Source organism: Streptomyces umbrinus (assembly GCF_030817415.1).
Lineage (GTDB): Bacteria > Actinomycetota > Actinomycetes > Streptomycetales > Streptomycetaceae > Streptomyces > Streptomyces umbrinus_A.
Genome location: NZ_JAUSZI010000002.1, coordinates 3,665,206 through 3,722,876, shown reverse-complemented (window position 1 = coordinate 3,722,876; position 57,671 = coordinate 3,665,206). Strand labels below are relative to the sequence as shown.

The 57,671-nt window shown below is 69.1% G+C and carries 37 protein-coding genes, 1 tRNA gene and 3 rRNA genes (2 of these 41 only partly in view); 28 read left to right on the top strand and 13 right to left on the bottom strand.

What is annotated here, in order from left to right:
- From QF035_RS16265 to QF035_RS16255, 3 genes are all read left to right on the top strand, one after another.
- Nucleotides 1–469: the end of an NADH-ubiquinone oxidoreductase-F iron-sulfur binding region domain-containing protein gene (locus tag QF035_RS16265; RefSeq protein ID WP_307521054.1), read on the top strand. It extends 749 nt beyond the left edge of the window; 469 of the gene's 1,218 nt are visible here — the last part of the coding sequence; its start codon lies off the left edge, out of view; it ends in the stop codon at nucleotides 467–469.
- 71 nt (nucleotides 470–540) lie between these two features.
- The gene (locus QF035_RS16260; protein WP_307521053.1) at nucleotides 541–1,884 is read left to right on the top strand and encodes an IS630 family transposase; all 1,344 of its coding nucleotides are present in this window, start codon (nucleotides 541–543) and stop codon (nucleotides 1,882–1,884) included.
- 175 nt (nucleotides 1,885–2,059) lie between these two features.
- Nucleotides 2,060–2,263, top strand: coding sequence for a ferredoxin (locus tag QF035_RS16255; protein WP_307521051.1), 204 nt, complete (start codon nucleotides 2,060–2,062; stop codon nucleotides 2,261–2,263).
- Between the two features lie 35 nt (nucleotides 2,264–2,298).
- Here QF035_RS16255 and QF035_RS16250 read toward each other — a convergent pair whose 3' ends face one another.
- Genes QF035_RS16250 through QF035_RS16240 form a run of 3 tightly spaced genes read right to left on the bottom strand, consistent with a single transcriptional unit; the run spans nucleotide 2,299 to nucleotide 4,238 of the window.
- Nucleotides 2,299–3,192 carry an aminoglycoside phosphotransferase family protein gene (locus QF035_RS16250; RefSeq protein WP_307521050.1) on the bottom strand — a complete coding sequence of 298 codons (894 nt, stop codon included), beginning with the start codon at nucleotides 3,190–3,192 and terminating at the stop codon, nucleotides 2,299–2,301.
- A gap of 27 nt (nucleotides 3,193–3,219) precedes the next feature.
- Nucleotides 3,220–3,693: a ferritin-like domain-containing protein gene (locus tag QF035_RS16245; RefSeq protein ID WP_307531162.1), complete on the bottom strand. Its 474-nt coding sequence runs from the start codon at nucleotides 3,691–3,693 to the stop codon at nucleotides 3,220–3,222.
- A gap of 11 nt (nucleotides 3,694–3,704) precedes the next feature.
- Entirely contained in the window at nucleotides 3,705–4,238 is a 534-nt protein-coding gene (locus QF035_RS16240; RefSeq protein ID WP_307521049.1) for a hypothetical protein, read from the bottom strand.
- 205 nt (nucleotides 4,239–4,443) lie between these two features.
- On the opposite strand from QF035_RS16240, the gene rimP reads away from it, so the two are divergent.
- From rimP to QF035_RS16195, 9 genes are all read left to right on the top strand, one after another.
- Nucleotides 4,444–4,962, top strand: a complete 519-nt coding sequence (rimP, locus tag QF035_RS16235) for a ribosome maturation factor RimP (protein WP_269655180.1) — start codon at nucleotides 4,444–4,446, stop codon at nucleotides 4,960–4,962.
- 2 nt (nucleotides 4,963–4,964) lie between these two features.
- Nucleotides 4,965–5,960, top strand: a complete 996-nt coding sequence (gene nusA, locus QF035_RS16230; RefSeq protein ID WP_307521048.1) for a transcription termination factor NusA — start codon at nucleotides 4,965–4,967, stop codon at nucleotides 5,958–5,960.
- A 192-nt stretch (nucleotides 5,961–6,152) separates the two neighbouring features.
- The gene (locus QF035_RS16225) at nucleotides 6,153–6,434 is read left to right on the top strand and encodes a YlxR family protein (RefSeq protein WP_269655182.1); all 282 of its coding nucleotides are present in this window, start codon (nucleotides 6,153–6,155) and stop codon (nucleotides 6,432–6,434) included.
- A 162-nt stretch (nucleotides 6,435–6,596) separates the two neighbouring features.
- Entirely contained in the window at nucleotides 6,597–9,773 is a 3,177-nt protein-coding gene (gene infB / locus QF035_RS16220; RefSeq protein ID WP_307521047.1) for a translation initiation factor IF-2, read from the top strand.
- A 336-nt stretch (nucleotides 9,774–10,109) separates the two neighbouring features.
- Nucleotides 10,110–10,406 carry a DUF503 domain-containing protein gene (locus tag QF035_RS16215; RefSeq protein WP_307521046.1) on the top strand — a complete coding sequence of 99 codons (297 nt, stop codon included), beginning with the start codon at nucleotides 10,110–10,112 and terminating at the stop codon, nucleotides 10,404–10,406.
- 67 nt (nucleotides 10,407–10,473) lie between these two features.
- Nucleotides 10,474–10,929, top strand: coding sequence for a 30S ribosome-binding factor RbfA (gene rbfA, locus QF035_RS16210; protein WP_307521045.1), 456 nt, complete (start codon nucleotides 10,474–10,476; stop codon nucleotides 10,927–10,929).
- Nucleotides 10,926–11,831, top strand: coding sequence for a tRNA pseudouridine(55) synthase TruB (gene truB, locus QF035_RS16205; protein WP_307521044.1), 906 nt, complete (start codon nucleotides 10,926–10,928; stop codon nucleotides 11,829–11,831). The genes rbfA and truB overlap by 4 nt, the downstream gene beginning before the upstream one ends.
- Before the next feature lie 276 nt (nucleotides 11,832–12,107).
- Entirely contained in the window at nucleotides 12,108–15,800 is a 3,693-nt protein-coding gene (locus QF035_RS16200) for a serine protease (RefSeq protein WP_307521043.1), read from the top strand.
- A gap of 137 nt (nucleotides 15,801–15,937) precedes the next feature.
- A complete protein-coding gene (locus QF035_RS16195; RefSeq protein WP_307521042.1) occupies nucleotides 15,938–16,894 on the top strand; it encodes a bifunctional riboflavin kinase/FAD synthetase in 957 nt (318 codons plus the stop codon).
- 88 nt (nucleotides 16,895–16,982) lie between these two features.
- On the opposite strand, the gene QF035_RS16190 is transcribed toward QF035_RS16195, so the two are convergent.
- From QF035_RS16190 to QF035_RS16155, 7 genes are all read right to left on the bottom strand, one after another.
- Entirely contained in the window at nucleotides 16,983–18,008 is a 1,026-nt protein-coding gene (locus tag QF035_RS16190) for an ABC transporter ATP-binding protein (RefSeq protein WP_307521041.1), read from the bottom strand.
- Nucleotides 18,008–19,015 carry an ABC transporter ATP-binding protein gene (locus tag QF035_RS16185; protein WP_307521040.1) on the bottom strand — a complete coding sequence of 336 codons (1,008 nt, stop codon included), beginning with the start codon at nucleotides 19,013–19,015 and terminating at the stop codon, nucleotides 18,008–18,010. The genes QF035_RS16190 and QF035_RS16185 overlap by 1 nt, the downstream gene beginning before the upstream one ends.
- Nucleotides 19,012–19,986 carry an ABC transporter permease gene (locus tag QF035_RS16180; RefSeq protein ID WP_307521039.1) on the bottom strand — a complete coding sequence of 325 codons (975 nt, stop codon included), beginning with the start codon at nucleotides 19,984–19,986 and terminating at the stop codon, nucleotides 19,012–19,014. Before QF035_RS16180 ends, QF035_RS16185 begins: the two co-directional genes overlap by 4 nt.
- Entirely contained in the window at nucleotides 19,983–21,050 is a 1,068-nt protein-coding gene (locus tag QF035_RS16175; RefSeq protein WP_307521038.1) for an ABC transporter permease, read from the bottom strand. The genes QF035_RS16180 and QF035_RS16175 overlap by 4 nt, the downstream gene beginning before the upstream one ends.
- Before the next feature lie 58 nt (nucleotides 21,051–21,108).
- Nucleotides 21,109–22,947 carry an ABC transporter substrate-binding protein gene (locus QF035_RS16170; RefSeq protein ID WP_307521037.1) on the bottom strand — a complete coding sequence of 613 codons (1,839 nt, stop codon included), beginning with the start codon at nucleotides 22,945–22,947 and terminating at the stop codon, nucleotides 21,109–21,111.
- A gap of 380 nt (nucleotides 22,948–23,327) precedes the next feature.
- Entirely contained in the window at nucleotides 23,328–27,602 is a 4,275-nt protein-coding gene (locus tag QF035_RS16165) for an SCO5717 family growth-regulating ATPase (RefSeq protein ID WP_444968433.1), read from the bottom strand.
- Between the two features lie 388 nt (nucleotides 27,603–27,990).
- Nucleotides 27,991–28,287 (bottom strand): DUF397 domain-containing protein, encoded by a 297-nt coding sequence (locus QF035_RS16155; RefSeq protein WP_307521035.1) that lies wholly within the window; start codon nucleotides 28,285–28,287, stop codon nucleotides 27,991–27,993.
- A gap of 299 nt (nucleotides 28,288–28,586) precedes the next feature.
- Here QF035_RS16155 and rpsO point away from each other — a divergent pair, with 299 nt between their 5' ends.
- From rpsO to QF035_RS16130, 5 genes are all read left to right on the top strand, one after another.
- Nucleotides 28,587–28,874 carry a 30S ribosomal protein S15 gene (rpsO, locus tag QF035_RS16150; protein ID WP_019075416.1) on the top strand — a complete coding sequence of 96 codons (288 nt, stop codon included), beginning with the start codon at nucleotides 28,587–28,589 and terminating at the stop codon, nucleotides 28,872–28,874.
- Between the two features lie 280 nt (nucleotides 28,875–29,154).
- Nucleotides 29,155–31,371: a polyribonucleotide nucleotidyltransferase gene (locus tag QF035_RS16145; RefSeq protein WP_307521033.1), complete on the top strand. Its 2,217-nt coding sequence runs from the start codon at nucleotides 29,155–29,157 to the stop codon at nucleotides 31,369–31,371.
- On the top strand, nucleotides 31,368–32,747 hold the full coding sequence (locus tag QF035_RS16140; protein WP_307521031.1) for a M16 family metallopeptidase: 1,380 nt from the start codon (nucleotides 31,368–31,370) through the stop codon (nucleotides 32,745–32,747). The genes QF035_RS16145 and QF035_RS16140 overlap by 4 nt, the downstream gene beginning before the upstream one ends.
- A gap of 28 nt (nucleotides 32,748–32,775) precedes the next feature.
- Nucleotides 32,776–33,528, top strand: a complete 753-nt coding sequence (gene dapB, locus QF035_RS16135) for a 4-hydroxy-tetrahydrodipicolinate reductase (protein WP_307521029.1) — start codon at nucleotides 32,776–32,778, stop codon at nucleotides 33,526–33,528.
- Nucleotides 33,529–33,533: 5 nt separating this feature from the next.
- Nucleotides 33,534–33,986: a hypothetical protein gene (locus QF035_RS16130; RefSeq protein WP_307521028.1), complete on the top strand. Its 453-nt coding sequence runs from the start codon at nucleotides 33,534–33,536 to the stop codon at nucleotides 33,984–33,986.
- Between the two features lie 106 nt (nucleotides 33,987–34,092).
- On the opposite strand, the gene QF035_RS16125 is transcribed toward QF035_RS16130, so the two are convergent.
- Entirely contained in the window at nucleotides 34,093–34,653 is a 561-nt protein-coding gene (locus QF035_RS16125; RefSeq protein WP_307521027.1) for a hypothetical protein, read from the bottom strand.
- A 120-nt stretch (nucleotides 34,654–34,773) separates the two neighbouring features.
- The gene (locus tag QF035_RS16120; RefSeq protein ID WP_266754122.1) at nucleotides 34,774–35,013 is read right to left on the bottom strand and encodes a hypothetical protein; all 240 of its coding nucleotides are present in this window, start codon (nucleotides 35,011–35,013) and stop codon (nucleotides 34,774–34,776) included.
- Nucleotides 35,014–35,243: 230 nt separating this feature from the next.
- Here QF035_RS16120 and thyX point away from each other — a divergent pair, with 230 nt between their 5' ends.
- The 8 genes from thyX (at nucleotide 35,244) to QF035_RS16080 (ending at nucleotide 45,543) form a co-directional block, all read left to right on the top strand.
- Complete coding sequence (gene thyX, locus QF035_RS16115) at nucleotides 35,244–35,984, top strand: FAD-dependent thymidylate synthase (protein WP_307521026.1); 741 nt, start codon at nucleotides 35,244–35,246, stop codon at nucleotides 35,982–35,984.
- Between the two features lie 211 nt (nucleotides 35,985–36,195).
- A complete protein-coding gene (gene dapA / locus QF035_RS16110) occupies nucleotides 36,196–37,095 on the top strand; it encodes a 4-hydroxy-tetrahydrodipicolinate synthase (protein ID WP_055615916.1) in 900 nt (299 codons plus the stop codon).
- Nucleotides 37,096–37,229: 134 nt separating this feature from the next.
- Nucleotides 37,230–38,915 carry a ribonuclease J gene (locus QF035_RS16105; protein WP_269652543.1) on the top strand — a complete coding sequence of 562 codons (1,686 nt, stop codon included), beginning with the start codon at nucleotides 37,230–37,232 and terminating at the stop codon, nucleotides 38,913–38,915.
- A gap of 520 nt (nucleotides 38,916–39,435) precedes the next feature.
- A 16S ribosomal RNA gene (locus QF035_RS16100) occupies nucleotides 39,436–40,965 on the top strand.
- 317 nt (nucleotides 40,966–41,282) lie between these two features.
- Nucleotides 41,283–44,406 (top strand): 23S ribosomal RNA (locus QF035_RS16095).
- Between the two features lie 87 nt (nucleotides 44,407–44,493).
- Nucleotides 44,494–44,610: ribosomal RNA gene (gene rrf / locus QF035_RS16090) — 5S ribosomal RNA — on the top strand.
- Together the 16S, 23S and 5S rRNA genes form the textbook arrangement of a ribosomal RNA operon.
- Before the next feature lie 114 nt (nucleotides 44,611–44,724).
- On the top strand, nucleotides 44,725–45,387 hold the full coding sequence (locus QF035_RS16085; protein ID WP_307531158.1) for a DegT/DnrJ/EryC1/StrS family aminotransferase: 663 nt from the start codon (nucleotides 44,725–44,727) through the stop codon (nucleotides 45,385–45,387).
- An 83-nt stretch (nucleotides 45,388–45,470) separates the two neighbouring features.
- Nucleotides 45,471–45,543: transfer RNA gene (locus QF035_RS16080), tRNA-Thr, on the top strand.
- Between the two features lie 72 nt (nucleotides 45,544–45,615).
- Here QF035_RS16080 and QF035_RS16075 read toward each other — a convergent pair.
- Nucleotides 45,616–48,363, bottom strand: coding sequence for a SpoIIE family protein phosphatase (locus QF035_RS16075; RefSeq protein WP_307531156.1), 2,748 nt, complete (start codon nucleotides 48,361–48,363; stop codon nucleotides 45,616–45,618).
- Between the two features lie 321 nt (nucleotides 48,364–48,684).
- On the opposite strand from QF035_RS16075, the gene QF035_RS16070 reads away from it, so the two are divergent.
- From QF035_RS16070 to QF035_RS16060, 3 genes are all read left to right on the top strand, one after another.
- Nucleotides 48,685–54,171 carry a HAMP domain-containing protein gene (locus QF035_RS16070; RefSeq protein ID WP_307521024.1) on the top strand — a complete coding sequence of 1,829 codons (5,487 nt, stop codon included), beginning with the start codon at nucleotides 48,685–48,687 and terminating at the stop codon, nucleotides 54,169–54,171.
- 297 nt (nucleotides 54,172–54,468) lie between these two features.
- A complete protein-coding gene (locus QF035_RS16065) occupies nucleotides 54,469–55,158 on the top strand; it encodes a response regulator (protein ID WP_200395535.1) in 690 nt (229 codons plus the stop codon).
- Nucleotides 55,159–55,377: 219 nt separating this feature from the next.
- Nucleotides 55,378–57,671 carry the 5' portion of an FtsK/SpoIIIE family DNA translocase gene (locus tag QF035_RS16060; protein ID WP_307521023.1) on the top strand. 472 nt of this gene lie beyond the right edge of the window, so 2,294 of the gene's 2,766 nt are visible here — the first part of the coding sequence; the start codon lies at nucleotides 55,378–55,380; its stop codon lies off the right edge, out of view.

Genomic DNA, 57,671 nt, shown 5'->3' with positions numbered 1-57,671 from the left:
GCTTCCGCTGGAGGGCACCGGCGCGATCCTGCTCGGCGGCTACCACGGCACCTGGCTCCCGACCGGGGAGGCGGCCCAACTCGGCCTGTCCGCCGCCACCTTGGGCGCGGGTGTCCTCGCCGCCCTCCCCGCCGACCGCTGCGGCCCCGCCGAAACAGCGCGCGTCCTGCGGTACCTGGCACTGGAGTCGGCCGGCCAGTGCGGCCCCTGCCTCAACGGCCTGCCGCGTATCGCCGCCGCCTTCCGCACGCTGGCCGTCCCAGGCACCCAGGGCACCGCCCGCGACGACGTCGCCCGCTGGGCCGGACTCGTTGAGGGCCGCGGCGCCTGCCACCACCCCGACGGCACGGTCCGCCTGGTCCGCAGCGCCCTGACCACCTTCGCCGCCGAACTCGACGCCCACGTACGGGGGTTGTGCACCGCGACCGACCGCATGCCCCTGCTGCCCGTTCCCGAACACCGGAGCTGACATGGACCAGCTGCCCCAGCACCTAGTGTGATGCGCCAGAAATCCTGATGGTTAGTTACTACCCTGTTGGCATGTCGCATTCGGGGCCTTCTGCTGTGGCGATCACGTTGTCCGAGACGGAGCGTGCCGAGTTGGTGCGCCGGACGGAATTGCCGCACCGGCGCTCGGCCGAGAAGGCCCGCATCATCCTGGCGTGTGCTGACGGCATGTCAAACGCGGGTGTCGCACGGCTCGTCGGTGTCCAGGCCAAGACGGTCGGCAAGTGGCGTCGGGCATTCGCCGCAGAGCGGATGGCCGGGCTGGAAGACGCCGGCTGGATTGGCCGGCCGAAGGCCGACCTGATCCTCGACGATGCCGAGCGCAGACAGCTCCAGCAGTGGGCTCGGCAGGCCAAGACCGCCCAATTCCTCGCGTTGCGGGCCAAGATCGTGCTGCGCTGCGCGGAGGGCGGGACGAACCAGCAGGCCGCGGCCGACCTCGGCATCGACAGGTCGACCGTGGACCGCTGGCGGGCCCGGTTCATCGCGAAACGCCTCGAGGGTCTGCAGGACGAGCCCCGCTCGGGCCGACCGCCTTCGATCCTCCTCGACCAGGTCGAGGAGGTCGTCGTGGCCACCCTGGAGTCGGTCCCGGGCCAGGACACGCACTGGTCACGGGCCTCGATGGCCCAGCGCACCGGCCTGTCGAAATCGACCATCGGGCGAATCTGGAAGCGGTTCGACCTCAAGCCCCACCTGCAGGACTCCTTCAAGCTCTCCACCGACCCGCAGTTCGTCGCCAAGGTCGTCGACGTTGTCGGCCTGTACCACCACCCGCCCGAGAAGGCGGTCGTGCTCTGCGTGGACGAGAAGAGCCAGATCCAGGCGCTGGACCGCTCGCAGCCGGTGCTGCCGATGATGCCGGGCATGCCCGAACGCCGCACCCACGACTATCTGAGGCACGGCATCACCAGCCTGTTCGCCGCCTTCAACATCGCCGACGGCACCGTCATATCAGCACTGCACCGCCGCCACCGGGCGATCGAGTTCAAGAAGTTCCTGGTCACGATAGACAAGGCGGTGCCCGCCGGGCTCGACGTGCACCTCGTCTGCGACAACTACGCCACCCACAACACCGCCGACATCAGGACATGGCTCGGCAGACACCCACGCTTCCACGTCCACTTCACCCCCACCGGCTCCTCGTGGATGAACCAGGTAGAGCGGTGGTTCGGCCTGCTGACCGACAAGCTCATCCGCCGCAGCGTCCACACCTCCGTGAAGGCGCTGGAGGACGACATCACCGCATGGATCGACACCTGGAACCAGAACCCGCGGCCCTTCACCTGGACCAAGACAGCCGACGAGATCCTCAACTTTCTCGCCGACTACCTCACCAAGGTCGGAACCACCGGCCAGAAAACCGAGCAAAACTAACCATCAGGATTTCTGGCGCATCACACTAGTGCCGCGACAGGCAACGTTCGCCCCGTCGCGACGCCCGGCACGCACTCTCGCCGCACCGGCCGAAAGCCCAAGTACGTCCAGTACGAGGACTTCCGGCCGGCACACCGAGAGCACGCACCGGACGCCGCTCCTCAACGGGCAAACGTTGCCTGCCGCGGCACTGGACATCGACTGGACGTCCTGCCGGGCCCACGGCCTCTGCGCCGAGCTTCTCCCCGAACACGTCACCCTCGACGAATGGGGCTACCCGCTCGTCGACGCGCGCCCCGTCCCCGCCCGCACGTTGAAACGTGCCCGCAGAGCGGCGGCGGACTGCCCGGTCCTGGCCCTCAGACTCGCGGCGGCATGAAGGCACCCACGCCACCCACGCCGAACCGCCGACCCCTACAACCAGCTCGCGAACTCCAGCAACAGCTCCGCGTCCTGGGACCGGCCCACGCGCCGAGCCCGTACGCCCGACTCCACGGCCCGGAACAGGGTCCAGCCGCGCACCCGCTCCTGGTCCAGGTCCAGGGACTCCGCGAGGCGCTTGACCCGGCGACGGGTGATGGCGGAGCCGGAGGGGGAGGCGATCAGGTCCTCGACCCGGTCACGGACCAGCCGGGCCAGGTCGAAGGCGCACTCGCCGACGACGGGGTCGGGCCCCACGGCCAGCCAGGGGCTGCGTTGGCCGGCCAGCACCTTGCTCTGCCGGAAGGTGCCGTGCAGGAGGCGGGACTCGGGCGGGGAGGCCAGCAGTTCGTCGCGTACCGCCAGGGCCGCGTCGACCAGCGGTGCCGCTTCCGCGTCGGCGCCCGCCCGCATCGCCTCGGCCTGCCGCCCGGTCCGCTCGGCCACCGACTCGAAGACCGGGCCGGCCGGTGGCTCGACCCACAGGCGGCGCAGCGCCCCCGCGGCCTCCAGCATCGACTTGGCCTCGGCCAGCGAACGCACCGACACATCGGGATGCAGCCGCTCAAGGAGCAGTACGCCCTCGGCACCGGCCGGCTCCAGGAGCCGTACCGCACCCAGGCCGTCCCAGTGCGCGAGGGCGGCCCGCTCGCTCTCCGGGCGGGCCCGGCCGGGCGCGAGTTTCAGGACGGCGGGGGTGCCGTCCGGCAGCCGCACCAGGACCACCAGACTGCTGCGCCCACCGGGCACCTGAACGCGCTCCACGGTCAACTCGCGTAGCGAGACGGCCTGCTGAGCCGCCTCGGGCAGCTTCTCCAGCCAGTCGTCACCGCTCGGTGCCGCCTCGCCGAGCGCCTTGACGAGACGCCGCGGCGGTTCGAAAGCCATGCGCGAGTCGTTTCCTTCCTGTACGCGTTACGACGGCGGTGCCGCCGACGCGGTGGACCGGGCGGACCGCTCGGCGAGACCAGGGAAGGGTACGCTCTCGCCGCGCCAGCGCACCGCCCGCACCGCCGCGTCCCGCAGCGCCTCGGCGGCCGACCGGCGCCGGTCGCCCTCCGCGGCACGGACCAGGTCGGAGTACACCCCGGCCACCCGGTCCTCCAGCTCGGCGGCGAGCCGCACGGCCGACTCCGCGTCCGTCACCGGGAACGGCAGCGTGTACGCGGCCGCCGCGGGCCTGGGCTTCCCGCGCAGGTCGCGCACCGTACGCGCCAGCTCGTCGCGCCGGGCGCGGTGCGCGTCGTACGCCGCCCGCGCCTCGCTCCGCCGGTCCTCGCCGATCTTCCCGCCCACGACCCCGTAGCCGTACACGGCCGCATGCTCGGCCGCGAGCGCGGCCTGCACGGCCGTCAGCGCCTTGGCCTTCGACTCGGCTTTTCCGGCCATTCCGGAACCGCTCACTTCTTCTCGCCCTCCGTCAGCAGAAACGCGTGCACCGCACCGGCCGCCGCCACCGAGGCCAGCAGCCGCGCCAGCTCTCCCGGCACGTCGAGGAGCGCCTTCGTACGCCGGTCCGCCAGCGTCCGCTCGGCCGCGGCGAGTTCGGCGAGGGCGTCCTTCTCCACGGCAGGCACCTCGGCGGACGGGCCGGGGGAAGGCGTAGCGGAAGCACTGGCAGACGGCGACGCCCCCTTGCCCCCGCCGAACGCCTCCGCGTGCCGTACGACCTCCGCCCGCAGCGGCGACAGGCGCTCGGCCAGCGCGGGATGCACGGCGAGCACGGCCTCGTACCGCTCCGCGAGCCGCTCGCTGTCGAGAGCCGCACGCGCGCGTGCCCTCTCGGCGGCGGACGTGCTCCCGCCGGTGGTCCCGGAGGAGGAGTCGGAGGAGGAGCAGCCCGCGAGCAACGCGGCGCCGACGCCGGCGGCCCCGGCGAACAGGCTCCTTCGGCGCGGCCCCGAGGGGATGCGCGACGGCAGGGTGAACGGCACGGCAGACGTCCTCGGAGGGCTCGTACGAACGGAAGGGCGGCAGGCCCGTGATCACGGTACCCGGGTAGTGCCCCCGCACCCACCAGCGGCGCCGTCCCGCTGTCGGGCGGGCCACGGTGGACGGCAACACCCCTTGGGACCGGATACCCTTTGACCTGACACGCGACCTACCCACAACAGCACACGCGGCCGAGGAGTCACCCGGATGAGCACCACCCAGAGCGAGAGGCTTCGAGAGCTCCTGGAACCGCTCGTCAGCTCGCAGGGACTCGATCTCGAGGAGATCGAGGTGGACTCGGTAGGACGCAAGCGTGTGCTGCGCGTCGTGGTCGACTCCGACGAAGGGGCCGATCTGGACGCGATCGCCGATGTGAGCCGCGCGCTCTCGGCGAAGCTGGACGAGACCGACGCGATGGGCCAGGGCGAGTACACCCTCGAAGTGGGAACCCCCGGTGCCGAGCGCGAGCTCAAGGAACACCGTCACTACGTACGCGCCACGGACCGCCTGGTGAGATTCCAGCTGACGAGCGGCGACGAACTGGTCGCCCGGATCCTGACGGTGGACGAGGACGGGATCGACCTGGAGGTGCCCGGCGTCAAGGGACGCAAGGCCACCGCCCGCAGGATCGCCTTCGAGGACATCGACAAGGCGCGCGTGCAGGTCGAGTTCAACCGCAAGAGCAACGAGAACGACGCAGACATGAAGGAAGAGGAGGAGGCGTAGCCGTGGACATCGACATGAGTGCCCTGCGGGGCTTGGTGCGGGAGAAGGAGATCTCCTTCGACCTGCTGGTCGAGGCGATCGAGTCGGCCCTCCTCATCGCCTACCACCACACCGAGGGAAGCCGCCGCCCCGCGCGCGTCAAGCTCGACCGGGAGACCGGCCATGTGACCGTGTGGGCGAAGGAGAACCCCGAGGACCTGGAGGAGGGGCAGGAGGCGCGCGAGTTCGACGACACCCCGTCCGACTTCGGCCGGATCGCCGCCAGCACCGCCAAGCAGGTCATCCTGCAGCGCCTGCGGGACGCGGAGGACGACGCGACGCTCGGCGAGTACGCGGGCCGCGACGGCGACATCGTCACCGGTGTCGTCCAGCAGGGCCGCGACCCGAAGAACGTGCTCGTCGACATCGGCAAGCTGGAGGCCATCCTGCCGGTGCAGGAACAGGTCCCCGGCGAGTCGTACCAGCACGGCGTGCGGCTGCGGTCGTACGTCGTGCGGGTGGCGAAGGGCGTACGCGGTCCCTCCGTGACCCTCTCCCGCACGCACCCCAACCTGGTGAAGAAGCTCTTCGCCCTGGAGGTGCCGGAGATCGCCGACGGTTCCGTCGAGATCGCCGCGATCGCCCGCGAGGCCGGCCACCGCACGAAGATCGCCGTCCGGTCCACCCGGTCCGGTCTGAACGCCAAGGGCGCCTGCATCGGCCCCATGGGCGGCCGCGTGCGCAACGTGATGGCCGAGCTGAACGGCGAGAAGATCGACATCGTCGACTGGTCGGACGACCCGGCCGAGATGGTGGCGAACGCACTGTCCCCGGCCCGGGTCTCCAAGGTCGAGGTCGTCGACCTCGCGGCCCGCTCCGCGCGCGTGACGGTCCCCGACTACCAGCTGTCCCTGGCGATCGGCAAGGAAGGGCAGAACGCCCGGCTCGCCGCCCGCCTGACCGGCTGGCGCATCGACATCCGTCCGGACACCGAGCAGCCCGCCGAGAAGCAGGACTGAGCGGCGACCGGGACGGGTCCCAAGCGGATCCGTGACGGGTTCGACGCGGGCCCGGGCCGAAACAGGCCCAGGTCCGGGGCGTCAACGGCAAGATCGGGAATAGATCACGCCGTGTGACGGTTGGATTACGACAACAACCGTTCGGTTCTTGCCCCAAAGGGGTGAGGTCGGTGCGGGGAGGTAGACTTAAGAGTGTCTGGCCGGACGCATGCCCGCGCATGCCCTGAGCGCACCTGTGTGGGGTGCCGGGAGCGAGCGGCCAAGATCGATCTGCTGCGCACCGTGGCGGCCGAGGGCGAATGCGTCCCCGATCCTCGCGGTACGCTGCCCGGCCGGGGTGCGTATGTACACCCCGTCCTCGTCTGTCTCGACCTGGCGGTCCGCCGCCGGGCGTTCACGAGGGCGCTGCGTGCCCCGGGTCCGCTCGAAACAAAGGCGTTGCGCCTGTACGTCGAGCAGACAGACAGTTGCTGAGCAGGCAACACCGTAAAACGTGTCGCACGGAACCCCGTGCGGCCCTGGTACCCCGCGAGTTGGAAGTAGGTCGAGATTGCGATGAGCACTCGATGAGCACGCGATGAGTACGCCCATGAAGTAGCGACGGTCCGGACGCAACCCGGACCTAAAAGGAGCGAAGTGGCTAAGGTCCGGGTATACGAACTCGCCAAGGAGTTCGGGGTGGAGAGCAAGGTCGTCATGGCCAAGCTCCAAGAACTCGGTGAATTTGTCCGTTCGGCGTCGTCGACCATCGAGGCGCCCGTAGTACGCAAGCTGACCGACGCCCTGCAGCAGGGCAACGGCGGCGGCAAGCCCGCCCCGCGCAAGGCCGCGCCCGCCAGGCCCGGCGCGCCTTCTCCGGCGCAGGCGGCCCGTCCGGGTCCGGCAGCGCCGCGCCCGCCGGCCCCGAAGCCGGCCGCTGCGGAGACGCCCGCGTCCCCGGCGGCTCCGGCCGCAGGCCCGCGTCCGACTCCGGGCCCCAAGCCCCCGGCGCCGAAGCCCGCTCCGGCGTCTCCGGCTCCGGCCGCGCCCGAGTTCACGGCACCCCCGGCGGCTCCCGCCGCTCCGACGACCCCCGCAGCCCCGGCCGCGGGTCCCCGTCCGAGCGGTGCGCGTCCCGGCGCCCCGAAGCCCGGCGTCCGTCCGGCCGGTCCCGCACAGGGCGGTCAGGGTGGTCCCGGTCAGGGCCGCGGCGAGCGCGGTGACCGTGGCGACCGTCAGGGCGCCCCGCGTCCCGGCGGCCAGGGCACGCGTCCCGGTGGTCGTCCCGCCGGTCCCCGTCCGGGCAACAACCCGTTCACCTCTGGTGGCTCCACCGGTATGGCGCGCCCGCAGGCGCCCCGTCCGGGCGGCGCCCCGCGTCCGGGTGGCCCCGGTGCGGGTGCCGGTGCCCCGGGCGGCTCGCGTCCCCAGGGCGCGGGCCAGGACCGTGGTCCCCGTCCGCAGGGTGGTCCCGGCGGCGCTCCGCGTCCCGGCGGCGGCCCCGGCGGCAACCGTCCGAGCCCGGGCGGCATGCCTCGTCCGCAGGGTGGTCCCGGTGGCGCTCCGCGTCCCGGCGGCGGCCCCGGCGGCAACCGTCCGAACCCCGGCATGATGCCGCAGCGTCCCGCTGCCGGTAGCCCGCGTCCCGGCGGCGGTGGCCCCGGTGGCCGCGGACCCGGCGGTGGCGGTCGTCCCGGCGGTGGCGGTGGCGGCGGTCGTCCCGGTGGCGGCGGTTTCGCCGGTCGTCCGGGCGGTCCCGGTGGCGGCGGTGGCGGTTTCGCCGGTCGTCCCGGTGGTCCCGGTGGCGGTGGCGGCGGTTTCGCCGGCCGTCCGGGTGGTCCCGGCGGTGGCGGCGGCGGTCGTCCCGGCTTCGGTGGTCGTCCCGGTGGTCCGGGTGGCCGTGGTGGCACGCAGGGCGCCTTCGGCCGTCCCGGCGGTCCCGCGCGTCGTGGCCGCAAGTCGAAGCGGCAGAGGCGCCAGGAGTACGAGGCCATGCAGGCCCCGTCGGTCGGCGGTGTGATGCTGCCTCGTGGCAACGGACAGTCCGTCCGTCTGTCGCGCGGTGCGTCCCTCACCGACTTCGCCGAGAAGATCAACGCCAACCCGGCGTCGCTCGTCGGCGTGATGATGAACCTCGGCGAGATGGTCACTGCCACGCAGTCCGTCTCCGACGAGACGCTGAAGCTCCTCGCGGACGAGATGAACTTCGTCCTCGAGATCGTCAGCCCCGAGGAGGAGGACCGCGAGCTGCTCGAGTCCTTCGACATCGAGTTCGGCGAGGACGAGGGTGGCGAGGAGTTCCTCGTCGCGCGTCCGCCGGTCGTGACCGTCATGGGTCACGTCGACCACGGTAAGACCCGCCTCCTCGACACCATCCGCAAGACGAACGTCGTCGCGGGCGAGGCCGGTGGCATCACCCAGCACATCGGTGCCTACCAGGTCGCGACCGAGGTCAACGGCGAAGAGCGTCGCATCACCTTCATCGACACCCCGGGTCACGAGGCGTTCACCGCCATGCGTGCCCGTGGTGCCAAGTCGACCGACATCGCGATCCTCGTGGTGGCGGCCAACGACGGTGTGATGCCCCAGACGATCGAGGCGCTGAACCACGCCAAGGCGGCCGAGGTGCCGATCGTGGTCGCGGTCAACAAGATCGACGTCGAGGGTGCCGACCCGACCAAGGTGCGCGGTCAGCTCACCGAGTTCGGTCTGGTGGCCGAGGAGTACGGCGGCGACACGATGTTCGTCGACATCTCCGCCAAGCAGGGCCTCAACATCGAGAGCCTGCTGGAGGCCGTGGTCCTCACCGCGGACGCCTCGCTCGACCTGCGGGCCAACCCGGAGCAGGACGCGCAGGGTATTGCGATCGAGTCCCACCTCGACCGTGGCCGCGGTGCCGTCTCGACGGTCCTGGTCCAGCGCGGCACGCTGCGCATCGGCGACACGATGGTGGTCGGCGACGCGTACGGCCGTGTCCGGGCGATGCTCGACGACAACGGCAACAACGTCGAGGAAGCGGGTCCGTCGACCCCCGTCCTGGTCCTGGGTCTCACCAACGTCCCGGGTGCCGGCGACAACTTCCTGGTCGTCGACGAGGACCGTACGGCGCGTCAGATCGCCGAGAAGCGCGCGGCGCGTGAGCGCAACGCCAACTTCGCCCGGCGCGGAGTCCGGTTCTCCCTGGAGAACCTGGACGAGGCGCTCAAGGCCGGTCTGGTGCAGGAACTCAACCTCATCATCAAGGGCGACGCGTCCGGTTCGGTGGAGGCTCTCGAGTCCTCGCTGCTCCAGCTCGACGTCGGCGAAGAGGTCGACATCCGCGTCCTGCACCGCGGCGTGGGTGCGGTCACCGAGTCGGACATCGACCTGGCGACCGGCTCCGACGCGATCGTCATCGGCTTCAACGTCCGCGCTGCGGGCCGCGCGGCGCAGATGGCGGAGCGCGAGGGCGTCGACGTCCGTTACTACTCGGTGATCTACCAGGCCATCGAGGAGATCGAGGCAGCCCTCAAGGGCATGCTCAAGCCGGAGTACGAAGAGGTCGAGCTCGGCACGGCGGAGATCCGCGAGGTCTTCCGCTCGTCCAAGCTGGGCAACATCGCCGGTGTGCTGGTCCGCTCCGGCGAGGTCAAGCGCAACACCAAGGCGCGGTTGCTGCGCGATGGCAAGGTCATCGCGGAGAGCCTCACCATCTCCGGTCTGAGGCGCTTCAAGGACGACGTCACCGAGATCCGCGAAGGCTTCGAGGGCGGTATCAACCTCGGAAACTTCAACGACATCAAGATCGACGACGTCATCGCGACGTACGAGATGCGCGAGAAGCCGCGGTCGTAGCCCGCGGCGGGTTTGAACCGTGTGGGGTTGGCCGACGAGGACACACGTCCTCGTCGACCGGCCCCCGCGGTCCTTTCGGGGGCCGCGCCCCCGAACCCCCGTTCCTCAAACGCCGGACGGGCTGATTTTCAGCCCGTCCGGCGTTTGAGGACGAGGCCGTTCAGGCCGATACGGGGGGGTCTGGGGGCGGAGCCCCCAGGGGACGGGAACGGGTAGGGGCGGCGGGGGCGAAAACCCCGTCGAGTGGTCCCGGGGGTTCGTTGTACGGTTCAGATGTCCGGCCAAGAGCTTGGCCGGGCCATCTACCCCGTACCGGCGGGACATCCGGATACACATATGTACGTGGGGACTCTGTCCTTCGATCTGCTCCTCGGCGACGTACGGTCACTGAAGGAGAAACGCTCCGTCGTCCGCCCCATCGTGGCCGAACTTCAGCGGAAGTACGCGGTGAGCGCGGCCGAGGTCGACCACCTGGACCTCCACCGGAGGGCCGGCATCGGCCTCGCGGTGGTGTCGGCGGACGTGGGGCACCTGACCGACGTACTGGACCACTGCGAGCGTCTGGTCGCCGGCCGTCCCGAGGTGGAGCTGCTGTCGGTGAGACGGCGGTTCCACGGCGAAGACGACGACTGAGCGTATGCAGCGTGCGGCGACGAGGATCGGCCGTACACAGAACAGTAAGAAAGAGGGAGACGGACCAGTGGCCGACAACGCGCGGGCGAAGAAGCTGGCGGACCTCATCCGAGAGGTGGTGGCCCAGAAGCTGCAGCGCGGGATCAAGGACCCGCGGCTCGGTTCGCATGTGACCATCACGGACACCCGGGTCACCGGCGACCTCCGGGAGGCGACCGTCTTCTACACGGTGTACGGGGACGACGAGGAGCGCGCGGAGGCCGCCGCGGGCCTGGAGAGCGCCAAGGGCGTGCTCCGCTCGGCCGTCGGTGCGGCTGCCGGTGTGAAGTTCACGCCGACCCTCACCTTCGTGGCGGACGCCCTGCCGGACACCGCCAAGACCATCGAGGACCTGCTCGACAAGGCACGGGCCTCGGACGCGAAGGTGCGCGAGGTCTCGGCCGGCGCCGCCTTCGCCGGTGAGGCGGACCCGTACAAGAAGCCGGGCGAGGACGACGAGACGGACGGCGACGCCGCGGAATGACGCAGAAGCAGAAGACGCCCGACGGCCTTGTCATCGTGGACAAGCCGTCGGGCTTCACTTCGCACGACGTGGTCGCCAAGATGCGCGGGATCGCGAAGACCCGCCGCGTCGGACACGCGGGCACCCTCGACCCCATGGCGACGGGCGTGCTCGTCCTCGGCGTCGAGAAGGCGACCAAGCTCCTCGGACACCTCGCGCTGACCGAGAAGGAGTACCTCGGCACCATCCGGCTCGGGCAGAACACCCTGACCGACGACGCCGAGGGTGACATCACCTCGTCCACGGACGCCTCCAAGGTCGTCCGGGACGCCGTGGACGCCGGTATCGCCAAGCTCAGTGGCGACATCATGCAGGTGCCGTCCAAGGTCAGCGCCATCAAGATCAACGGCGTGCGCTCGTACAAGCGGGCACGCGACGGCGAGGACTTCGAGATCCCGGCCCGTCCGGTACGGATCTCGTCGTTCGCCGTGTACGACATCCGGGACGCGGTCGCCGAGGACGGTACGCCCGTCCTGGACCTGGTCGTCTCGGTCGTCTGCTCGTCCGGTACGTACATCCGCGCGCTCGCCCGCGACCTGGGTGCCGACCTGGGTGTGGGCGGCCATCTGACGGCGCTGCGGCGCACCCGTGTCGGCCCGTACAAGCTCGACTCCGCCCGCACCCTCGACCAGCTCCAGGAGGAGCTGACCGTGATGCCGATGGCGGAGGCCGCCGCGGCCGCGTTCCCCCGCTGGAACGTGGACGCCAAGCGCGGGCAGTTGCTGACGAACGGCGTGCGGCTGGAGATGCCCGAGGAGTACGCCGGGGTCGGGGCCGTCGGGGTGTTCGATCCCGAGGGGCGGTTCCTGGCACTGGTGGAGGAGCAGAAGGGCAAGGCGAAGAGCCTGGCGGTGTTCGGCTGACCCGTGTGGGTCGCCGGTCGGCCGGGTTCGTCGTGGAGCGGCGTTCACGGGGATTCCTGTGTGCGCCGCTCCACTGTCCCCCTCGGTTCCCCCACCCAAGGGTGTATCCATCCGACCTCGTCTATCCACCCGTCCGGGCAGGCGCTCGGAGTGAACCGGGGGAGCGGAAGGGGGCTCGTTCGGCTCGCGATCTGTCGCTCCCGATCACCTCACGCCTACCGTCGGAGACGAGGCGTCGGTGGCTCGGTGCGACGCGCGCGGCGGGGAGGTTCGAGCATGGCGGGACGGGGCCCGCGGACCGGGGGCCGTCATCAGTTGCCGGTCGCTGCCCGGCACGCACCCGAGGCGGCGCACGCGACGGAAACAGCGTACGACGCCGAAGCAGCGCGCTTGATCGAAGCAACGAACGTGGTCGAAGCCGCGGACCGGGCCCTCGTGCGGATCGGCGATCTCGCCGGGCGGCCGCGTGGCACCGGGTTCGTCGCCGACCACCAGGGCACCGTGATCACCAGCCACGAGGCGGTCGACGGGCTCGCCCGTCTCGTCCTGCACGCGTCTGGGGACCGCACCTGCCTGGTGACGGCCGACTCGGTCACCCTCCTGCCGTCCCTGAACCTCGCCCTGATCCACATGGACGGTCTCGGCACGGACGGCCTCGGCCTCGACCCCCTCCCGATCACCGTCCGGGACTCCGTGGAGAGCGGCACGTACGTCCGTATCGCCGCGGGTGGCTGGCGCGAGGCCCGGGTGCTGGGCACGTCGGCCGTGACGTACACGGCGACCGACCGTTTCCATCTCCTCGACGGCGCCCTGGAGCTGGCGATCGGCACGGCGGGAAGCGATGCGCTGCGGCTCGGGGGCGGGGCTGCCGGGGGACCGGTGGTCGACGCGGCCACCGGTGCGGTCGTCGCCGTTCTGGGAACGGCACTTCACTCCGGGCGTCGGGTGGGGGGTTTCGCCGTGCCGTTGTCCGCGGGGCGGATGGCCTCCGGGTCCGGCGGTGCGCTCGCCGAACTGCTGGCCCGCAACGCGGCGACGGTCCCCGCGTACGGGGACGACCTCAATCTGGCGGGCGTGCTGGAGCTGGCCGCCACGGTCGAGGCTCCGCCGGGCTCCGGTGGTGTCGATCCCGTCGAACGGGACGACGTAGTACGGGAGTTCAGGGCATTCGGTGAGGGGCCGTACGCCGTTCTGGGGCTTGTCGGGGCTCCGGGAAGCGGCCGTACGACGGAACTGGCGGCCCTCGCCGCCCGGCGCGACCGGGGCGCGGAACCGGCTCCGACGCTGTGGCTGCGGGGAGCAGACCTGCTGGACTCCGACTCGTCGGTGGCCGACGCGGCGAGCCGGGCGTTGGAGCGGGCGGGGCGGATCGTGGCGGCTTCGGCCTCCGGCAGTGCGGCGGACGCCGGGGGAGTGGGCGCCTGGGCGCCTTCGCCGGAGCCCTGCCCCTCGGACAGCGGACTCGGTGACATCGGTCCCGAGCGCCTGGCCCGTCTCGCACGGGACGCCGGACGACCCCTCCTGCTCCTCCTCGACAGCCCCGAGGAGATGCCGCCCGCTCTCGCGCACCGGCTGTCCGAGTGGACCGGGGGCACCGCCGAGTGGCTGCGGGCGCACGGGGTCCGTCTCGTCGTGGCCTGCCGGGCCGAGTACTGGGAGCGGGCGGGGGCGGAGTTCCCGCGCGAGCTGCTGTACGGGTCCGAGCGGGGCGGAGGTGAGCCCCCCGGCGGGCTGCCCGCCTGCGTACGGCTCGGAGATCTGGACGAAGGCGAGGCACGGCGGGCCCGGGCGCGGTACGGGGTGCCGGAGGGCGCCTTGGACGGCCCCGACGCCCGCCATCCACTGATGCTGCGGTTGCTGTCGGAGGTGCGGGCCGCGATGTCGCCGCCCGACGCCTCGGACGAGCAGGACGAGCTGGCCGGGCAGGTGGGGCGGGCCGAGCCGGCCGGGCGGGACGAGGTCTTCGCCGCGTATCTCGATCTGATGTGTCTGCGGGTGGCCGTACGGCTCGCGGCGGCGAACGGGCTGCGCGGTACGGCCGTACGGCGGCTCGCGGCCAGGGTCTCCGGGCAGGTGCACGCGGCCGCGCGGCGCTGTCTGGGGCCGGGCCAGGGGGAGTTGGACCGGGCGGCGTTCGAGTCCGTGTTCCCGTGGGGACCGGTGCCCGACCGACGCCTCGGCGGCTGCACCGGGTGGGCCTCCGCGGTCCTCACCGAGGGCCTCCTCGTGCCCGCCGGAGACGGCTACGGCTTCGCCCACGAGGAGCTGGCCGACTGGATCCAGGGCATGCACCTCGACCTCGACACGGCACTCCGGGCGCTGGTGCACCACGAACAGCGGGATGAGCCCGAGTCCCCGTACGAGCCCGAGCCTCCCCCCGTACCCCGTCACCGCATCGGCCCCGTCCTCCAAGCGCTGCTCCTTCTGCCGCGTCAACAAGGGGACGCCGACCTCACCCTCCGGCTGCGTGAACTGCTTCGCGCGGTCGACGAACTGGAGGCGACGGACACCGGGTCCTGGTGGGCCACCCGCCTCCTTGGCGGCGTACTGCTCCGGGTGCCCGACGCGACCCCGTACGTCGGAGTACTGCGGCACCTCGCCGAGCGGGTGGTGACGTGGCGGGCCGAAGGGCGGGCCGTGCCGGAGGAGTTCGGGCCCGTTTTCTGGACCCGGCTGCCGCTGCCGGAGGCGCACCGCTTCGATCTGCTGAGGCGGCTCGTCGTCGCGGACGAGGCACCGCCGGCCACCGAACTCCGTTACCTGGACGCCGTGTCCGGGCTGCTCGCCGCCGACCCGGCCGCCGCTCAGCCCCACCTGACCCACTGGTTCGACGACGAGCGCCCGCTGCCCGCGACCCCCGACGCCACCGTCGCGACCGCCGCCCAGGCACTTCTCCACACGCATCGGCGCCGCGCACTGGACGACCTCACGGAGGCCCTGGCCGAGAGTGCGCACCCGCGCGCCGACGAGCTGCTGGCCGTTCTCGCGGAGGAGGAACCGTCCGCGGTGTGCCGGGCGGTCGACCGCTGGACGCACGACGAGCGGCCGGCCCGCCGGGCGGCGGCGATGGCCCACGGGCTGCGGGCAGCGCCCCACGTACGCACCGAGGCCGACCGCGAGCTGCTGCGCTACGCCGCGCTCTTCCTGCTCGCCCGCCCCGGCGACTGCACGCTGCACGGGGCCGCCCTGGCGCTCCTGGTCCGCGATCCGCACACCCGGGCCCGCCATCTGCCGGGAGCCCTCGCGCGCTTCAGGGCGGGCGACCCGCGCTTGCCCGCGAGCGCGCTGGTGGCGGCGCTGGCGACGCATCCGGAACCGGTCCTCGCCTCGTTCGGCGACCGGCTGCGGGAGCCGGACTCGGGCGAGGCGCTGCGCACGCTCGCCGAGGTCACCACACCCGCGCCGGCCCGCCGGGTCGCCGTGCTCGTACGGGATGTCGTGGAGCGGCGTCCGGAGGCGGCCGCGCATGTGGCGGCGTACGTCGACCGGCGCCTTGAGCACGGCCCCGCCGCCCGTTCCGTGCTGTATCCCCTGGTCACCGGGCTGCTCGACGGGGGCAGGCCACAGCTGCGGGCCGCGCTCGCCAAGGTGTTCGCGGCACCCGGCACGCCTGTGTCCCACCCGCTGCGCCGCGAGTTCCTGGACCTGCTGCTCACGCGCGAGTACGACCCGGTGGTGCTTGACGCACTCGTACGGGCCGCCGCGGAGGGTGCGTCCCACAGCGTGTCCCGCGGCGGTGAGGAGCACACCCGCGAGCTGGTCCACAGCGCCGGCCTCCTGCTCGTCCGCACCCCGGAGGGCGCCACCGTCTTCGACCGGGCCCTTCTCGACCAGAGCCGCCGGATTCCCGGCTTCGCCGCCCTGGTCGCCGGCTGGCTCACCGACGCTCCCGAGGACTGGTCCACCGTGGTCGGCCCCAGCACACGGCGCATGATCGAGAACCTGACGGGGGTACGGGTTCCGGTGTGACCGCGCGTGCTCCGCGGCCACCACGTGCCCCCTGTCACAGCGCCCATGCCGATGCGGGCCGTGCGGACCCGGCATGGCACTCTTAGAGCTGCGTAATGAGGCAGACACGGACACAGGTTCGACGAGGAGCGGTCACAGTGCAGCGCTGGCGTGGCTTGGAGGACATCCCCCAGGACTGGGGGCGCAGCGTCGTCACCATCGGCTCGTACGACGGGGTCCACCGCGGGCACCAGTTGATCATCACGCATGCCGTGGAACGGGCGCGTGAGCTGGGGGTTCCGTCAGTGGTCGTCACCTTCGACCCGCACCCCAGCGAGGTCGTGCGCCCCGGCAGCCACCCGCCCCTGCTCGCCCCGCACCACCGCCGCGCCGAGCTGATGGCCGAGCTGGGCGTCGACGCGCTGCTCATCCTGCCCTTCACCACCGAGTTCTCGAAGCTGTCGCCCGCCGACTTCGTGGTGAAGGTCCTGGTCGACAAGCTGCACGCCAAGGCCGTCGTCGAGGGCCCCAACTTCCGCTTCGGCCACAAGGCCGCGGGCAACGTCGCCTTCCTCTCCGAGCAGGGCAAGACGTACGACTTCGAGGTCGAGGTCGTGGATCTCTACGTGACCGGTGAAGCGGGGGGCGGCGAGCCCTTCTCCTCCACGATGACCCGGCGGCTGATCGCCGAGGGCGATGTCGAGGGGGCGCGCGAGATCCTCGGCCGCCCGCACCGCGTCGAGGGCATCGTCGTCCGCGGCGCCCAGCGCGGCCGCGAGCTCGGCTTCCCCACGGCGAACGTCGAGACGCTCCCGCACACCGCGATCCCCGCCGACGGCGTCTACGCGGGGTGGCTGCACGCGCAGGGCGAGGAGATGCCCGCGGCGATCTCCGTCGGTACGAATCCGCAGTTCGACGGGACCGAGCGGACGGTTGAGGCTTACGCCATCGATCGGGTGGGGCTCGATCTGTACGGGTTGCACGTTGCCGTGGATTTTCTGGCCTTTGTGCGGGGGCAGGCGAAGTTCGAGTCCATCGAGGCGTTGCTGGAAGCGATTTCCGACGACGTCAAGCGGTCGCGGGAGTTGATTGAGGCGTACGACGGTGGGCGGTAGTTGTCCCCGCCGCGTTATTGGTTTGCCCCGAGGCGGTGGGTGTTCGGCTGCGGCGCCGTTGTGGCTTGTCGCGCAGTTCCCCGCGCCCCTAAAGGGGCGCCTTCGCCCGGGCCCAGTGGCATGCCACCTGTGCGCCGCCTCCTCCGTCCAGTACCGGTAGGTCCTCCCCTCGGCACGCGTCCGCGACGCCCGCGCGTTCGGCCTCGCCGGTTGCCAGGATCTGGCAGCGGGCGTGGAAGCGGCAGCCGGTGGGGATGCGGGAGGGGTCGGGGGGCTCGCCGGTGAGGACGATCGGGTCGCCGGGGGCCTCGGGGAGGACCGACAACAGGGCCTGGGTGTAGGGGTGCTGAGGGGTCGTCAGGACGTCCTCCACCGATCCCGTCTCGACGATCCTGCCCAGGTACATCACCGCGACCCGGTCCGCGATGTTCCACGCGAGGCCCAGGTCGTGGGTCACCACCAGGGCGGACAGGCCGAGTTCGGAGCGCAGTCGCAGGAGCAGGGCCAGGATCTCGCCGCGTACCGACGCGTCGAGGGAGGCCACCGGCTCGTCGGCGACGATGAGTTCGGGCTCCAGGACGAGGGCGCCCGCGATGACCACACGCTGGCGCTGGCCGCCCGAGAGTTCGTGCGGGTAGCGCAGGAAGAAGCGCTCCGGGGGACGGAGTCCCGCCCGGGAGAGTGCCGCCCCGACCGCCTCGCGTTCGTCGCCCGCGTATCGGTGGATGCGCAGCCCCTCGGCCACCGCGTCGTACACCGTGTGCCGGGGGTTGAGCGAGCCGCTCGGGTCCTGGAGGACCAGTTGGACGCGCTTGCGGTACGCCTTGAGGGCGCGCGAGGAGTAGTCGAGGGGGCGGCCCGCGAAGGTGACGCGGCCGGCCGTCGGCGGGACGAGACCGAGGAGCGAGCGCGCCAGGGTCGTCTTGCCGCAGCCCGACTCACCGACCAGGGCGACGATCTCACCGGCCCGGATGTCGAGGTCCACGCCGTCGACGGCCCGGGCCGGGGTGGTGTCGCCGCGCCGGGCGGGGAACGTGACGTGCAGGCCCTCGGCGCTCAACAGGGGAGCGGAGGGGGCCGGGAGTGTGGAGGGGACCGTCGCGGTCGTCGTCATCAGGTGGTCCTCGCTTCTTCCGCCACGGCCACGGGCCCCACGTGTACGCAGGCCGCCCGGCGGTCCGGTGCCGCCGCCCGCAGCGCCTGGTCCTCCGCGGCACACGAGTCCAGCGCCACCGCACACCGCGGATGGAACGTACAGCCGCTCGGGAGGGCCGCGGGGTCCGGCGGGTCACCGGGCAGCCCGCGCGGCGCGAACCGCGATCCGGCGTCCCCGATCCGCGGGAAGGCCGCCGACAGCGCCTGCCCGTACGGGTGTTGGGCGTCCTCGTACACCTGCCGGGCCGGACCCTCCTCCACCACCCGCCCGGCGTACATCACCGCGAGCCGGTCGCAGGTGTCGGACAGCACCGCCAGGTCGTGGCTGATCATCACGAGCCCCAACTCCTGCTCGGAGACGAGCTGTTGGATCAGCCGCAGGATCTGCGCCTGGATCATCACGTCGAGCGCGGTTGTCGGTTCGTCGGCGATGACCAGGCGGGGATCGCAGGCGAGGGCCATGGCGATCATCACGCGCTGGCGCTGGCCGCCGGAGAGCTCGTGCGGATACGCGGACGCCCGCGCCGCCGGAAGTCCCACCTGCTCCAGGAGTTCGCCGGTCTTCTTCCGCGCGCCCGCCGGGGTCGCCTTCCTGTGCAGCAGGATCGGCTCGGCGATCTGGTCGCCGACGCGGTGCACGGCGTTGAGGGAGTGCATGGCGCCCTGGAACACGATGGAGGCACCGGCCCAGCGGACCGCCCGTACCCGCCCCCACTTCATGGTCAGTACGTCCTCACCGTCCAGGAGGATCTCCCCGGTCACCCGGGTCCCGGCCGGCAGCAGCCGCAACAGTGCGAGCGCCAGGGTGGACTTGCCGCAGCCGGACTCGCCCGCGATGCCGAGCTTCTGGCCCGCGTTCACGGTGAGGTTGACCCCGCGCACGGCGGCCACTCCTCCGGCGTACGTCACCTTCAAGTCCCGTACGTCCAGCAGGGGTTGTGCGGTCGTAGTGCTCGGCGGCTTCAACGGGTCACCCCCAGCTTGGGGTTGAGGACGGACTCGACCGCGCGCCCGCACAGTGTGAAGGCGAGGGCCACGACGGCGATCGCGACACCCGGCGGCACGAGGTACCACCACTTCCCGGCGCTGACCGCGCCCGCCTCGCGCGCGTCCTGGAGCAGACCGCCCCAGGAGACGACCGTCGGGTCGCCGAGGCCGAGGAAGGCGAGTGTCGCCTCGGCGAGGATCGCGGAGGAGATGATCAGGGTCGTCTGCGCCAGGACAAGCGGCATGACGTTGGGCAGGACGTGACGGGACATGACGTGCCAGTGGCCCCCGCCGAGCGCCCTGGCCCGCTCGATGTACGGCCGGGACTCCACGCCGAGGGTCTGCGCGCGCACCAGCCGTGCCGTCGTCGGCCAGGTCGTGACACCGATCGCCAGGATGATCGTGCCGAGCGAGCGGGACATCACGGTCGCGAGCGCGATCGCCAGGACCAGCGTCGGCATGACCAGGAACCAGTCCGTGATCCGCATCATCACCGTCGCGTACCAGCCGCGGAAGTGCCCGGCGGTGATGCCGATGAGCGCGCCGATCGCGACCGAGAGGACGGCCGCCAGCAGCCCGACCAGCAGCGAGACCCGCGATCCCCACACCACGAGCCCGAGCAGGCTGCGCCCGAACTGGTCGGTGCCCAGCGGGAATTCGGCGCTCGGGCTCTCCATGGGCCGCCCCGGCGCGTTCGTCACGCTCTGCACGTCCGAGCCGACGGTCAGCGGCGCGGTGAGCGCGATCAGCGCGAAGAGCGCGAGGGCGGCAAGGCCGAAGACTCCGGCGCGATGGGTGCGGTACCGCTGCCAGAAACGGGCGGCGGAGCGTCGCCGGCGCTGCCACGCGAGGGTGCGGGGACCGGCCTTCTGCGGCGAGGGCGCTTCGGAGGGAGCCGCCGGGGGAGGTGCCTCGGTCGTCGTCGGCTCGTCCGGGTCCGTCGTCGTCATCGGCCCACCCTGGGGTCGAGCAGCGGATAGATCAGGTCGGCGAGCGTGTTCATCACGATCACCGCGGCGGCGAAGACGAAGAACAGCCCCTGCACCAGCGGCAGATCGGGCACGCTCAGCGCCTGGTAGAAGAGCCCGCCGAGGCCCGGCCAGGAGAAGACCGTCTCGACCAGGATCACGCCCGCGACGGTCCGGCCGAGGTTGATGAAGATCAGCGTCATCGTCGGCAGCAGCGCGTTCGGCACGGCATGGCGACGGCGTACGAGATCGTCCCGCAGGCCCTTGGCCCGCGCGGTCGTCAGATAGTCGCTGCCCATCTCGTCGAGCAGCGCCGAGCGCGTGACCAGCAGCGTCTGCCCGTACTCGACCGCGACCAGTGTCACGACGGGCAGGACGAGGTGATGGGCGACGTCGAGGACGTACGCGAAGCCCTGTTCGTCGCCGGACTCCATGCCGCCCGTCGGGAAGAGACCGGGGATCGGCCCGATGCCCACCGCGAAGACGATGATCAGCAGCAGCCCCAGCCAGAACGACGGGATGGAGTAGAGGGTCAGCGCCAGACCGGTGTTGAGCCGGTCGCCGAGCCGGCCGTTGCGCCAGGCCGCCCGTGTGCCGAGGAAGATGCCGAGCGCCGTGTAGAGCACGAACGACGTGCCGGTGAGCAGCAGCGTGTTCGGCAGGGCCTCGGTGATCTTGTCGATGACGGGCGCCCGGAACTGGTAGGACGTGCCGAGATCGCCGGTCAGCGCCTTGCCGCAGTAGTCCGTGAACTGCTCCCACGTGGGCAGATCGAGCCCGAACTCCCGCCGGTAGGCGGCGAGTTGCTCGGCGGAGACCTGTCGCCCGCCGGTCATGAACTTCACCGGGTCGCCGGGGATCAGACGGAAGAGGAAGAAACTCGTGACGAGGACGGCGAGCAGCGAGACGGCCGCGCCGCCCAGCTTGCCCGCCACGTACCGCGGATATCCGGCGGTGGTGCGCGCCCGCGGTCCGCGGGCCGACGGACCGGCCGGGGCCCGGCCGTCGGTCTTCCCGACCAGCGGGGGTGTCGCTTCAGCGGTCATGAACGGTTCTCAACTCTCGATCACTCCCGACTGGCTGACTGTGCGCGGTACCGGGCCGCTACTCGCGGTCCTCGGCGGTGGCGCGGTGGCGCATCGCGAAGAACGCCCCGAGGCCCGCCAGGACGACGACACCCGCGACGATGCCGATGATGACGCCTGTCTGGCTGGAGTCGTCGGAGGACTCGCTGGCGGCGGCCGGAGTCGCCGACCACCAGCTCCAGTAGCCGTCCTGGCCGTAGATGTTGCCCGCGGCCTCCGGCATCTTCGTGATCGACGCGATCTGGTCGGTGCGGTAGGCCTCGACCGCGTTCGGGTACGCCATGACGTTCATGTACCCGGTGTCGTACAGCCGCGACTCCATCTTCTTGACGATCTCCGCCCGTTTGGCGGGGTCGTACTCGGCGAGCTGCTGCGCGTACAGCTCGTCGAACTTCTTGTCGCAGATGAAGTTGTCGGTCGCGCCGATGTCCTTGGGCGTCGCCGGGAGCGCGGAGCAGGTGTGGATGGAGAGGACGAAGTCGGGGTCCGGGTTGACGGACCAGCCGTCGAAGGCGAGGTCGTACTCGCCCGCCAGCCAGGGATCGCTCACATTGTCCCGGCAGTCGAGCTCGACGCCGATACCGAGCTTGCCCCACCACTCCTGCAGGTACTTCCCGACCGCCTTGTCCTGCGGATCCGTCGCGTGGCAGAGGACGCGGTAGGTGACCGGCTTGCCGTTCTTGCCGACGAGCTTGCCGTCGCCGTTCTTCGGATAGCCCGCCTCCTTGAGGAGCTGGGCCGCCTTCTCCGGGTCGTAGGTGATCTTCTGACCGTCCGTCGGCTGCCAGTAGTACGTGGAGAAGCGCGGCGGGATGTAGCCCTCGCCCTCCTCCGCGTGGCCCTGGAAGACCTTGTCGACGACGGTCCGGCGGTCGACGGCCATGAACAGGGCCTGGCGGACCCTCTGGTCGAGCAGCGACGCGTGGCCGTCGCCGAACTTCTCGCCGTCCTTCGACCGCGCCCCCGGGTTCGTGGCGAGCGCGTAGAAGCGACGCCCCGGCGCGTCGTTGACCGTGACGTCCGCCTCGCCCTTCAGCGCCGCCGCCTGCGCGGGTGTGAGCCCGGAGACGAACGACACCTCGCCCTTCTGCAGCGCCGCGACCGCCGCGTCCCCGTCCTTGTAGTACTTGAACACCAGCTCGTCGAACTTCGGGGCCCCGCGCCAGAACGACTTGTTGGGCTTCAGCCGTACGTAGCTGTCGGCCTTGTAGCCCGTGAGGATGAACGGGCCGTTGCCGACGACGGGGAAGGACTTGTCGTTGTTGAACTTCGAGAAGTCGTCGACCTTCTCCCAGACGTGCTTCGGCACGATCGGCACGTCCAGCGCGGCCATGGTGGCCTGCGGCTTCTTCAGCTCGATGACGAGCTTCGTGGGGCTCGGGGCGGTGACCTTCTTGAAGTTCGCGACGAAGCTTCCGTTCGCGGTGGCCGCGCCCTCGTCGGTCATCATCGTGTTGAACGTCCACGCCGCGTCCTCGGCGGTGGCCTGCTTGCCGTCGGACCACTTGGAGTTGTCGCGGATCGTGTAGGTCCAGGTGAGCTTGTCCGCGGACGGCTCCCACTTGGTGGCAAGACCCGGGACCGCGTGGTTGTCCTTCGGGTCGTAGTTGGTCAGGTACTCGTAGGTGAGCCGGTGCATGCTCGTACTGACCAGACGCGCCGCGAGGAACGGGCTCAGCGAGTCGACGCTCTGCGCCACCGCGACCGTCAGGACCTTCTTGCCGTCCGCCTCGGCCTGCTGGGGCGCCGGGTTGAGCGGGGTGACGAGACCGACCGTGAGGGTGAGGGCCGCGGCGCCGGCGGCCGCGAGGAGGCGGAGGACGGTGCCTCTCGCGCCGTACTGGTCGTGTGTGTCCATGGGTCGCTGACCTCGCGTCATCACTCGCACGGAGATGGGCTGTTGCACTGCTCGATCCGGTGGCCGCGGCCGGGCAGATGTGAGTGTCTATCAGCGCCGGTCGGCACCCGTCAACGGCCCGGGAACCCCGTGTGGCCTGCGGAAATAACGAGTTGACGCTGAGTTCACGGCCATTGGTCCATACCGGTGAAGGGGCCCTGGTAGGAGCGTGGCGGCAGAGAACGTGGCTGGTGCGGTGGCGTTTTGGGCCGCGACGGGCGGGGTGCCTCCGGGAGGTGTCCGGGGGTACGCGAAGGGCCCGCGCCGTGGCTTACGGGGCGGGCCCTTCGGGGTGGAACGGGAGCGGCGAGTTCGGCCGTATGGGTTACGGGTGACGCCGGTTACTGGTGGGGCGGCGGAGGCGGCGGGGTCTGACCCTGCGAGGCCTGGGGAGCCTGAGGGTCCTGGGCCCCCTGGTCCGCCTGCGGGGGCTGGTAGGGCTGCCCCGGCTGGAACTGCTGGCCCGGGGCCGGCGCGGGGGCGTTGGGGTTGAAGGGCTGACCGGGGGCGACCGGGGCCGGGGGCTGCTGGAAGGGGGCGCCGGGCTGGGGCTGACCCGGCTGACCCGGCTGCTGGCCCGGCTGGGGCTGCCAGCCCTGGGGCGCGGCGCCGGGGTGCCCCTGATGCCCGGGCTGAGCGTGCTGACCGGGTTGGGCGTGCTGCTGCTGAGGCGGCTGCGGGTAGCCGCCTGGCTGCGGCGGGGCGCCGTGCCCGTGCTGGGGCTGGGCCCCGGGCTGCTGCGGGTACGGCTGACCCGGGTGCTGCTGGGGCTGCTGCGGCGGATAGGGCTGACCCGGCTGCGCGGGCGGCTGGCCCTGCTGGGGGATCTGGCCCGGATACGGCTGGCCCTGCGCGGGCTGCCCCGGCATCGGCTGGCCGGGCAGGGGCTGGCCCGGCATCGGAGGGGCGGCGACCGGCGGCGGGTTGCCGTCCGACGTCCACAGGCCCTGGGACTGCTGGTGCCGCGCGATGTCCTCGGCGACCAGTGCCGAGAGGTTGAAGTACGCCTCGCGCACCTTCGGCCGCATCATGTCGAGATTGACCTCGGCACCGGCTGCCAGATGCTCGTCGAACGGCACGACGATGACGCCCCGGCAGCGCGTCTCGAAGTGGCTGACGATGTCGTCCACCTTGATCATCTTGCCGGTCTCGCGCACCCCGGAGATGACGGTCAGGGACCGCGACACCAGATCCGCGTACCCGTGCGCCGACAGCCAGTCCAGCGTCGTACTGGCGCTGCTGGCACCGTCGACCGACGGCGTCGAGATGATGATGAGCTGGTCGGCGAGGTCCAGTACGCCGCGCATGGCGCTGTAGAGCAGACCCGTACCCGAGTCGGTGAGGATGATCGGGTACTGCTTGCCGAGCACGTCGATCGCGCGCCGGTAGTCCTCGTCGTTGAACGTCGTGGAGACGGCCGGGTCGACGTCGTTGGCGATGATCTCCAGACCGGAGGGCGCCTGCGACGTGAACCGCCGGATGTCCATGTACGAGTTGAGGTACGGGATCGCCTGGACGAGGTCACGGATCGTGGCCCCGGTCTCCCGGCGCACACGGCGGCCGAGCGTGCCGGCGTCCGGGTTGGCGTCGATGGCGAGGATCTTGTCCTGCCGCTCCGTGGCGAGCGTGGCGCCGAGCGCGGTGGTCGTGGTCGTCTTGCCCACACCGCCCTTGAGGCTGATGACCGCGATCCGGTAGCAGGACAGCACCGGCGTACGGATCAGTTCGAGCTTCCGCTGCCGCTCGGCCTCCTCCTTCTTCCCACCGATCTTGAACCGGGAGGAACCTGCGGCGGGCCGACCGCTCTTCGCCTTCTGCTTCTTGTTGTTGAGCAGCCGGTCCGACGACAGCTCCACGGCCGCCGTGTAGCCGAGCGGCGCCCCCGGATTGGTCGGCTGCCGCTGATCGTGCTGCACGGGCTGCGGCCAGGCGGTTCCGGTACGGGGGTCGACGGGGGGTTGCTGACCGGGCTGGTGCTGCGGCTGCTGGGCTTGGGGCTGGCCTTGGGCCTGGTGGGCCTGAGGCTGGTGTGCCTGGGGCTGGGGTACGCCGGGCTGGCCCGCGCCGGTGTTCGGCTGATGCGGTACGGGCTGCTGGTGGGGCTGCCCCTGCTGGGGGAGGGGCTGAGCGGCCGGCGGCTGGGCGACGGGCTGGTGAGGCGGGGCTGCCTGCTGCGGGGCCGGGGGCTGCTGGGTCTGCGGGGCCTGCGCCTGGGGCGCGGGCGCCGGGGCCTGGGCGGCCGGCTGCTGCGGGAATCCGTAACCTCCCGGCTGGGCGGGCGGGTTGGGCGTCTCCGTCCCGGGCGGCGGGAATCCGTAGCCTGCTCCGGCTCCGGCCGGCTGGTGGGGCACGTGCGGCGCTGCGGGGTTCGCGGCGGGAGCGGCTCCCTGCTGCGGGAACCCGTAACCGGGCTGCGGGCCGGGCTGGTTGGGCGTGCTCGGGGCAGGTGTCCCCTGCGGGGGGAACCCGTAACCGGCGGGCGGCTGCGCGGGTGCGCTGGGCCCGCTCTGTGCCGGAGCACTCTGCTGCGGGAACCCGTAACCGGGCTGCGGGCCGGGCGCGTTGGGTGTGCTCGGTGCAGGTGTCCCCTGCTGCGGGAACCCGTAACCGGGAGCCTGCGCCGGGGTGTTCGGCGCCGCCGGAGTGGGCTGGGCCGGAGCGGGCTGCTGGGGAGGCGTGGGAAGGCCAGGCTGCTGGAGGCCGTAGCCGTCCTGAGGTGCCTGCGGTGTCTGGGGTGCCGGGGGAGTGGGCTGGGCGGCGGCGGGGCCGGACTGTGGGAAGCCGTAGCCGCCTTGGGGGGCCGGTGCCGGGTTCTGCTGAGCAGGCGCAGGCGCAGGCGTCGGTGCGGGAGCCTGAGCCGGAGGCGCGGTCGTAGGTCCGGGCTGCGGGAAGCCGGGAGGGGTCTGCGCCGCAGGGGCCGCACCGGGGACGCTGTCCTGGGGCTCCGGAGTCGTACGGGGAATGCTGTCCTGCGGACCCGGAGCCGTACCCGGGGCGCTGAACTGCGGGAATCCGTAACCGCCCGGCTGCCCGGGAGCCGTCGGAGCAGCGGAGGCCGGTGCCGACGGGGGTACGTCAGCGGCGGGAGACGCGGTGGCAGGAGCAGCGTCGGCCGCGGCAGGAGTACCGGGCGCGACGGGCCAGGCCGGCGGCGAAGGCTGCGGAGCCTGCGGCTGGAAGGGCTGCTGCCCCTGCGGCGGTACGGACGGCTGGGCCGGAGCCTCCGCCGAAGACGCCCCGCCCTCACTCTCCGCGGACGCGGGCCACTGAGCGGCCGAAGCGGGCGCGGCAGGCTGGTACGAGGGCGGCAACGGCGGAAGCCCGCCCTGCGGCACCGGCGGCGGAGCCCACGCGGGAGGCGTGTCCTGCACGGCGTCGGCCACGTCCGCGGCGGGCTCGGGCACTACATCCTGAGGCTCGGCATCCTGGGGCCCGGCGTCTTGCGGCTCGGAGTCCTGAGGCTCGGCCTGGCTCGCGGGCGCAGCGTCCTCCGGCTCGGAGTCCGGGTCCGCGGCCGTCTCCCGGGCCGCATCGCTCGGCTCGGAGTCCTGGGGCTCGGCGTCCTGGGGCTCGGCGTCCGCCACGGGCACGGCATCAGTGACGTCAACAGAGTCCTCGGCGTCGACGTCAACCTGGTGCAGCTCGACGACCCCCGAGGAATCGTCCGCGACGACGTCCTCGTCCTCGTCGGCCGCGGCGGCCGCGTCGTTCGAGTCGGTCGCTTCGACCTCGTCCGACGCGTCGGCCTGACCGGAAACCGCGGCAACGCCCTCCGAGGCCGCCACCTCGGCTCCCTCGTCAACGCCATCCACGTCGTCAACGTCATCCACGCCGTCGTCGTCATCGGACTCACGCCCGAACGCCACCTCGACGACCTCCGCGTCGACACCCGTCTCGGGGGCTTCGTCCGAGTTCTCGTCGGAGTCCTGGGCGTCGGTATCGGCATCGGTGACCTCGTCCGATGCCGCGGCCCGCTCCGAGACCTCCCGCTTCACGGCGACAGCGGAGATCCGCATGGTGGCGCCACTCTCGATGTCTCCGCTGTCTTCCTCGGTCTCGTCCGGAGGCGCCACCGGCGGAGCCTGGAGGTTCGGCAGATCAGGCAGACCGGCAGGACCCGCAGAGGGCGGGACAGGAGCCGGGGCCTGAGGCTCGAACCCACTCCCCACGGGCAACCGCGGAACGGCACCCGGACCACCGTCAGGAGCAGAGGAGGGGGAAACAGGAGCAGAAGGCGGCGGAACAGCGGCGGGCGGAGCAAAAGGAGCCCCAGGCGCGAAAGAAGGCACGGAAGCCGGCGAAACCGAGGGTGTCGCGGGCACCCCCGCAGCCGCCGCCCCGTCCGCCCCGTCCGCCCCGTCCGCCCCGTTCGCCGGACCGGCCCCGTCGGTCGCATCGGACCGGTCCGAGACCTTCGCCTCGCCCGACTCCTCTTCCTCCTCGACCGGAGCCGACGAAGTCCCCTCCGAACTCCCCGACGCGTTCTGCGTGTACCAGGCGGGAGGGGCGTAGTCGATGGTGAACTCGCCCGTCGTCTCGACGGCGGACTCCGCGTCGGACTGGTCATCGCCGGGTGTGGCCCAGCCCCCGCGGATCCCGTCCCGATCGCTGTTCACAATTCCTCCTGGTGTGGTCGAGCACCCTCATACCGAGCTGGGGCGACCGTTCCGATCGTCCGAGGCTGTCCATCGCGCCCCGGCTCCCCCTGTGCGACGCGGCGGTCCCGTCCCCGGGTTCTGCTGCCGCGCCCACCCCAGCCTAATCACCACAACCACCCCCACGGCAGGCCCGTCCACCCCTCCGGTCCCAGCCACTGCGTCACACCCTGGCCAGAAGTGACGTATGAACAGCCTTGTACGGACGGCAAAGTGGACAAAAGCGCGCTTAAGGAGCGCGCTTCCGGCTCACTGTGCAGCCCCCCGGCTCAACCAAGCGGCACCCCGACACAACAAAGGGGACCGGTGGCATACAAGCCACCGGCCCCTCGCACGCTCGAAGGCCGCGCTACTCCGCCGAGACCCCGCCGTTGTGCGGCGCCGGCTCCAGATCGAACTCGCCGTCCCGCGCGCCCAGCACGAAGGCCCGCCACTCCGCCTCCGTGTACCGCAGGACCGTGTCCGGGTCGAGGGACGACCGCATGGCCACCGCACCCCCGGGCAGGTACGCGATCTCGACCCGCTCCTCGTGCTCCTCCGTGCCCGGCGCGCTCTGCCATTCGACACCCGAGATGTCGAGGGCGTAGAGCTCGTCCTTCTCCCGCTCCTTGCGCGCCTTGACGTCCTTGTCCTCTGTCTCGGCCATGACGAAGCGACCCCTTCCCGACGTACGCGTCCGGCGTACGGCCCCGACCCGACGAACGAACTGTCGCGTCACCCTACTGGGACCGCCCCTGGCCTCCCCGGACTCCGGGAACCCCGGTCGGTGGGACCCCTACCTCCTGGTACGCTGTGTGACGGCCGTATGTGTACGCACCCCCGGACCGCCCTTCTAGGGCCCTGGAGGACGCGCCCAGCGGATCCCCGCCTCCCGAGTTACGGAAGCTCCCCTGAGATGTGGACCAGGGGCACTCGGTGGCTACTCAAAGACTACGAGGAGTACGCGTGTCGCTCGACGCCGCTACGAAGAAGCAGCTCATCACCGAGTTCGGTCAGAAGGAGGGCGACACCGGCTCCCCCGAGGTCCAGGTCGCGATGCTCTCGCGCCGTATCTCGGACCTGACCGAGCACCTCAAGACCCACAAGCACGACCACCACTCCCGTCGTGGTCTGCTCATCCTGGTCGGTCAGCGCCGTCGCCTCCTGCAGTACCTGGCGAAGAAGGACATCCAGCGCTTCCGTGCGCTGGTCGACCGCCTGGGCATCCGCCGCGGTGCGGCGGGCGCCAAGTAAGACGCCGTGAAGGGAGCGGTTCCCACTCTTAGGGGGCCGCTCCCTTTGCTGTACGTGCGGAGTGTCACTGCACCTTTGTAGTGTGGTAGCACGGACGCAGTTTCACGAGGAGAAGTGCACCTCGCCGCCGCCGGTCCTCGGTAGTGGCTCCCGGGCGATGCGAACCCCGGGTGCTTCGATCGAAGACCGGCCCGCACCAGAAGGCGTGCTTCTCCGCTCACGTCCCCCCGCCACACGGGCGGATCGGGACAAAAGACGAAAAGTATCGGAGAAAACGCTAGTGGAGAACGAGACCCACTACGCCGAGGCCGTTATCGACAACGGATCCTTCGGCACCCGCACCATCCGCTTCGAGACGGGCCGCCTGGCCAAGCAGGCCGCCGGCTCCGCCGTGGCGTATCTGGACGACGACACCATGGTGCTGTCGGCCACCACCGCATCCAAGAAGCCCAAGGAAAACCTCGACTTCTTCCCCCTCACGGTGGACGTCGAGGAGCGGATGTACGCCGCCGGCAAGATCCCCGGCAGCTTCTTCCGCCGTGAGGGCCGTCCCTCCGAGGACGCCATCCTCACCTGTCGCCTGATCGACCGCCCGCTGCGCCCCTCCTTCAAGAAGGGCCTGCGCAACGAGATCCAGGTCGTCGCCACGATCATGGCGCTCAACCCCGACCACCTGTACGACGTCGTGGCGATCAACGCCGCCTCCGCGTCCACGCAGCTGGCCGGTCTGCCCTTCTCCGGCCCGATCGGCGGCGTCCGCGTCGCGCTGATCAACGGCCAGTGGGTCGCGTTCCCGACGCACACCGAGCTCGAGGACGCCGTCTTCGACATGGTCGTCGCCGGTCGCGTCCTGGAGGACGGCGACGTCGCGATCATGATGGTCGAGGCCGAGGCCACCGAGAAGACCATCGCGCTGGTCGCGGGCGGCGCCGAGGCGCCGACCGAGGAGATCGTCGCCTCCGGTCTGGACGCCGCGAAGCCCTTCATCAAGGTGCTCTGCAAGGCCCAGGCCGACCTCGCCGCCAAGGCCGCCAAGCCCACCGGCGAGTTCCCGGTCTTCCTCGACTACCAGGACGACGTCCTGGAGGCCCTGACCGCCGCGGTCAAGAGCGAGCTCTCCCAGGCGCTCACCATCGCCGGCAAGCAGGACCGCGAGGCCGAGCTGGACCGCATCAAGGAGATCGCCGCCGAGAAGCTGCTCCCGCAGTTCGAGGGCCGCGAGAAGGAGATCTCCGCCGCGTACCGCTCGCTGACCAAGTCCCTGGTCCGTGAGCGCGTCATCAAGGACAAGGTCCGCATCGACGGCCGCGGCGTCACGGACATCCGTACGCTCGCCGCCGAGGTCGAGGCCATCCCGCGCGTGCACGGCTCGGCGCTGTTCGAGCGTGGCGAGACCCAGATCCTGGGCGTCACCACCCTCAACATGCTCCGGATGGAGCAGCAGCTGGACACCCTTTCCCCGGTGACCCGCAAGCGCTACATGCACAACTACAACTTCCCGCCCTACTCCGTGGGCGAGACCGGCCGCGTCGGCTCCCCGAAGCGCCGCGAGATCGGCCACGGCGCGCTCGCCGAGCGCGCGATCGTCCCGGTCCTGCCCTCGCGCGAGGACTTCCCGTACGCGATCCGTCAGGTGTCCGAGGCCCTCGGCTCCAACGGCTCGACGTCCATGGGCTCGGTCTGCGCCTCCACCATGTCGCTGCTGAACGCCGGTGTGCCGCTGAAGGCCCCCGTCGCCGGTATCGCCATGGGTCTGATCTCCCAGGAGATCAACGGCGAGACGCACTACGTCGCCCTCACCGACATCCTCGGTGCGGAGGACGCCTTCGGCGACATGGACTTCAAGGTCGCCGGCACCAAGGAGTTCGTGACCGCTCTCCAGCTCGACACCAAGCTGGACGGCATCCCGGCCTCCGTCCTGGCCGCGGCCCTCAAGCAGGCCCGTGACGCCCGCCTCCACATCCTCGACGTGATGATGGAAGCGATCGACACGCCGGACGAGATGTCCCCGAACGCCCCGCGGATCATCACGGTCAAGATCCCCGTGGACAAGATCGGTGAGGTCATCGGCCCGAAGGGCAAGATGATCAACCAGATCCAGGAGGACACCGGCGCCGACATCACGATCGAGGACGACGGCACCATCTACATCGGTGCCGCCCAGGGCTCGCAGGCCGAGGCCGCCCGCGCCACGATCAACGGCATCGCCAACCCGACCATGCCGGAGGTCGGCGAGCGCTACCTGGGCACCGTCGTGAAGACGACGACCTTCGGTGCGTTCGTGTCGCTGCTCCCGGGCAAGGACGGTCTGCTGCACATCTCGCAGATCCGCAAGCTCGCCGGCGGCAAGCGCGTGGAGAACGTCGAGGACGTCGTCGGCGTGGGCTCCAAGGTCCAGGTCGAGATCGCCGAGATCGACTCCCGCGGCAAGCTCTCCCTGATCCCCGTGATCGAGGGCGAAGGCGACGATGAGAAGAAGGACGACACCGACAAGTGACGTCGAGTAGCTCCACGGCGACGGCCCGCACCTCCTCGGAGGCGCGGGCCGTCGCCCGTACCCAAACCCTGATCAAGGGCGAGAACGGCATCGGTACGGTCCGCAAGACCACCCTCCCGGGTGGCCTGCGCGTCGTCACCGAGACCCTGCCCTCCGTGCGCTCCGCCACCTTCGGCATCTGGGCGCACGTCGGCTCGCGCGACGAGACGCCGGCTCTGAACGGCGCCACGCACTACCTGGAACACCTCCTCTTCAAGGGCACGCAGAAGCGAAGCGCCCTGGACATCTCCTCCGCCATCGACGCGGTCGGCGGCGAGATGAACGCGTTCACGGCGAAGGAGTACACGTGCTACTACGCACGGGTGCTCGACACCGACCTCCCGCTCGCCATCGACGTCGTCTGCGACATGCTCACGGGCTCGCTGATCCTCGAAGAGGACGTGAACGTCGAGCGGGGCGCGATCCTCGAAGAGATCGCCATGACGGAGGACGACCCGGGCGACTGCGTGCACGACCTGTTCGCGCACACCATGCTCGGTGACACCCCCCTCGGCCGCCCGGTCCTCGGCACGGTCGACACCGTCAACGCCCTCACCGCGGACCGCATCCGCCGCTTCTACAAGAAGCACTACGACCCGACCCACCTCGTGGTCGCCGCCGCCGGAAACGTCGACCACAACAAGGTCGTACGCCAGGTCCGCGCCGCCTTCGAGAAGTCGGGCGCTCTCAAGCAGCCCGACGCGACCCCGATCGCCCCGCGCGACGGCTCCCGCTCCATCCGTACGGCGGGCCGCGTCGAGCTCCTCGGCCGCAAGACCGAGCAGGCCCACATCGTCCTCGGTATGCCGGGCCTGGCCCGTACGGACGAGCGCCGCTGGGCCCTGGGCGTCCTGAACACCGCGCTGGGCGGCGGCATGTCCTCCCGCCTCTTCCAGGAGGTCCGCGAGAAGCGCGGCCTGGCCTACAGCGTGTACTCGTACACCTCGGGCTTCGCCGACTGCGGTCTCTTCGGTGTGTACGCGGGCTGCCGCCCGAGCCAGGTCCACGACGTGCTCAAGATCTGCCGCGACGAACTCGACCAGGTCGCCGAGCACGGTCTGTCGGACGACGAGATCGGCCGCGCCATCGGCCAGCTCCGCGGCTCCACGGTCCTCGGCCTGGAGGACACGGGCGCGCTGATGAACCGTATCGGCAAGAGCGAGCTGTGCTGGGGCGAGCAGATGTCCGTCGACGACATGCTGACCCGGATCGCGTCGGTCACCCCGGACGACGTACGGGAGGTGGCCCGCGAGATCCTGGGACAGCGGCCCTCGCTGTCGGTCATCGGCCCACTGAAGGACAAACAGGCTTCCCGTCTGCACGAAGCGGTCGCGTAACCCTCGAATCCGGTAAGGAAGCAAGAAGATGAGCAAGCTGCGCGTGGCGGTCCTCGGTGCCAAGGGCCGCATCGGATCCGAGGCGGTACGAGCCGTCGAGGCGGCCGAGGACCTGGAGCTGGTGGCCGCTCTCGGCCGCGACGACAAGCTGGAGACGCTGGTGGACGCCGGCGCCCAGGTCGTCGTCGAACTGACCACGCCCGCCTCGGTCATGGGCAACCTCGACTTCTGCGTCCGGCACGGCATCCACGCCGTGGTCGGGACGACGGGCTGGACCGACGAGCGCCTCGCGCAGCTGAACACCTCGCTCGCCGCCTCACCGGAGACGGGCGTGCTCATCGCCCCGAACTTCTCCATCGGCGCCGTTCTCACGATGAAGTTCGCCGAGGTGGCCGCGCCGTACTTCGAGTCCGTCGAGGTCATCGAGCTGCACCACCCGAACAAGGTGGATGCCCCGAGCGGCACCGCCCACCGCACCGCCCAGCTCATCGCCGCCGCCCGGCAGCGGGCGGACAGCGCCCCTCAGCCCGACGCCACGGTCACGGCCCTGGACGGCGCCCGAGGCGCGGACGTCGACGGTGTCCCGGTGCACTCGGTCCGCATGCGCGGTCTGCTGGCCCACCAGGAGGTGCTGCTCGGCGCCGAGGGCGAGACCCTCACCATCCGTCACGACTCCCTCCACCACAGCAGCTTCATGCCGGGCATCCTGCTCGGCGTACGCCGTGTCGTGGACACCCCGGGCCTCACCTTCGGCCTGGAACACTTCCTGGATCTGAAGTAACCGCCATGGGCGCGAAGATCACATACGCCGTCACGGCCGCCGTCCTGGTCGTCTACTTCGTCCTGGTCGGCAGCCGCGGGGTGATGCTCATACAGAGCGGCACCCTGCTCACCGTCACCTTCGGCGTCGCCGTCCTGATCCTGCCGGTGATCGGCATCTGGTTCCTCTGGAAGAACACCCAGTTCGTCAGCAGGGCCAACCGGCTCGCCGCCGAGCTCGACGCCGAAGGCGGCCTGCCCGTCGACGAGTTGAAGCGCACCCCGGCCGGCCGGATCGACCGCGACTCGGCCGACGAGGTCTTCGCCAGGCGCAAGGCCGAGACCGAGGACGCCCCCGACGACTGGCGAAGCTGGTTCCGGCTGGCCGTGGCCTACCACGACGCCCGCGACACTCCCCGGGCCCGCAGGGCGATGCAGCACGCGATCGCCCTGCACGACGGGAAACCCGTACGGGCCTGAGGCACCGACACCGGCACACACAGACACGGCGAAGGGGCCGGTCCGCACCCGCGGACCGGCCCCTTCGCCGTGCTGACCGTGATGGCTGTGCTTTCTGCGCCGACCGTCAGGCGTGCCCGCGGTACTCGTCCGCCCACACCTCGACGCCGTCCGCGGCCCGGTCGAACGCGTCGGGGCGCCCGAGGAAGTCCGCGTTGTGCGTGGTCAGCAGCTGTGTCGGCTCGGCACCGGAGCGGTCGGCGCTGATGAGGACGAGCGCCTGCCCCTGCACGGTGCGCGGCAGCCCGAGCCAGCGCACCGGCTGCTGGACCGTCCGCACCGTCTGGACCTTCGCCCAGGGAGCCGTGCTCGTGACCAGGAAACGGACCCGGCGCAGCCCGTACGCGCTCACCCACGCGCCCATCCGCAGCAGCCGCAGGGCACACACGATGACGAGCGCCGCGAGCCCCAGGAACACCGCGCCACCGGACCGATTGCCGGCCGCCGCGACGATGACCGCCGCGAACAGCACGTACGACGCGAGCAGCAGCAGAAGCGCCGCCGCGGCGACGCGCCACGGTCCGGGCCGGTAGGGGCGTCGCCACTGGTCGCGATCGTCGAACGGCAGCGCGAGATCCTCGCCCGCCTCGTCGAAAGCGCGATCGGCGGTCAGAAAGGGCAGGGGCACGACTGATCCTCACTCAATCCACGCATGGACTATGCCCGGTGAGGCTACCTAGCGGGATCTCCGGTCACCACCCTCGGGGGTCCATGGGGGTGCTCCCAGGCCATCCGGGCTGGAGGAGGGTCAACGGCCCTGCGACGCGTCCGACTGCTGCGTATGCGCAGGTGAGCTGTCGGCCGACAGGGCGGGCGTCCCTATGAGCAGGGAGCCCACGAGGCCCGCGACCACGGTGAGGCCTATGAGCCAGCGGCCCGCGAGCTCACCGGCGGAGGCCCGCTGACGCGGTGGGGGAGTGACATTGCTGCGGAACCTGTCGGCTTCGGCGATGAAGGCGAACGGAACGGGCTCGCGCCGACGAAACATGAAGTGCGCTTCTCCTCTGGAGGCTCGAAGGGGGTCTGACGGAACAGGCGACTCGAACGAATCGCTGTCACCAATACAGACGAGCGAGAGCCCCAATTGGTGCCCGGTTTCACCGACTTCGCAGAAGTTGGGCGAAGAATGTCGCAGCACGGCACCGAACGCCCCGTTGTCAGTGCCGGGCCGTAGAGTGGACGCCGCCCGAGCCAGTGATGGGAAGGACCCTCCAAGCCGTGACCGACACACCCGCCGACGACCTCAAGCCCAGCTTCCGCAGCGATGTCACCGTCGAGCTGGTCAAGCACACCGCCTCCGACTCCGACGTGCTGTTCGCCGCCCGCGTCTCGACGGTCGGGGAGCAGTCCCTCGACGAGCTGAAGAAGGACCCGGAGCGCTCGAAGGGCCTGATCAACTACCTGATGCGGGACCGGCACGGCAGCCCCTTCGAGCACAACTCGATGACGTTCTTCATCAACGCCCCGATCTTCGTCTTCCGCGAGTTCATGCGCCACCGCGTCGGCTGGTCGTACAACGAGGAGTCGGGCCGGTACAGGGAGCTCCAGCCGGTCTTCTACGTCCCGGGCGAGTCCCGCAAGCTGGTCCAGGAGGGCCGCCCCGGCAAGTACGTCTTCGTGGACGGCACCCAGGCCCAGCAGGAGCTGACGGGCCGCGTCATGGAGGACTCGTACCGCCAGGCGTACGAGGCGTACCAGGAGATGCTCGCCGCCGGCGTGGCCCGCGAGGTCGCCCGTGCGGTCCTCCCGGTCGGCCTCTTCTCGTCGATGTACGCGACGTGCAACGCGCGCTCACTGATGCACTTCCTCGGCCTGCGCACCCAGCACGAGCTGGCGAAGGTCCCGTCCTTCCCGCAGCGGGAGATCGAGATGGTCGGCGAGAAGATGGAGGCCGAATGGGCCCGGCTCATGCCCCTCACGTACGCCGCCTTCAATACCAACGGGCGCGTGGCGCCGTAACGCACCTCCGTCACCCGGTCGGGCACATGTGTACGGGTCAACCATGCGAAGTGTCCGTATTGCGGCATTTCGAGAAGTTCATCTAGCCTGATCAAACGGACCCGGCACTGCTTGAACCCCCGAGCAGGCAGTGCCGGGCTCCTTCTTTGTCGTGACTTGTCGCCGCCCCCGAGGGCAGACCGCACGTTGAGCAGCGAGTAGCGTGTTACCCATGGCTCCGACCTCCACTCCGCAGACCCCCTTCGGGCGGGTCCTCACCGCAATGGTCACGCCCTTCGCGGCGGACGGCGCACTCGACCTCGACGGCGCTCAGCGGCTCGCCACCCACCTGGTGGACGCAGGCAACGACGGCCTGATCGTCAACGGCACCACCGGCGAGTCCCCGACCACCAGCAACGCGGAGAAAGCGGATCTCGTACGAGCCGTACTGGAGGCGGTCGGCGACCGTGCCCACGTCGTCGCGGGCGTCGGCACGAACGACACGCGCCACAGCGTCGAGCTGGCCCGGTCGGCCGAGAAGGTCGGCGCACACGGTCTCCTGACCGTCACGCCGTACTACAACAAGCCCCCGCAAGAGGGCCTGTACCAGCACTTCAAGGTCATCGCCGACGCGACCGAACTCCCGGTGATGCTCTACGACATCCCCGGCCGCAGCGGTGTCCCGATCAACACGGAAACGCTGGTGCGTCTGGCCGAGCACCCGCGTATCGTCGCCAACAAGGACGCCAAGGGCGACCTGGGCCGTGCCAGCTGGGCCATCGCCAGCTCCGGCCTCGCCTGGTACTCCGGCGACGACATGCTGAACCTCCCGCTCCTCTCCGTGGGCGCGGTCGGCTTCGTCTCCGTCGTCGGTCACGTCGTCACCCCCGAGCTGCGGGCCATGATCGACGCGTACGTCAGCGGCGACGTCCAGAAGGCCACCGAGATCCACCAGAAGCTGCTTCCGGTCTTCACCGGCATGTTCCGCACCCAGGGTGTGATGACGACCAAGGCCGCGCTCGCCCTCCAGGGCCTGCCCGCCGGGCCGCTGCGTCTGCCCATGGTCGGCCTGTCACCCGAGGAGACCGCCCAGCTCAAGATCGATCTTGCCGCCGGCGGGGTACAGCTCTAACCACAGACTTCACAACTGAATACGCACGACCCGCAGGCCGGAGGGCCTGCACCACCAGACAACTGCTACTGCACGAACGTCACGCGCGCCACGTGCCCTGCCAGGTACGTGGCGCGTGTGGTGAGGAGAGTCTTTTGAGTCATCCGCATCCTGAACTCGCCGCTCCGCCGGTCCTCCCGAAGGGAGGCCTGCGGGTCACCCCGCTCGGCGGCCTCGGTGAAATCGGCCGAAACATGACGGTCTTCGAGTACGGAGGCCGTCTTCTGATCGTCGACTGCGGCGTGCTCTTCCCGGAGGAGGAGCAGCCCGGAATCGACCTGATCCTGCCGGACTTCAGTTCCGTCAGGGACCGCCTCGACGACATCGAGGGCATCGTCCTCACCCATGGTCACGAGGACCACATCGGCGGCGTCCCCTTCCTCCTGCGCGAGAAGCCGGACATCCCGCTCATCGGTTCCAAGCTGACCCTCGCCCTCATCGAGGCGAAGCTCCAGGAGCACCGCATCCGTCCGTACACGCTCGAAGTCGCGGAGGGCCACCGAGAGCGCATCGGCCCCTTCGACTGCGAGTTCGTCGCGGTCAACCACTCCATCCCGGACGCCCTCGCGGTCGCCATCCGCACCCCCGCGGGCATGGTCGTCCACACCGGCGACTTCAAGATGGACCAGCTTCCGCTGGACGGTCGGCTGACAGATCTACACGCGTTCGCGCGTCTGAGCGAGGAGGGCATCGACCTCCTCCTCTCGGACTCCACGAACGCCGAGGTCCCGGGATTCGTCCCGCCCGAGCGCGACATCTCGAACGTGCTGCGCCAGGTCTTCGCCGGCGCCAGCAAGCGGATCATCGTGGCCAGCTTCGCCAGCCACGTCCACCGCATCCAGCAGATCCTCGACGCCGCGCACGAGTACGGCCGCCGGGTCGCCTTCGTCGGCCGCTCGATGGTCCGCAACATGGGCATCGCGAGAGACCTGGGCTATCTGAAGGTCCCGCCGGGCCTGGTCGTCGACGTCAAGACGCTCGACGACCTCCCGGAGCGCGAGATCGTCCTCGTCTGTACTGGCTCACAGGGCGAGCCGATGGCCGCGCTGTCCCGCATGGCGAACCGCGACCACCAGATCCGCATCGTCCAGGGCGACACGGTGATCCTGGCGTCGTCGCTCATCCCGGGCAACGAGAACGCGGTCTACCGCGTCATCAACGGCCTGACCCGCTGGGGCGCCAACGTCGTCCACAAGGGCAACGCCAAGGTGCACGTCTCGGGCCACGCGTCCGCGGGCGAGCTCCTGTACTTCTACAACATCTGCAAGCCGCGCAACCTGATGCCGGTCCACGGCGAGTGGCGCCACCTGCGCGCCAACGCCGAGCTGGGCGCCCTCACCGGCGTCCCGCACGACCGGATCGTCATCGCCGAGGACGGCGTCGTCGTCGACCTCGTCGAAGGCAAGGCCAAGATCTCCGGCAAGGTCCAGGCGGGATACGTGTACGTCGACGGTCTCTCGGTCGGCGATGTCGGCGAGCCCGCGCTCAAGGACCGCAAGATCCTCGGCGACGAGGGCATCATCTCGGTCTTCGTGGTGATGGACTCCAGCACGGGCAAGATCACCGGCGGTCCGCACATCCAGGCCCGCGGCTCGGGCATCGACGACTCCGCCTTCGCCGACGTCCTCCCGAGGATCAACGAGGTCCTGGAGCGGTCGGCCCAGGACGGCGTCGTCGAACCCCACCAGATGCAGCAGCTCATCCGCCGCACGCTGGGCAAATGGGTCTCCGACAACTACCGCCGCCGGCCGATGATCCTGCCGGTCGTGGTCGAGGTTTGAGCACCTCGTACGCGTGAACCCGGAGCGGGGTCCCTCGATTTGCATCGGGGCGCCCCGCTCCAGTACGTTTACGGCTCCGCCTGAACGGGAACCCGGCACAACTGCGTGTCCGGACCACCCCGACCGGGGCGGGAATTCCGACTCAGAACTTCTGATAAAGTCGGAGTCGCCGGAAAGGGAAACGCGAAAGCGAAAACCTGGAAAGCACCGAGGAAATCGGGTCGGAAAACGGTCTGATAGAGTCGGAAACGCAAGACCGAAGGGAAGCCCGGAGGAAAGCCCGAGAGGGTGAGTACGAAGGAAGCGTCCGTTCCTTGAGAACTCAACAGCGTGCCAAAAATCAACGCCAGATATGTTGATACCCCGTCCACCATGTCATGTGGTGGGTGGAGGTTCCTTTGAAAAAGTCCTGCCGGGCATTTGTTCCGTGCAGGCGCACAGCGAGGACGTTGTGAACAGTCGGGCTTATTCCGCCCGGTTGTTCCGCTCTCGTGGTGTTACGCCGGATTACCGGCAGACATTCACGGAGAGTTTGATCCTGGCTCAGGACGAACGCTGGCGGCGTGCTTAACACATGCAAGTCGAACGATGAAGCCCTTCGGGGTGGATTAGTGGCGAACGGGTGAGTAACACGTGGGCAATCTGCCCTTCACTCTGGGACAAGCCCTGGAAACGGGGTCTAATACCGGATAACACTCCTGCCCGCATGGGTGGGGGTTGAAAGCTCCGGCGGTGAAGGATGAGCCCGCGGCCTATCAGCTTGTTGGTGAGGTAGAAGCTCACCAAGGCGACGACGGGTAGCCGGCCTGAGAGGGCGACCGGCCACACTGGGACTGAGACACGGCCCAGACTCCTACGGGAGGCAGCAGTGGGGAATATTGCACAATGGGCGAAAGCCTGATGCAGCGACGCCGCGTGAGGGATGACGGCCTTCGGGTTGTAAACCTCTTTCAGCAGGGAAGAAGCGAAAGTGACGGTACCTGCAGAAGAAGCGCCGGCTAACTACGTGCCAGCAGCCGCGGTAATACGTAGGGCGCAAGCGTTGTCCGGAATTATTGGGCGTAAAGAGCTCGTAGGCGGTCTGTCACGTCGGATGTGAAAGCCCGGGGCTTAACCCCGGGTCTGCATTCGATACGGGCAGACTAGAGTGTGGTAGGGGAGATCGGAATTCCTGGTGTAGCGGTGAAATGCGCAGATATCAGGAGGAACACCGGTGGCGAAGGCGGATCTCTGGGCCATTACTGACGCTGAGGAGCGAAAGCGTGGGGAGCGAACAGGATTAGATACCCTGGTAGTCCACGCCGTAAACGGTGGGAACTAGGTGTTGGCGACATTCCACGTCGTCGGTGCCGCAGCTAACGCATTAAGTTCCCCGCCTGGGGAGTACGGCCGCAAGGCTAAAACTCAAAGGAATTGACGGGGGCCCGCACAAGCAGCGGAGCATGTGGCTTAATTCGACGCAACGCGAAGAACCTTACCAAGGCTTGACATCGCCCGGAAAGCATCAGAGATGGTGCCCCCCTTGTGGTCGGGTGACAGGTGGTGCATGGCTGTCGTCAGCTCGTGTCGTGAGATGTTGGGTTAAGTCCCGCAACGAGCGCAACCCTTGTTCTGTGTTGCCAGCACGTCCCTTCGGGGATGGTGGGGACTCACAGGAGACTGCCGGGGTCAACTCGGAGGAAGGTGGGGACGACGTCAAGTCATCATGCCCCTTATGTCTTGGGCTGCACACGTGCTACAATGGCAGGTACAATGAGCTGCGATGTCGCAAGGCGGAGCGAATCTCAAAAAGCCTGTCTCAGTTCGGATTGGGGTCTGCAACTCGACCCCATGAAGTCGGAGTTGCTAGTAATCGCAGATCAGCATTGCTGCGGTGAATACGTTCCCGGGCCTTGTACACACCGCCCGTCACGTCACGAAAGTCGGTAACACCCGAAGCCGGTGGCCCAACCCCCTTGTGGGGAGGGAGCTGTCGAAGGTGGGACTGGCGATTGGGACGAAGTCGTAACAAGGTAGCCGTACCGGAAGGTGCGGCTGGATCACCTCCTTTCTAAGGAGCATCTAGGCCGCCAGACATTGTCTGGTGGTCCAGGGCCATTACGTCGGCACACGTTCGACGGTGGTTGCTCATGGGTGGAACGTTGATTATTCGGCACTCTCAGTCATCTCGGGCTGCAAGTACTGTCCTTCGGGGCGTGGAAAGCTGATCACGGGTGGCGAGGGTGCCGGGCACGCTGTTGGGTGTCTGAGGGTACGGACCATCGTGTCTGGATCTTCAGTGCTGGCCCCGGTAAAAATCTGCTTCGGCGGGTTGTGACGGGTGGTTGGTCGTTGTTTGAGAACTGCACAGTGGACGCGAGCATCTGTGGCCAAGTTTTTAAGGGCGCACGGTGGATGCCTTGGTACCAGGAACCGATGAAGGACGTGGGAGGCCACGATAGTCCCCGGGGAGCCGTCAACCAGGCTTTGATCCGGGGGTTTCCGAATGGGGAAACCCGGCAGTCGTCATGGGCTGTCACCCACATCTGAACACATAGGGTGTGTGGAGGGAACGCGGGGAAGTGAAACATCTCAGTACCCGCAGGAAGAGAAAACAACCGTGATTCCGGGAGTAGTGGCGAGCGAAACCGGATGAGGCCAAACCGTATACGTGTGAGACCCGGCAGGGGTTGCGTGTACGGGGTTGTGGGATCTCTCTTTCACAGTCTGCCGGCTGTGAGACGAGTCAGAAACCGTTGGTGTAGGCGAAGGACATGCGAAAGGTCCGGCGTAGAGGGTAAGACCCCCGTAGTCGAAACATCAACGGCTCGTTTGAGAGACACCCAAGTAGCACGGGGCCCGAGAAATCCCGTGTGAATCTGGCGGGACCACCCGCTAAGCCTAAATATTCCCTGGTGACCGATAGCGGATAGTACCGTGAGGGAATGGTGAAAAGTACCGCGGGAGCGGAGTGAAATAGTACCTGAAACCGTGTGCCTACAAGCCGTGGGAGCGTCGCTGTATGTGCTTGCACATACAGTCGTGACTGCGTGCCTTTTGAAGAATGAGCCTGCGAGTTTGCGGTGTGTTGCGAGGTTAACCCGTGTGGGGAAGCCGTAGCGAAAGCGAGTCCGAACAGGGCGGTTTAGTAGCGCGCTCAAGACCCGAAGCGGAGTGATCTAGCCATGGGCAGGTTGAAGCGGCTGTAAGAGGTCGTGGAGGACCGAACCCACCAGGGTTGAAAACCTGGGGGATGACCTGTGGTTAGGGGTGAAAGGCCAATCAAACTCCGTGATAGCTGGTTCTCCCCGAAATGCATTTAGGTGCAGCGTCGTGTGTTTCTTGCCGGAGGTAGAGCACTGGATAGGCGATGGGCCCTACCGGGTTACTGACCTTAGCCAAACTCCGAATGCCGGTAAGTGAGAGCACGGCAGTGAGACTGTGGGGGATAAGCTCCATGGTCGAGAGGGAAACAGCCCAGAGCATCGACTAAGGCCCCTAAGCGTACGCTAAGTGGGAAAGGATGTGGAGTCGCAGAGACAACCAGGAGGTTGGCTTAGAAGCAGCCACCCTTGAAAGAGTGCGTAATAGCTCACTGGTCTAGTGATTCCGCGCCGACAATGTAGCGGGGCTCAAGCGTACCGCCGAAGTCGTGTCATTTCAGCATATAGGGCCAACGCCCGCTGGGATGGGTAGGGGAGCGTCGTGTGCCGGGTGAAGCCGCAGCGGAAGCTAGTGGTGGACGGTTCACGAGTGAGAATGCAGGCATGAGTAGCGATACACACGTGAGAAACGTGTGCGCCGATTGACTAAGGGTTCCTGGGTCAAGCTGATCTGCCCAGGGTAAGTCGGGACCTAAGGCGAGGCCGACAGGCGTAGTCGATGGATAACCGGTTGATATTCCGGTACCCGCTGTGAAGCGTCAAACATTGAACCAGGCGATGCTAAGTCCGTGAAGCCGCCCTGGAGCCTTCGGGCAAAGGGGAGTGGTGGAGCCGACGGACCAGACCTGTAGTAGGTGAGTGATGGGGTGACGCAGGAAGGTAGTCCAGCCCGGGCGGTGGTTGTCCCGGGGTAAGGGTGTAGCCCGTGTGATAGGTAAATCCGTCGCACATTAAGGGTGAGACCTGATGCCGAGCCGATTGTGGTGAAGTGGATGATCCTATGCTGTCGAGAAAAGCCTCTAGCGAGTTTCATGGCGGCCCGTACCCTAAACCGACTCAGGTGGTCAGGTAGAGAATACCGAGGCGTTCGGGTGAACTATGGTTAAGGAACTCGGCAAAATGCCCCCGTAACTTCGGGAGAAGGGGGGCCATCACTGGTGATCGGATTTACTCCGTGAGCTGGGGGTGGCCGCAGAGACCAGCGAGAAGCGACTGTTTACTAAAAACACAGGTCCGTGCGAAGCCGTAAGGCGATGTATACGGACTGACGCCTGCCCGGTGCTGGAACGTTAAGGGGACCGGTTAGTGCACTTTCGGGTGTGCGAAGCTGAGAACTTAAGCGCCAGTAAACGGCGGTGGTAACTATAACCATCCTAAGGTAGCGAAATTCCTTGTCGGGTAAGTTCCGACCTGCACGAATGGCGTAACGACTTCTCGACTGTCTCAACCATAGGCCCGGTGAAATTGCACTACGAGTAAAGATGCTCGTTTCGCGCAGCAGGACGGAAAGACCCCGGGACCTTTACTACAGTTTGATATTGGTGTTCGGTTCGGCTTGTGTAGGATAGCTGGGAGACTGTGAAGCGGGCACGCCAGTGTCTGTGGAGTCGTCGTTGAAATACCAGTCTGGTCGTGCTGGATGTCTAACCTGGGTCCGTGATCCGGATCAGGGACAGTGTCTGATGGGTAGTTTAACTGGGGCGGTTGCCTCCTAAAGAGTAACGGAGGCGCCCAAAGGTTCCCTCAGCCTGGTTGGCAATCAGGTGTTGAGTGTAAGTGCACAAGGGAGCTTGACTGTGAGACCGACGGGTCGAGCAGGGACGAAAGTCGGGACTAGTGATCCGGCGGTGGCTTGTGGAAGCGCCGTCGCTCAACGGATAAAAGGTACCCCGGGGATAACAGGCTGATCTTCCCCAAGAGTCCATATCGACGGGATGGTTTGGCACCTCGATGTCGGCTCGTCGCATCCTGGGGCTGGAGTCGGTCCCAAGGGTTGGGCTGTTCGCCCATTAAAGCGGTACGCGAGCTGGGTTTAGAACGTCGTGAGACAGTTCGGTCCCTATCCGCTGTGCGCGTAGGAATATTGAGAAGGGCTGTCCCTAGTACGAGAGGACCGGGACGGACGAACCTCTGGTGTGCCAGTTGTCCTGCCAAGGGCATGGCTGGTTGGCTACGTTCGGGAGGGATAACCGCTGAAAGCATCTAAGCGGGAAGCCTGCTTCGAGATGAGTATTCCCACCAACTAGATTGGTTAAGGCTCCCAGTAGACGACTGGGTTGATAGGCCGGATGTGGAAGCCCCGTAAGGGGTGAAGCTGACTGGTACTAATAGGCCGAGGGCTTGTCCTCAGTTGCTCGCGTCCACTGTGTTGGTTCTGAAACCACGAACAACCGTCGTAGCCAAGGCCACGGCTCCGGTTGACAGTTTCATAGTGTTTCGGTGGTCATAGCGTGAGGGAAACGCCCGGTTACATTCCGAACCCGGAAGCTAAGCCTTACAGCGCCGATGGTACTGCAGGGGGGACCCTGTGGGAGAGTAGGACACCGCCGAACTATTATTAATAGAGCTGGTCCCTGAACTTCGGTTCAGGGACCAGCTCTTTTTTGTTGTGCGTCACTTGGAGTTCACGTTGCGCGACCAACATCCGACACATGGGTACTGCTGCAATGCTCCGGGCCGCGGGCGTGGGAATCGGTGACGAGGTCATCGTGCCGGCGTTCGGCAACGTCGAGGTCGCCGAGGCCGTGATCCAGGCCGGTGCGATGCCGGTCTTCGCCGACATAGACGCGGCCACGTACTGCCTGGATGCCACCGAGGTGAACGCGGCTGTCGGTCCGCGGACGGTCGCTGTCGTCGCCGTACACCGCTTCGGCCGGCCCGCGGATATCGCGCGGCTCCGGGACGTCGGACAGCGGCACGGGCTGCTCGTGCTGGAGCAGGGAGAGTCCGAGGCCCCGTACGGCGAGATCGAGGAGCGCCGGGCGCATGCGGCGTACCTCGACGGGCGGTTGAGGGGTGTGCGGACGCCGGTGCGCGGCATCGGACACACGTACCAGCAGTACGTCGTGCGGGTGCCGGGGAACGGGCGGCCGGACCGGGACGCCTTCGCGCGGGCCGTGCGGGCCAAGGGTGTCGAGTGCCGGGTGCCGGTGAAGACGCCCGTGCACCGGATGCCCGTGTTCCGGCGGGACGTGTGTCTGCCGGAGACCGAGCGGGCCGCCGACGAGACGCTGGCTCTGCCTGTCGACGCGTCGCTGACCAAGCGGGATATTCAGCGGATGGTGTCCGCGTGCAACGCCCTCGGTGGGCTCCTGCAGCCCGCCTTCTAGGCGCTCGAACAGGGTTGGGAGCACGCCGCCGTTCGGGGTATGATCTATTCCGTTGCCGCGAGGGAGACCTCGAAAAGCAACTGGCCCCCCTAGCTCAGTCGGCAGAGCGTCTCCATGGTAAGGAGAAGGTCAACGGTTCGATTCCGTTGGGGGGCTCAGACAAAAAGGCCTCCGCCCTTGTGGGCGGAGGCCTTTCGTGTGTCCGGGACCGGTTCCTCCGGGCCGGGTTCAGTCGTTCTGGAGGCCGGGAACGCGCATCGCGAGAATGGCCATGTCGTCTGACGGGGCGTCCGACGCGAAGCGTTCCACCGCGCGCATGATGCGGGCGGCCACGGCTCCGGCCGTGAGGCCTGTGCAGGTGGTGAGGACGTCGGTGAGGCCGTCGTCGCCCAACATGCGGGTGCCCTCTCGGCGTTCGGTGACGCCGTCAGTCACGCACAGCAGGACGTCGCCCGGGTCGAGCGTGATCGTCTGCTCGTACAGCTCCAGGTCCTCCATCACGCCGAGCAGCGGCTGGGGTTCGGCGGCCGGTTCGACCGTGCCGTCCTGGCGGAGGCGCAGCGGGAGCGGGTGACCGGCGCAGACGACCTTGAGGAGCGCCGAGCCGTCCTCCTGGGGCCACAACTCCCCGTACAGGAGCGTCAGGAAGCGGCTGCGGGCGCCTTCGTCGAGGATCGCGGAGTTCAGGCGCTCCAGGACCGCCGGGCCGCCGAAGCCCTCGCGGGCGAGCAGCCGCAGCGCGTGCCGGGCTAGGCCTGTGACGGCGGCCGCCTCCGGGCCCGTACCGCAGACGTCTCCGATGGCGAAGCCGTAGGCGCCGTCGCGGATGGGGAAGAGGTCGTAGAAGTCACCGCCGACCTCGTTGCCCTCGCCCGCCGCGCGGTAGATGACCTCGACCTCGACGCCTTCGATCTGGGGGAGTTCCGGGGGCAGGAGGCTGCGCTGGAGGGACTGGCTGATGGCCGTGCGCTCCGAGTACAGGCGGGCGTTGTCGAGGGCCAGGGCGGCCCTGCGGCTCAAGTCCTCGGCGAGTTCCAGGATTTCCTGGCGGAAGTGTTCGTCCGACGGCTTGCCGAGCGTCAGCATGCCGATGACGCGGTTGCGGGCCACCAGGGGGAGCACGACCGTCTCGCCGCCGACCGCTGCGGCCGTCTGCAGCGTCGTACCGATGCCGGAGCTCACGGTGGCGGGCTCGCCGAGGCCGAGGCTGCGCATGGAGGTGCGCAGGGCGGCCTGGTGGGCCGCCTCCGCGGGAGCGCCCCAGACGCGGGCGCCCGGAGTCGGGACGGGGTCCGGAGGGGCGATCTTCGACAGGAGGGCCTTGAGACCGTCGATGCGCTCCTCGTCCTCGTGCAGGACGTACGAAAGATACGGATCCGATGCCTGGTCGGCGATCGTGTAGACGGCGCACCAGGTGGCCAGGGTCGGGACCGTCATCTGGGCCATCAGGGCCAGTGTCTGGTCGCGGTCCAGCGTGCCCGCGAGGAGGTCCGAGGCCTCGACGAGGAAGGACAGGGAGCCGCGGCGCAGGCGCTCCAGCTCGCCCAGGCGCGCCGACTCCACGGCGAGCGCGATGCGGTCGGCGGCGAACTGTAGGCGCAGGGCCTCCTCGTTCGAATACCGCCCCTGGGCCTCGGCCGCGACGCCGAGTGAACCGGTGAGGCGGCCCTCGACCTTGAGGGGGACCGTGACGACCGAGCGCATGCCCGTGCCACTGAGCAGCGGTACGGCGCCCGGAACGACCGTCAGGTCCTCGTGTACGGCGGGCATACGGGCCGAGCCGTAGCGACCCGGGCCCGCTTCCACGGGGACGCGGGCGAAGCGCTGGCGGGCGGAGGGGAGGCCGGTGGAGGCGCGGACCTCCAACTCCGTTTCGTCGTCGGTCGCCAGGAGGAGGAAGGCAGAGTCGCCGTCGAGCATGTCGCGGGCGCGTTCCACTGTGCGCTGGAGGAGGCCGTCCAGGTCGTCGGGGGCCGGCGAGCCGATGAAGACCTCGAAGGGGTCCGACGCCTGGCCCTCCGAACTGGTGGTCGTGTCTGATGCGTTGACGCGCAACGGGGTCTGCAGGACGGCGCGTTCGTGGTCGCGTACGAGAAGGCAGACCGTCGAGGGTTCGCCGCCGGTGTCCCGGACGCGCAGATGCGAGGCGTAGACGGGCGTCACACGGCCGTTGGCGGCGCGGAGGCCGTAGCTGCCCTCCCAGCGGGAGAGTTGGAGTGCCTCGACGATGCCGGTGCTGGTGCCGGGTGTGTGCGGCCAGGCCGCGAGGTCGGTGAGGGGCTTGCCGATGACCTGTTCGGCCGCGTACCCGAACAGCTCCTCCGCGTCCTCGTTCCAGGCGTTGATGGCGCCGGTGCGGTCGATCTGGATGACCGCCACGCGCACGCGGCCGTCGGCGAGCGGGAGGAGGTTGGCCGGGAGGGCGGGGCCGGCCGTGCGGGTGCCCACCGAGCGTTCCGGGAGCTCCAGCTGGAACCAGACCTGCTTGTGCGTGGGCGTGTACTCGACGCCCCAGCGGCCGGCCAGGGCGGCGCAGAGCTGCAGGCCGCGGCCGCCCTCGCGGTCGGGGCTGCCCATGTTGATGGCGGCCGCCTGGAGTGGAATCTCACGTTCCGGGTAGCGGTCCCCCACCTCGATCCGTACGCCCTCGTCGCTGCGCAGGCACAGGACGTCGGCGGACGTGCCCGCGTGCACCACGGCATTGGTGACAAGCTCGCTGGTGAGGACCACGGCGTCGTCGACGATGTCGGCGAAGCCCCAACCCTGGAGGGTGTCACGGACGAAGGACCGAGCGGTCGCGACGGACCGCCCGACAGGATCGAAGCTGGCGGCCGCGCGCGCGGTGATCACAGAACTCCTTGTCCGGTTGTCGGAGGGCAGCGCTGCGTGGCCGACCCGCTCCTGCCGGGGCAGGGGCTGGTTCCCCGTCGGCCGGGGATCCTGGGGCGGTCCCCCAGGATGCAGTTCGGTGGTCATGGTGCGGTGCCCCTCCGATGCCTGCCCGCTCGTGCTCGTGCCACCGCCCAGGCCGGAAGGACCGGCGTGGCTGGACAGCCGCATGCAAGGTTACTTACCTTCGCCGTCCATGCGGATGCCGGTCACCACTGTTTCCACTCCGGAGCGTGTGTGCGGACCATGTGCGAAGCTGCCGAACTGTTATGGCCTGGTTCAGCCATGGTGAAACACTGGGCAAGCTCCTAGAGAAGGTCCGGGCAGGCAGAGTGCCTTCCAGTACGCCGAGCAGTAGTACCCGAGTACGCCGAGCAGTAAATGGTCGACCCTTGCGGGAGGGACACAGTGGAGTCTGGCGCAGCGACGCGGGGCACTAAAACGCGCGCGAAAGGCGGACAGTCCCTGAGTAACCAGCGCAAACCACGCAATGGCACCACCGACGTGGACACGGCTGCCCTGAACAGACTGCTGGCGGCCCTGGTGTCGATGCGGGACGGCAACTTCCGTAAGCGGCTCACGGTCTCGGGCGATGGCGTGATGTCCGAGATTGCGGCGGTTTTCAATGAAGTGGCCGACCGGAATCTGCATCTGACGGGCGAGCTGGCGCGCGTGCGGCGCATGGTCGGCCGCGAGGGCAAGTTGACGGAGCGGCTGGAGTCGGGCGCTTGCGAGGGTTCCTGGGCCACCGCGATCGACAACTCCAACGCGCTGGTCGACGACCTCGTACGGCCCGTTTCCGAGGTCGGACGGGTGCTGTCCGCCGTGGCGGAGGGTGATCTGTCGCCGCGTATGGAGCTGCGGGCGCAGGCCGCGGACGGGAACGGGCATCCGCTGCGCGGGGAGTTCCTGAAGGTCGGACGCACGGTCAACAACCTGGTCGACCAGCTGTCGACGTTCACCGACGAGGTCACGCGCGTGGCCAGCGAGGTGGGCACCGAGGGCAAGCTGGGCGGGCAGGCGCGGGTGCGTGGAATGTCCGGTTCGTGGAAGGACCTCACGGATTCGGTCAACACCATGGCGTACCGGCTGACGGCTCAGGTGCGGGACATCGCGCTCGTGACCACGGCGGTCGCCAAGGGTGACTTGTCCCGGAAGGTCACGGTTCACGTGGCCGGCGAGATGCTGGAGCTCAAGAACACCGTCAACACGATGGTGGATCAGCTGTCCTCTTTCTCCTCCGAGGTGACGCGAGTCGCGCGCGAGGTGGGCACCGAGGGCGAGCTCGGCGGCCAGGCGCAGGTGCCGGGTGTGGCGGGTGTGTGGAAAGACCTCACCGATTCGGTGAATCTTATGGCCGGCAATCTGACCGCGCAGGTGCGCGGGATTGCCCAGGTGACGACAGCGGTGGCCAACGGCGACCTGTCGCAGAAGGTCACCGTGTCGGCGCGCGGCGAGGTCGCGCAGCTCGCCGAGACGATCAACCAGATGACCGAGACGCTGCGTACGTTCGCGGATGAGGTCACCCGCGTGGCCAACGAGGTCGGCGGCGAGGGGCGGCTCGGCGGGCAGGCGAACGTGCCGGGCGCGGCGGGAACGTGGAAGGACCTCACCGATTCGGTGAACACGGTCTTCCGGAACCTCACCACTCAGGTGCGGGACATCGCCGCGGTGACGACGGCGGTGGCCAACGGTGACCTCTCGCAGAAGGTCAGCGTCGAGGTCGCCGGCGAGATGCTGGAGCTGAAGAACACCGTCAACACGATGGTCGACCAGCTGTCGAGCTTCGGTGCCGAGGTGACCCGCGTGGCGCGGGAGGTCGGTGTCGAGGGTGAGCTGGGCGGTCAGGCGGCGGTGCCGGGCGCGGCCGGTACGTGGAAGGACCTCACGGACTCCGTCAACACGGCGTTCCGGAATCTCACCGGACAGGTGAGGAACATCGCGCAGGTGACGACGGCGGTGGCCAATGGCGATCTGTCGCAGAAGGTCACCGTGGACGTCTCCGGCGAGATGCTCGCGCTGAAGAACACCGTGAACACGATGGTGGACCAGCTGTCGTCCTTCGCCGACCAGGTGACGCGGATGGCGCGTGACGTGGGCACGGAGGGCCGGCTGGGCGGCCAGGCACGCGTGGACGGTGTGTCCGGCACGTGGAAGGACCTCACCGACTCCGTCAACTTCATGGCGGGCAACCTGACGTCCCAGGTGCGGCAGATCGCGCAGGTGACGACGGCGGTCGCCCGGGGTGACCTGTCGCAGAAGATCGAGGTCGACGCGCGCGGCGAGATCCTGGAGCTCAAGAACACCATCAACACGATGGTCGACCAGCTCAGTGCCTTCGCCGAGCAGGTGACCAGGGTGGCCCGCGAGGTGGGCACGGACGGCCGGCTGGGCGGTCAGGCGCAGGTGCCCGGCGTCGCCGGTGTCTGGCGTGACCTGACCGACTCCGTGAACGGCATGGCCGGCAACCTCACGGCCCAGGTGCGCAACATCGCGCAGGTCGCGACGGCGGTGGCCCGCGGTGACCTGTCGCAGAAGATCGACGTGGACGCGCGCGGCGAGATCCTGGAGCTGAAGAACACCCTCAACACGATGGTGGACCAGCTCTCGAACTTCGCCGAGCAGGTCACGCGGGTGGCCCGCGAGGTGGGTACGGAGGGCATCCTCGGCGGACAGGCCGAGGTGCAGGGTGTCTCCGGCACCTGGAAGGACCTCACGCAGTCCGTGAACTTCATGGCGAACAACCTGACCATCCAGGTGCGCAACATCGCCGAGGTCACGACCGCGGTCGCCATGGGCGACCTGTCCAAGAAGATCACCGTCGACGCCAAGGGCGAGATCCTCGAACTGGTCACGACCGTCAACACGATGGTCGACCAGCTGTCGTCGTTCGCCGAGCAGGTGACCAGGGTGGCCCGCGAGGTGGGCACCGAGGGCCAGTTGGGCGGCCAGGCGCGGGTGCCCGGGGTCACGGGCATCTGGAAGGACCTGAGCGACAACGTCAACCTGATGGCCTACAACCTCACCATGCAGGTGCGGAACATCTCGCAGGTCGCGGCGGCCGTCGCCAACGGCGACCTGACGCGGACGGTGACGATCGAGGCGCGCGGCGAGGTCGCGCAGCTCGCCGACACCTTCAACACCATGGTGAAGACGCTGAGCTCGTTCGCCGACCAGGTCACCAAGGTGGCCCGCGAGGTGGGCACGGACGGCATCCTCGGCGGCCAGGCGCGCGTACCGGGCGTGTCCGGTACGTGGAAGGACCTCACCGAGTCCGTGAACGGCATGGCGTCCAACCTGACAGGCCAGGTGCGCAACATCGCGATGGTCACCACGGCCATCGCCAAGGGCGACCTGACCAAGAAGATCGACATCGACGCGCGCGGCGAGATCCTGGAGCTGAAGACCACCATCAACACGATGGTCGACCAGCTGTCGTCGTTCGCCGAGGAGGTCACCCGGGTCGCCCGCGAGGTGGGCACGGAGGGCCAGTTGGGCGGCCAGGCGCGCGTCCGCGACGTCGACGGCACCTGGCGCGACCTCACCGAGTCGGTGAACGAGATGGCCGGGAACCTCACCCGGCAGGTGCGTGCCATCGCGCGCGTGGCGACCGCGGTGACCCGTGGCGACCTCAACCTGAAGATCGACGTGGACGCCTCCGGCGAGATCCAGGAACTTCAGGACTACATCAACAAGATGATCGCCAACCTCCGCGACACCACCATCGCCAACAAGGAGCAGGACTGGCTGAAGGGCAACCTCGCCCGGATCTCCGGTCTGATGCAGGGCAGGCGCGACCTCGCCGACGTGGCCTCGCTGATCATGAGCGAGCTGACTCCGGTGGTCTCGGCCCAGCACGGCGCGTTCTTCCTGGCGATGCCGCTGGACGACGGCAAGGACGTGGGCGCCGCGCACGACGACTCGTACGAACTGCGCATGCTCGGGTCGTACGGGTACTCCATGGGCTCGATGCCGACGTCGTTCAGGCCCGGTGAGACGCTGATCGGGACGGCCGCCAAGGAGAGGCGGACGATTCTCGTGGAGAACGTGCCGCCGGGGTATCTGAAGATCGCCTCCGGGCTCGGTGAGGCGCCTCCCGCGCATGTCATCGTGCTGCCGGTGCTCTTCGAAGGGACTGTCCTCGGTGTGATCGAGCTGGCGTCGTTCCACTCGTTCACGCACATCCAGAAGGACTTCCTCAGCCAGATCGCCGAGATGATCGCGACGAGCGTCAACACGATCGCGGTCAACACGAAGACCGAGGTACTGCTCAAGCAGTCGCAGGAGTTGACCGAGCAGCTGCGGGAGCGGTCGGCCGAGCTGGAGAACCGGCAGAAGGCCCTCCAGGCGTCCAACGCCGAGCTGGAGGAGAAGGCCGAACTGCTGGCCCAGCAGAACCGCGACATTGAGGTCAAGAACACCGAGATCGAGGAGGCTCGGCAGGTCCTGGAGGAGCGCGCCGAGCAACTCGCGGTCTCCATGCGCTACAAGAGCGAGTTCCTCGCCAACATGTCACATGAGCTGCGTACGCCGCTCAACTCGCTGCTGATCCTCGCCAAGCTGCTCGCCGACAACGCGGACTCCAACCTCACCCCGAAGCAGGTCGAGTTCGCCGAGACGATCCACGGCGCGGGGTCCGACCTGCTCCAGCTGATCAACGACATCCTCGACCTGTCGAAGGTCGAGGCGGGCAAGATGGACGTGTCGCCGACACGTATCGCGCTGGTCCAACTCGTCGACTACGTAGAGGCCACTTTCCGTCCGTTGACAGCAGAGAAGGGCCTCGATTTCTCCGTACGGGTCTCGCCGGAACTGCCGGCCACGCTGCACACGGACGAACAGCGGCTCCTCCAGGTGCTGCGCAACCTGCTCTCCAACGCGGTGAAGTTCACCGACTCCGGAGCGGTCGAACTGGTCATCCGGCCCGCGGGTGCGGAGGTGCCGGTCGCCATCCGGGAACAGCTCCTGGAGGCGGGTTCGCTCCGGGACGCGGACGCCGATCTGATCGCGTTCTCCGTGGCGGACACGGGAATCGGGATCGCGGCCAGCAAGATGCGGGTGATCTTCGAGGCGTTCAAGCAGGCGGACGGCACGACGAGCCGCAAGTACGGCGGTACGGGACTGGGGTTGTCCATCTCCCGGGAGATCGCGCGACTGCTGGGCGGCGAGATCCACGCGCAGAGCGAACCGGGACGCGGCTCGACCTTCACGCTGTATTTGCCGCTGCACCCGAGCGAACTGCCCCCCCAGGGCTATCCGCAACTCGGAACGCCCATGGAGAACGGGGCGCTTCCGGCGGGTTCGGACGACGAGAACGGGGGCCATGTGGAGACCCCCGCGGAGGTCAAGTCGTACCAGGAGACACAGAACGGGGCCGCCGCGCTCTTCAGGCGGCGTCGCAGGGCGATGCCCTCGGCCCAGCAGCTGCCCGCCCTTCCTGGGCCGCAGACGCAGGCCCGGGATTCCTGGACCGTCGGCGGCGAGGAGACGTCCGTGCACTCGCGCGCCGTCATCCGCTTCGAGGGCGAGAAGGTGCTGATCGTCGACGACGACATCCGCAACGTGTTCGCGCTCACCAGCGTCCTGGAGCAGCACGGACTGTCGGTGCTGTACGCCGAGAACGGTCGCGAGGGCATCGAAGTGCTGGAACAGCACGACGATGTGACGGTCGTCCTGATGGACATCATGATGCCCGAGATGGACGGATACGCGACCACGACGGCGATCCGCCGGATGCCCCAGTTCGCCGGGCTGCCGATCATCGCACTCACCGCGAAGGCGATGAAGGGCGACCGGGAGAAGGCGATCGAGTCGGGTGCTTCCGACTATGTGACGAAGCCGGTCGACCCCGATCATCTGCTCGCGGTGATGCAGCAGTGGATGAGCGGACAGTGACAGGGTGGCAGGAGTGATCGTGCGGCCGGGAACGGCCGTGTGGCCAGGGGTGCTCGGGCGGTGGCCCGGGCGCGCCGGGCTGTTGACTGAGTGTGCCCGAGGCGGTGTAGAAACCCGGGATTCGGGGAACCTTCTGGTCTCCCGCTACGTTTCTGCTACGTGCACAGTGACATCGCGGTGACAGGGTGTGGCGACAGGCGGGGTGCGGCTACCATGACCGGCACAAGGACGGGCGACGCAAGGGAGTCGTCCCCTGGGGCGGCGCCCGGTGCACTGCCGGGACGAGGAGGGCGGGCCATGGTGCAGAAGGCCAAGATCCTCCTGGTCGATGACCGGCCGGAGAATCTGCTGGCGCTGGAGGCGATTCTCTCCGCGCTCGATCAGACACTGGTTCGGGCATCTTCCGGGGAGGAAGCGCTCAAAGCACTGCTCACGGACGACTTCGCGGTCATTCTGCTGGACGTCCAGATGCCGGGCATGGACGGTTTCGAAACCGCCGCGCACATCAAGAGGCGAGAACGGACCCGGGACATCCCGATCATCTTCCTCACGGCGATCAACCACGGCCCGCACCACACCTTCCGGGGATACGCGGCGGGTGCGGTGGACTACATCTCGAAGCCGTTCGACCCGTGGGTGCTGCGCGCGAAGGTCTCGGTCTTCGTAGAGCTCTACATGAAGAACTGCCAACTCCGGGAGCAGGCCGCGCTGCTGCGGCTCCAGCTCGAAGGTGGTGGCGGCAAGGCGGCGGTCGGCGACACCAAGGAGCCGGCCGGACTGCTCGCCGAACTCTCCGCGCGGCTCGCGGCTGTCGAGGAGCAGGCCGAGGCCCTCTCCAAACAGCTCGACGACGACTCGGCGGACGCGGCAGCGGTGGCCACCGCGGCCCATCTCGAACGCAAACTCACAGGGTTGCGCCGGGCGCTGGACGCGTTGGAACCGGGGACGGGGAGCGGGGCGGCCTCTTCGCTGCCCTCGCAGAACTGAGTCGCGTTGGCCTGAGGCGGGTGTGTCGCTCACGGGTCGGTGGGGCTGGTCACGCAGTTCCTCGCGCCCCTAACGGGACGCCGGTGAGGCGAACGTCGTTGTCCTCGGCCAGGATTGGTGGTGAGGCGGCGTCAGTTCGGCGCCCTGTGTGGGCGACACGAACGGGTGAAGCAGTAGGCACACGTGTCCGCAGTGGTCTCCACCGGTAACCTCACACTCATGGCCCCACGTCAGTCCGCAGCCAAGAAGGCGCCCGCGAAGAAGGCGGCCGCACCGAGGAAGGCTGCGGCGAAGAAGGCCCCCGCGAAGAAAGCCCCGGCGAAAAAGGCGCCCGCGAAGAAGGCCGCGGCCAAGAAAGCCGCGCCTCCGAAGCCGGCGCCCAACCCGACCGGGGGCGTGTACAGGCTGGTGCGCGCCCTGTGGCTGGGGGTCGCGCACGCCGTCGGCGCCGTGTTCCGCGGCATAGGGCGGGGCGCGAAGGGGCTCGACCCGGCGCATCGGAAGGACGGTCTCGCGCTGCTGCTGCTCGGGCTGGCACTGATTGTCGCGGCCGGGACCTGGTCCAACCTCCGTGGTCCCGTGGGCGACCTCGTCGAGATGCTGGTGACCGGTGCCTTCGGCCGCCTCGACCTGCTCGTGCCGATACTGCTCGGGGTCATCGCCGCGCGCCTCATCCGGCACCCGGAGAAGCCCGAGGCCAACGGCCGTATCGTGATCGGTCTTTCCGCGCTCGTCATCGGTGTGCTCGGCCAGGTCCACATCGCCTGCGGGGCGCCCGCGCGCAGCGACGGCATGCAGGCGATAAGGGACGCGGGCGGGCTCATCGGCTGGGGTGCGGCGACACCGCTGACGTACACGATGGGCGAGGTCCTCGCCGTACCGCTTCTTGCGCTGGTCACGGTCTTCGGGCTGCTGGTGGTCACCGCGACACCGGTCAACGCCATTCCGCAGCGGCTGCGCATGCTGGGTGCCCGGCTCGGTCTCGTACACCCTCGTGAGACGGACGACGAATTCGGCGAGGACGACGAGCGCTACGACGACCAGTGGCGCGAGGCGCTGCCCGCGAGCCCCCGGCGGCGCCGGGTGGCGCCCGAGGAGTACGACCCGGACAGTGCCGAGCAGGAGGCGCTCTCCGAGCGCCGGAGCCGCCGTCGGCGGCCCGCCGTGCAGCAGCCCGCGCTGGACAGGCCCATGGACGCCGTGGACGTGGCCGCTGCCGCCGCGGCGGCGCTCGACGGTGCCGTGATGCACGGGATGCCGCCCAGCGCGCTGGTGGCCGATCTGACGCAGGGCGTCGGTGCGGACCGCGGGGACCGTCAGGACACAGGCGGACAGGACACGGGCGGGCGCGGGGAGCCGACGCCGGTGCCCGCCGCGCGCGCCAAGGGGACCAAGGGCGCCAGGCCCAAGCAGGAGATGCTCAAGGCCGAGGTCGCCGACCTGACCAAACCCGCGCCCGAGACGGCGCGTGACCTGCCTCCGCGCGCGGAGCAACTGCAGCTCTCCGGAGACATCACCTACTCCCTGCCGTCGCTCGACCTCCTGGAGCGCGGCGGCCCCGGCAAGACGCGCAGTGCCGCCAACGACGCGGTGGTCGCCTCCCTCACGAACGTCTTCATGGAGTTCAAGGTCGACGCCGCCGTCACCGGCTTCACCCGCGGCCCGACGGTCACGCGGTACGAGGTCGAGCTCGGCCCCGCAGTGAAGGTCGAGCGGATCACGGCGCTCGCCAAGAACATCGCGTACGCCGTCGCCAGCCCTGACGTGCGGATCATCAGCCCGATCCCCGGCAAGTCCGCGGTCGGCATCGAGATCCCCAACACCGACCGCGAGATGGTCAACCTGGGCGATGTGCTGCGCCTCGCGGACGCGGCCGAGGACGACCACCCGATGCTCGTGGCGCTCGGCAAGGACGTCGAGGGCGGCTATGTGATGGCCAACCTGGCGAAGATGCCGCACGTCCTGGTGGCCGGAGCGACCGGTTCCGGTAAATCCTCATGCATTAACTGCCTGATTACGTCCGTCATGGTCCGCGCGACCCCCGAGGACGTACGCATGGTCCTCGTCGACCCCAAGCGCGTCGAGCTGACCGCGTACGAGGGCATCCCGCACCTCATCACGCCGATCATCACCAACCCGAAGCGGGCCGCCGAGGCTCTGCAGTGGGTCGTACGGGAGATGGATCTGCGGTACGACGACCTGGCGGCGTTCGGGTACCGGCACATCGACGACTTCAACCAGGCCATCCGCGACGGCAAGCTCAAGACGCCGGAAGGCAGCGAGCGGGAGCTCAAGACCTATCCGTATCTGCTGGTGATCGTCGACGAGCTCGCCGACCTGATGATGGTCGCGCCGAGGGACGTCGAGGACTCGATCGTGCGTATCACGCAGCTCGCGCGCGCGGCAGGCATCCACCTGGTGCTCGCCACACAGCGGCCCTCCGTGGACGTCGTCACCGGGCTGATCAAGGCGAACGTGCCCTCGCGGCTCGCCTTCGCCACGTCGTCGCTCGC

What these genes read in the sequence shown, in the direction of transcription:
- QF035_RS16085 (WP_307531158.1), top strand. Translation starts at nt 44,725, where the DNA reads ATGCTCCGGGCCGCGGGCGTGGGAATCGGTGACGAGGTCATCGTGCCG.
- QF035_RS16200 (WP_307521043.1), top strand. Translation starts at nt 12,108, where the DNA reads ATGGCGGGACGGGGCCCGCGGACCGGGGGCCGTCATCAGTTGCCGGTC.
- QF035_RS16250 (WP_307521050.1), bottom strand. Translation starts at nt 3,192, where the DNA reads ATGGCTTTCGAACCGCCGCGGCGTCTCGTCAAGGCGCTCGGCGAGGCG.
- QF035_RS16130 (WP_307521028.1), top strand. Translation starts at nt 33,534, where the DNA reads ATGGGCGCGAAGATCACATACGCCGTCACGGCCGCCGTCCTGGTCGTC.
- QF035_RS16065 (WP_200395535.1), top strand. Translation starts at nt 54,469, where the DNA reads ATGGTGCAGAAGGCCAAGATCCTCCTGGTCGATGACCGGCCGGAGAAT.
- QF035_RS16120 (WP_266754122.1), bottom strand. Translation starts at nt 35,013, where the DNA reads ATGTTTCGTCGGCGCGAGCCCGTTCCGTTCGCCTTCATCGCCGAAGCC.
- QF035_RS16175 (WP_307521038.1), bottom strand. Translation starts at nt 21,050, where the DNA reads ATGACCGCTGAAGCGACACCCCCGCTGGTCGGGAAGACCGACGGCCGG.
- truB (WP_307521044.1), top strand. Translation starts at nt 10,926, where the DNA reads ATGACGCAGAAGCAGAAGACGCCCGACGGCCTTGTCATCGTGGACAAG.
- QF035_RS16155 (WP_307521035.1), bottom strand. Translation starts at nt 28,287, where the DNA reads ATGGCCGAGACAGAGGACAAGGACGTCAAGGCGCGCAAGGAGCGGGAG.
- rimP (WP_269655180.1), top strand. Translation starts at nt 4,444, where the DNA reads ATGAGCACCACCCAGAGCGAGAGGCTTCGAGAGCTCCTGGAACCGCTC.
- QF035_RS16215 (WP_307521046.1), top strand. Translation starts at nt 10,110, where the DNA reads ATGTACGTGGGGACTCTGTCCTTCGATCTGCTCCTCGGCGACGTACGG.
- QF035_RS16245 (WP_307531162.1), bottom strand. Translation starts at nt 3,693, where the DNA reads ATGGCCGGAAAAGCCGAGTCGAAGGCCAAGGCGCTGACGGCCGTGCAG.
- QF035_RS16260 (WP_307521053.1), top strand. Translation starts at nt 541, where the DNA reads ATGTCGCATTCGGGGCCTTCTGCTGTGGCGATCACGTTGTCCGAGACG.
- dapA (WP_055615916.1), top strand. Translation starts at nt 36,196, where the DNA reads ATGGCTCCGACCTCCACTCCGCAGACCCCCTTCGGGCGGGTCCTCACC.
- QF035_RS16075 (WP_307531156.1), bottom strand. Translation starts at nt 48,363, where the DNA reads ATGACCACCGAACTGCATCCTGGGGGACCGCCCCAGGATCCCCGGCCG.
- QF035_RS16180 (WP_307521039.1), bottom strand. Translation starts at nt 19,986, where the DNA reads ATGACGACGACGGACCCGGACGAGCCGACGACGACCGAGGCACCTCCC.
- QF035_RS16170 (WP_307521037.1), bottom strand. Translation starts at nt 22,947, where the DNA reads ATGGACACACACGACCAGTACGGCGCGAGAGGCACCGTCCTCCGCCTC.
- QF035_RS16190 (WP_307521041.1), bottom strand. Translation starts at nt 18,008, where the DNA reads ATGACGACGACCGCGACGGTCCCCTCCACACTCCCGGCCCCCTCCGCT.
- dapB (WP_307521029.1), top strand. Translation starts at nt 32,776, where the DNA reads ATGAGCAAGCTGCGCGTGGCGGTCCTCGGTGCCAAGGGCCGCATCGGA.